Raw genomic sequence first — 51748 nt, forward strand, 5'->3', positions numbered from 1 at the left:
CAATAGCGTCCTAAATAAATTTAAGGCATAAAATATCCTCCCATTTTAGTAGGTTATAGATGATATTTCGATAAAATTTAAAACAGAACCCCCTGTATCAATTTTGGAGGGGGTTTTTCTACCTCATTTATCGGATTATCTAACCATTTTTGCAGTTCAATTTTAACAAAAAGGTTTAGACGTATAAAAGCGACTAAATTAGATAAATGCCAACCAAATTGAGACTGAGCACGTAGAGCTTTCAGTATTAAAATAGTGATAAGTGCAGTCCAAATTTGTATCATTACAGCATTTTCTGAAGTTCCTATAAAAGACTTAATGTGTAGAAGTTGTTTAAGGTCTCTAAAGAATATTTCCACCATCCATCTACTTTTATAAAGCTCACTAATTGTATTAGCAGTCCAAGTAAATTGATTTGTGATAAGCTCTATAACTTGCTCATTTTCTTGATCCCATACCGCTACTCGTCTTAGTTTATTAGGATATAGTTGTTTTGAGTTACTATTAGTTAAAGTAATTATCTCATCTTTTAAAATATTTTGATGTCTATTCTCAGGTAGTTCCAACTCTTTAATTGTTTCAAATTTTAAGTTGTCTTTATGTCTAATGACAAAGAATACTTGTTTGCTGTCCCAAACGTTTAAAAGGCTAAAATCATTATAAAAACGATCGGCAACTATAACACTACCTTTAAGTAAAGGAATATCATAAGCTCCTTTATTATCAGCTGTTTTACCATTAGTAATATTGATATAAGCTGGTAGATTTCCATCAAAATCAAGTAATGTGTGCATTTTAACTGCTCCTTTATTGGTTTTGTATTTAGCCCAATCAAAGATGCTCAAGCATAGTGATATTGTGGTGGAGTCCAATAGTAAGATTTTTGACTTGATTCTAAACTTCACTTGTTTAAATTTGGGGTGCTGTCCTAAACTTTGAAGTAAAACAAAATAATACTCTTTAAAAAGTTTATGAGTTCTGTTTATGTTCTGATAACTTACTGAGGATTTAGATGGTGCTCTATCTATACCAAGGTGATTTAGGTTGCCTGTGGCTGAACGAAGTCCATTACTAATATCACGAACAGATTTGCTACGGGCAAAATGACAAAATAACATAGAGACAAGGTGACTCCAACTATTAAATCCTTTGTTGTGTTTGTCTGTCTGTTTTTCTTTTACGATTTTTTTGAATTTTGAACGATCAAGTTTTGCTATTATTTGTGAAAACAGTGTTATATTTACCATCGAGAGAGTCTTTTTTAGGTGTGCAACTCAAAGATAATTTGAGATCCGAAATTAACTCTCTTTTTTTGTGCCTTTTTTTAAATGTTTAGGACGCTATTGACTGAATACATAAAAGAGTATCGTTTTATCAAAGTAATAGGATAGGATAAAAATCAAAACTAAATCACAATTCTTTTGATTAACCTAGAGATAATTTTAAAGTTTAAAACCTTCTTTTCTCTTCTTCTATACCTGTATTTCTTATATCATCATCTACTTCTTTTCCCTTTGAGAAATTATAAGAAACGGATACAGAGAATGACCTTGAATTAAATTTATTATAATTGTAATTATATATACCGTTAAAATCATATTCAGTACTAGATCTAAGAGAATTAAATACATCATTAACTCCTGCATGTAAATTGAATGAACGAGATATAGGATAAGATATATTTAGATTTAAAGAATTAATATTCTTATTTTTAGTGTATAGTATTCTGTAAGCCGATGTATAAGAGTAATAAGCGTTTAATTCTATATCTAAAGGTAAATAAAAAGTATTGTTTATACTAAAATCAGCATATAGTGAACTAAACTTTTGAGTTGGTAGCTTGAGCTCTAAGTAAGCACCTGTCAATTTTGTATTGGTTTCCCACCAATCACTGATTTTATAAGGGAAAGAAACAAAGGTATATAGGTCATTTCTATACCCTATATTAGTAGGGCTAGTAATTAAGATTCCATTGGTATTTCGAGGAATTGTCAAAATATTGTTTTCTAAATAACGATATCTTAAATCTAATCGTAAATTATTCTTTAAACTATATCCTATTTGTAAACTGTATATATCTATGGGTTTTAAGTTCTCATTCCCCATATAGGCACTTAATGGGCTACTTTTAATATAAGTGGGATTAAATAGTGAGTAACTCGGTCTTGATACTCGTTGTGAAGCTGAAATATAAAGTTTATTATCCCATACTTTAGTAGAGTAGGAGATATTAGGCAATAGCCTTAAGTTATGATTATTTCCTTCTACAGAGCCATTTGTATAATAATTATAGTTATATTCAGCTCTTAGACCTAAAGATAGTTTAGATTTCTCTTTTATAGGCATAGAGAAAATAGAATAGACAGATAGAATGTACTCCTTTAGAAAAAAATCATTTGAAAAATCTGTATTGGTTATCCATTGTTCATTTTTTAAATCTAAAAAGTGAAAGCCATCCTTATTATCTACTAAAGAAGCTCTGGCTCCTAATGAAAATTCTTTTTTATCTTGATACTTCTTCTTCCTTGAAATATTAAAAGCATATATGTCATTATTGGATCTAGAGTTTTGTTGATTTTCTTCTTTTATCAGATTATAATCATTTTGAAAAGAATTCAATTGATAAAAAGGGTTAGTATAATATTTTTTAGCAATATCAATACTTGTATTGAATTTAGAACCTAAACTATCTAAAACATTAGTAAATGATAATGAGAAAGAATGCATCTTATTTATTTGATTAAAATAGGCTTTGGACAGGACTAGAGAGTCAGACTCTATAAGATGTCCAGTAATTTGAGAAGATACTTCACGTTGGTGGTCATGGTCTTGGTCATCTTCAAAGAGATAGAGAAAGCTTATACTGCTATTATCGTTGAAGTCATAGTCAGCCCCCAATGTAACATAGTCACTTTTTCTATTTAATTTACTATTTTCTGTATTTGTATAATAAAGTTGACTATTACTTCTTATCTGAGATTCATGTCCTTTTGAACTTGTTTTGTGTCTTGAGTGATAGTAATTTCCAAATACCCTAAGTTGTTCTCTTTTATAGAATAAACTTGCATCAGTAGAATAGCCACCTTTGTCATTATATAGAAGACCTTGTCTTATATTGCCGCTCCAGCCCTCTTTTTGGATAGTCGTAATCTTGATGAGGCTTGTTTTATTGCTTTGAACGCTTCCATCTACTCGATCTATAACTTCGATATTCTCTATTGTTTTAGGATTTATTGTTTCTAAAAAAGTGGAGATTCTACTTTTATCTATTTGAATATCTTTTCCATCTAATTGTATCAGAATATTATCATCTCCCAATACTTTAAGACCATTATTCGTTGATATAGTAGGAGCGTAATTTAAAATTGATATCAAATCAGGCTGATTTTGTAATCGTGTGCCTGACACATTAAGAATAACTCCTGTATCAGTTTGTTTAACAGGTTTTCTTTGACTTGTAATAATAAGTTCATCTAACTCTAGTATTTTTTCAGAAAGGGAAATAATACCTAACGAAATATCACTAGCTACATGGATAGATACTTTATAGTCATTGTAATGAATAGGGACTAGCTCTAGGCTATATAGTCCCTCTTGAATATTTTCAATTGCAAAGTTGCCACTTTCATCAGAAAGTACACTTCTGATTATTGTATCTTGTTTCTTTAGCTTAATAGCACAATTGAAGATAACTTCATTATTGTTATCTTTTAATTGCCCTGTAATGCGATACTGTGCTTTACAGGTAAATGTAAAAAGCAGAAAAAGGATAAATAAACTATACTTCATACAAAAATAATTAATTATCAATAGTGATAGGATGCACAATATCTAAGATAACCTAAGCGCTTATAGACTTTAGATTAGAGATGAATGTTTATATCAAACAAAATATTTTATTAATTTAACAAAAATAAATTATATAATTGTTAATATCAATAACTTGGGTTTCTAGAAATTCTTTTTATAAATAGGAAAGCCCGTCCTGATAAGAGTAAGAAGTACCTCAAGAATTTCAAGTTATAGTTCAAGGTCAAATCAATTTATTTTAAAAAAATTTCATTTGAAATAGAATAACTTTATATTTGACCCAATTACTAAAAGAACAAACAATGACAAATTTATCACAAGAACAATGGTGGGAAAAAGCGCAAGCTGATTCTAATGCTATTATACTAGACGTACGTACAGAAGAAGAAGTAGAAGAGAAGGCTATCCCAGGTTCTATCAATATAGATATCTATAAAGGACAAGGTTTTTTAGATGAAATAGCTAATCTAGACAAAACTAAAGCTTACTATATCTATTGTAAATCAGGTGGAAGAAGTAGCCAAGCATGTCATGTAATGGAGTCTTTAGGTTTCGAAGAGACACATAACCTTTTAGGAGGTATTACAGAATGGGAAGGTCCTATTAAATAAAGTATATTAAAGCCAATTCATTAGAGTTGGCTTTTTTGCATCTATACGGTTATTTTACCTTATCTCTAATCTATTTATAGATGAATATACTTGCACTATGCTAGGGGTATTCTTGCACATTCCTTCGAGAAAGAGGTGCTCTGGGCAAGGAAACTGCAAGAAAACCGCAAGCAATCCCCTAGAATCAGCAAGCGAGACGCTATATCTATGATGTACAGTATGCCTATAAAAAGATACGCTAACCTAAATTTTAAGGATATCATAAGTATTATGCGATATCATTATTAGAATAGCTTTGTATATTTGTATTCACATAGCGTACATACTGTACGAGCTATGATATATTTCAAATCTTATTATGAAAAAAATCTTTTTTATCGTTAATCCAATTTCTGGAAAAGGAAAGCACAATATTACTGCAGATTATATTAAAACATTCTTTGATGAAAAAGCATTTGATATACACGTACTATATTCTACTTATAAGAGACATGCTATCGAATTAACACAGCAGGCACTATCAGCAGGTGCAGATGTTATCGTAGCTTGTGGAGGGGATGGGACCATTCATGAAGTAGCTACACAAGTAGTGGGTAAGGATGTTGTATTTGGTGTAGTACCTGTAGGTTCAGGTAATGGATTAGCTTCTAATCTATCTATTCCTAAAGATATAGAGCAGGCGATAATACGTGTACGCGATGGAAAAGTAATGAATATGGATGTCGGTAGTATTAATGGAGAATATTTCTTTAGTAATATGGGATTCGGTATAGATGCTACTATTATAGATAACTATGAAAAATCAGGTAAGCGCAAATTAGGTGCTTATATCAAAGCAGCATTAAACTCTGCTCAACAGTATAAAGCGAAGAGAATGCTCGTTACGTATAAAGGGCAAACCAAAGAAGTAAATCCGCTACTATTATTTATCTCTAACTCTAATGAGATGGGATATAATATGTCTCTAACTCCGAAAGCAAGTCTGACAGATGGACTATTAGATTATCTAATGGTGCCAAAAATCAATTTATTAAAACAATTGACTTTTGGACTCTATGTGATCTTAAAGAAAACAGAGAAATTCAGAAAGACAGATTATGTTCAGTCTGATTATATTACAGTAGAGATCATAGGGCAAGAAAGAAATGGTTTTCAGATGGATGGAGAATATTATGAGTACGATACTAATCAGTTTGAGATCCGAGTTATTAAAGGAGGACTAAGAGTATTGTGCTAGTAGTGATTATTATTGATAAAATTAAGAAACTTTAAAGTTCTCTTTTTAGACTAAATTATATAAAAAGTGTAACTTTGTAAGATATATAAAAACAACAAATAAGATAATATATTATGAATTCATTTGACGTAGTTGTAATTGGTTCAGGACCTGGAGGATATGTAGCAGCAATTCGTTGTGCTCAATTAGGATTTAAAACTGCTATAGTAGAGAAATACTCTAACTTAGGAGGAACTTGTCTTAATGTAGGGTGTATTCCTTCTAAGGCATTGTTAGCATCATCTCATCACATGGAAGAGATTGCTCATTTTGCTGATCACGGAATAGAAATCACTGGAGAAGTAAAGTTCGATTTATCAAAAATGATCGAAAGAAAACAAGCAGTAGTTGATCAAACATCTTCAGGTGTTAAATATCTAATGGACAAGAACAAGATTACTGTTTTTGAAGGAGTTGGATCATTTGAGAACGCAACTACTATCAATGTAACTAAAGCAGACGGAAGTGTAGAAACATTCGAAGCTAAACATAGTATTATTGCTACAGGATCTAAACCATCTACTTTACCATTCATTACTTTAGATAAAGAAAGAGTAATTACTTCAACAGAAGCTTTAAAACTTCCTGAAGTACCTAAACACTTAATCGTAATCGGTGGTGGTGTAATCGGTCTTGAATTAGGTCAAGTATACATGAGATTAGGATCTAAAGTATCTGTAGTAGAGTATGCTGATAGAGTATTACCTACAATGGATAGCGCTGTATCTAAAGAATTAACTAAAGTGCTTAAAAAAGCAGGTATGAAGTTCTATACTTCTCACAAAGTACAAGGAGTAGTGCGTGAAGGAGATGTAGTAACAGTAACTGCAGAAGATAAAAAAGGAGAATTAGTGACTCTAGAAGGAGATTACACTTTAGTAGCTGTAGGTCGTCGTCCATATACTGATGGATTAAACGCTGACAAAGCTGGAGTTAAATTAACAGAAAGAGGACAAGTAGAGGTAAATGATCATTTACAAACTTCTGCTTCTAATATCTACGCTATCGGTGACGTAGTACGTGGTGCTATGTTAGCTCATAAAGCTGAAGAAGAAGGAGTAATGGTAGCTGAGTTCTTAGCAGGACAAAGACCTCATATTGACTATAACTTAATCCCTGGTGTAGTTTACACTTGGCCAGAAGTTGCAGCTGTTGGAAAAACAGAAGAGCAATTAAAAGCTGAAGGAATTGAGTACAAAGCTGGTAGCTTCCCATTCAAAGCTTTAGGACGTGCAAGAGCAAGTGCTGAAACAGATGGATTAGTTAAAATATTAGCTGATAAAAATACTGACGAAGTATTAGGAATACACATGGTAGGAGCTCGTGCTGCAGACTTAATCGCTGAAGCAGTAGTAGCTATGGAGTACAGAGCATCTGCAGAGGATATCTCTAGAATGTCTCACGCTCACCCTACTTTCGCAGAAGCTATTAAAGAAGCTGCGTTAGCTGCAACTGATAACAGAGCATTACACGTATAATCTGATTATACTGAAATACATAGAAAAGCCTAGATATATTCTAGGCTTTTTCTGTTTTAATAATCAACTAACGAGATCCTATGTAAAGGTAATTTAGAAGCTGATTTTCAAGCAGGATATTTAAGAATAGAAGATAAGCTATCTAATGTTTCTGAAGGGAGTCTAAATAAAGGAAAAAGCTATTTGTATTTCCATATTAAATAATAGTATAAGCGGTATTACGTTCGTTTAATACCCCTTTATTATTATCTGTAATACTAACATTATATTGGCTTTTAGATTTATTTTTTATTAGTAGATTTGTTTCAAATATATTAACCTCAGCTTCTACTTCTTTAGTACTTTTTCTACCTAATTGCATATCTCTAAGCTTAGTATAGTCAGAACTAAAAGGAGCTATATTGTTCTCTACATGTAGAGATTTACTTACTTGAGATACTCTAACCTTAGTATTAAACTTATCATATTCTTCTAAAGTATATACTAACATTTCCCTACCGTTAGTGTTTTCATCACTTTGGAAATGATCTGTAAGATATCCTAAATAACTCTTCTTATTTCCTTTATTATAGAAATTTATAACTAGTGCAGGTTTACCATTAAATGTAGTAATCTTGTTTTTAAACTCAGGATCTGTAATATCAAATCTAACATTATTACCTGTTTTAAACTTATCCTTATCTTTATATAATTCAAATGTAGCTAGTCCTCTAGTTGTGTAAGTAGGTTCATGTACAAATGCAGTACGTTTGTTGTCAGTAAACATATTAGCATATAAAGGTTTAACAAATCTATAGTTCTTAGGATTACGCATAGCTATATACTTTACTACATTACTTATACTAATAGACTCAGTTACACCATTTATAGTAAAAGGAGTATTATAGTCACCATTAGACAAAGCTTGTCTTACAGCTTCTAGTTTATTACCTAACCCCATTATAACTGAAGTAGAGTTAGGTATAGCTTTATATATACTATCTTTAGTAGGTCGTAATCCATTATCTAACAAAGAATACATTAAAATATCCTGCGTTATATATGGATTAATTTCCTCTAACAAACCTAACTCTGCTTTATAGGTATTAATAGATGTATCGTTTATGTTCATAGTTCCTAAAGTAATCTTACTATTTGCATCATCTAGTAATATATTTCTAAAGAAAGAACCATTAGCCCTATTCTTATAATGTGTTTTGTATTTCTTTATGTTTTTATATAAAGACTCTTTAAGAACAGCTAGATTGTCGTTATTTCTAACCATACCTATACCCATCCCTCTATATTTAAAAGGATCTAATACTTTAGATACGATATAAGAATATACAGCGTTATTTAGTTCTGCTATTCTATCTTCTTTTGTAGTAAGTGTTTCACCTAATACAGCAGATAAATCATTTATAAGGTTAATGTACCCTTTAGCTCCTTCTAATGTAAAATCTCCTAATATCTTTCTACCTAAGTTTTGAGCGTTAAATGTACTACCTAATACAGTAAATCTATCTAAGTTTTTATCTTGAAAATCATCCAGCATTTGGTATTTTTCAGATTGAGACACATCAGAGAACCCTACTAATTTATCTACTGTACCATGGAAAGCATCTTCAGCTTGAACCACTTTAAGTATGTTTCTTTTAGCCACCATTTTACCATAACTAGATCCTGTTCCTTCAGAATCAGGTTTACCTAATTTAATAGCATTACTCATTGCTTTACCTATAGGGGTAACAATACCCCACAGACCTCTTAAAGCGTCTCCCATGGTATAGTTTTCAGCTAGAACTCTATCTTCTTTTAACACACTTTCAGATGTAAATAAATCATGGAATGTTTTATTTTTTTCATTTAAGTATGCTAGTAGTCTATTCGCTTCATCTAATAGTAAGTCGGCTTTACTATCATTAACTTTTAGATTAGCTATTATAGACTTGTTATTTGTATTGTCATATGTTATCTTTTGTACGGCATCAGACGTTAATATAGAGAATACCTGTAATGGGCTTAATCCAACTCTAGTCATAAACATTGCCGCAGGAGCAGTATAAGTATTAAAGTTACCTTCAATAATATAGTTATCTTTAGCAGCATCTACAGCAGCATTCATTAACCAAGAAACAAGCATAGTTTGGTTAATATCACTAAGTTTCATATCCTTAGTTCCAATCTTAACAGTCTTATCAAATAAACCTTCTAATACTCTAGATTTATCATACTCATTTGTAAAATTTAAGAAAGAGTATTTCATCTTCTGCTTAAACAATTGAGTATAAGGAACATCGCTCATATGATTAGCCATTACAGCAACTAGATTCTTAGCCTTATCCATATCATCCTTTACTTTATGTCTAGTAATAGGAGAGAACTGTTGTAATACTCTAAGTCTAATGGACTTATCATAGCTTTCTCTTACTTTAGTTAACTCTTCTTCATTAAGTTTATTAGGTAATTTACCTGTTTCTTTATATGCGAATCTATCAAATAATGTTTTCTTAATAACACTATTTTTATAGTAATCTTCACCTAGTACAGAGTTAGAGTCTAAAGGTGTAATAAGATCAGGATATGTAGTAGCACTCTCTAATATAGAAAGATACAATTGTATAAAATCATTTTGATTACCTTTTGTATTATCACCACTAGCCATATCTATACTAGTAGTAACTTCTTCTCTAGCTAATGAGTCTAAAACTTCACTTACTCTAGTATTTCTACTTTCTATTTGTTCTATATTAAATCTAACTTTAGCTAAATAGGCATTCTCTATGTCTTCTGTTACTTCAAAAGCATCGTAATTATTACCATTACTATCTTCTAATGACTTAGAAGTATTCTCAATAGCTTCCTGTATTTCATCTAAGTTTAACATTATATCATAGAAAGGTCTATCTGATATAACTTTGCTTTTACTATTAACTATACCTTTACTTAAGAATAGATTATATAATTCAGGTATATCTGCTAATTGTGATAATATAGAAGAACCTGTAAAATTAGTATACTGCATAAATTCAGCAATACTCTTATTTTCTATACCTTCTTTCTTTAATAAATCTATTTGTTCTTTAGACTCTCCTGTTAATACATTCTTTCTATTTATCTTATAAGAAGGAAACATCAGATAAAGCTTATCAATCTCAAAGTTAGAACCTGTTTTATTAGTAATATCATGGTAAACTATAGCAGAGTCACTATGATAAGGTGGTAATATACCAACTATCTCAATACTATCGTTAGAAGATATAGCTTGGTTAGGAATACGATATGCTAATATATTACGGAATATCTCTTTATCGACTTTACCATTAGCCATTAGTAACTTAAATTGTTCCCAACTGATACCTATATTTAAATCTTTAAAAGGCATAAGTACTTTAGCCTTAGATATCCTCATTTTACCACTTTCAGGGTCAAGTGAAGGTATACCTTCCTCATTGAAATAAACAGTAGAATTTGGCTCTATTTCAGTCTCAAACGTTGATTGTAATACGTTTCTATCCGATTCAGAAAGCATACTAAATTTAACAGGAATAGGTGGAGCTAATTCTAAACTATCACCAACTTGTAATATCTCAGTCTTATCAATATCAGTAACACTACTAAGACCTATATCAGCTACCTGAACTACAGAACCTTTATTAGTATTTACTTGAGCAACTTGCTTATCGATTTTCTTAGTTATTATAGGTAATATCCATTGTGTACTACTAATCATTGTAGCGATAGGTACATTAGGATCTCTTAATAACTTAATATTATCCATGTCTTTAACAGGATCTAATTGTGTTATAACTAAGTTACGTATTTTAGCATCGTTAAGTCTATCAGAATATACACCGTATTTATCAGTATACATATCTCTTTTAAACTTATCAATTTGTTTATTGATAATAGTATTACCCATACTAGTTACCTTATCGAACATTTCCTTTGCAGTATAGTTCTTTCCTTTATAGGTATAGTTCTTCTCCTCAGAGGAAATATCTAAGTTAGCTAATATGTTTTTCATAGCTTGTTTAGGAGCATCACCCTCATACGCACCTTTATTTGGTGTGTCTTGTTGTCTACCTATGAAATCATTAGGTATGATGAAAGGATTTAATCTAAACTTGCCAGGAGAATAAGAGAAAGGATCCTCGTTGTAATCCATGATATCCTCATATTCATTAAACTGATTTACAGAAACTAAGTTAGTAGGCGTAACTGAATTAGTCTTAACAGCTGATTCAAACGATACTAGCTCAACTCCTTGTCCTTCCATAGCTTTTAATATCTCATTACCTCTAGTACCTGACATAAGAGCAGGGAATAAGAAGTAGAAAGATGTTTTAAGCATCAAAGGTGTATTATTAAAGAAAGCATCATCTCCCTCTTTATAGTTATACTTACTATCTAATAAACCATAACCAAATGGTTTTTCAGTACCTGCAAGGAAGTTACCTGTTACCTTTAACCATTCCTTTACTTCCTTATCTATTTTATAGTTAGGATCCATAAGCTTATTATACATAGCTTCATCGTGAGATGTCCAACCATTTTTTATAGAAGTAATCCATTTTTTATAGAAAGCAGGTGAAGCAAATGTTTGGGCATCCGCTATATTAGAAATATAACTAGATAACTTAGTTGCTTTCTTAATATCATTTATGTACTTAGATTGTACTTCAACATCCTTAACTATAGCTAAAGTTGTGAAAGCATTTCTATTAACACTAGTAACAGTTCCATTATAAGATACAACATCTCGTATATCAGGTTCACTGCTGAAGTTATTAACCATACGGTCTAACTCTTTCATTGGTGAAGGAGAACGTTTACCGTAATCCACAGTATCTAATATAATAGAACTGTAATCTACAGTACCGTCTTCTTTTATTTTAACTTTCGGTTGTTTGTATTTATCAAAACCACCATTAAACATATCAGTAAACTCTGTGTTATATATAATAGTATTGAATATATAATTCTTCCAACCTTTCTCTACCATGGTAAGTCTATCTAACCCTTCAGTCTTATCTATACCACGCATTGTATCTAACGCTATCTCTCCTAGACGGAACTCATTCCCTTTAGTATCATTAGCTACAACTATATCCTTTATTTTACCATACTCAGAGTCAACTACATTAAGTATTTCACTTTTAATAAGTTCATGTAAATCTAAGAATAACTCATTCTCATTTATAACGTCAGTATTAGATACAGCACTAGTATCCGTTTCCAATACAGGTAACAGAGAATGTAAAGATTGACTCATTTGTGGATATTTAATACTTGCAGTAGCTTTTAGTCTAATATCTTTATAAAGCATATAAGGTTCGCTGTCTACTAGTTCTTTATTATCTAGTGAACTAAAGAACTCTTGAGTACTTTCTCTTAATATATCGTTTAAATGCCCCCCTCTGTGGTATGTACCGCCTAAGAAGTCTTTATAGTCTAACTTTACTTTAGGATCATCTAAGTTCTTATTAGTTGCATAGTGATATCCTCTATCTAGATTACGCAAATGATAGTCTTGACGTAAGACATTTCTCTTATCTTCTATTGGCATTTCAATAGGAAGAATAAGGTTAGCTTCTACAAGTTTACTGTCAATTTCTTCTGCAGATAGATTATCTATATTAACATAGTCTTCTATAAGAACTTCAGCTCTACGTATTCTCTCTAATACTTGAGATAATTTCTTTTTAGAATAAGCCTTCATAAGTACTTCATTAGTCTGAATAGTACCATCTGCATCTATTCTAAAGTAATTATTGGTTTTTAATAAAGTACCATTATTACCTCTATCTATACCTGTAAATACAATAGACATATTACCATCTGCAGCGATAGGTAAATGATATATATCTGTATTTTTAGGGTTAGCATCATCATCTTTACTACTATAGTAACTATTTTCACTATTTGTAAACCTAAGATAATTTACTACTAATTTATCTAGAACAGAACTATCGGTAGTAGACACTACTTGTTCATCTTCTTCCTTCATAGCAGTATCATCAAGCATAGTTATCTCTCTAGCCCTAATAGCTTTTGCTTTATTAATTCTACCTTCAGAGAATAAACTACCTGAGTCTCCTTCGTCTAATGCGTTAAAGTACTCATAAAGAGCATTATGCGTACCTTTGAATCCCTTAAGAATACCTTCTGACGTACCTTCTTTTATATCACCTAATACTAAATTTAAGAAGCTAGTACCGCTATAACCATATAAGTTTTTATTACCTAATACAAATGTATTATGCTGTTCTTTCCTTCTTGAGTCATTAAGGACATTAACTATAGTACCGAATAAGTTATTATTAGTATTCTTCTTAGTAAGATACTCAGCTAATAACTTTTTAGTCTCAGGATCTGAACTTGTCATATAATCATCTAATAACTTAGATATCTTAACATTAGCTTGATAAGAAGAACCATCATAACCTATAGCTTTACTAGGAAGTACTGTTAGTGATTCATTAACTATAAGTTCTAATTCATAATCAGTTAATCCTAGGCCTAATACGTTGTCTAATGACTTCTTAATAGTAGCTATATCTATTCTTTCTGCACTTTTACTAGAATGGTATTTTATAATATGAGAAGCAGCAACATCTAGCTTACTCATATCAAATAACTTCCTACCTCTTTTATCCTCTATAAGAGAACTAGCAGGTAAAGAAGATACTATACTACTTAACATTTCAGATCTTAAGTCACTAAGAGTATCGAAATTACTCATAGTAAGTCTTATCTTAGATTTACTGTAATCTTTAAATGAGTCACTTGTATTTGTTTCAGGATGTACTACATCTACTATAGATACACTGTAGTTTTTAGTGTTAAGTGAGAAAGAGCTTACAAATTCTTTTTTAAAGTCTTCAAATAATTCCATACTAGAGTCATCTTCCTCAGCTTTATTTCTCATATCATCTATTTTAGATAATACTTCACCTATTGTATAGTCATTATTTTCCTGATTATAGTTATATAACTTGTCTACCATAACTTCAAAGAAATCTGTAACTTCTACAGATGACATTGCCGATAGAGGAATATTGACAGTTGTCGTCACCCTATGTGAGTTAGCTAATATATTAAGTACTTTAGACTCTATATTTCTAGGATTTTCATATAAGTATATCTCAGGTATAGCTTCATTATAAACATAAGCATCACCTTCTATTACAGGTATACCTATGAATAGTCTTTGTACTAAAGGGTTTATACCATAAAGAGGATTAACATAATCCATTCTCTTATCGTATTGTTCACCTATTGTAATTTCATTTGTAATTTTATCGTCTTCCTCTGACTCTATTAAGTTATTATCTTCATCTGTAGTTTGCTCTACTTCAGGGTTCATTTCGAATTTATAGTCTTTTAAAATAGTACCTAATCTAGACTCTAGTAGTTCCCAAGCATCTTCATTAGTTTCTAACAAGTCAGCTATACTAACAAGTTGGTCTAACTCTATGTACTCCTCATTCTCTTCTAATGCTTCCTCTACTAATTCAGCTAGCTCAGAACCATTAGTTTTTAAACTAGGATTTTCAGCTAATAAGTCTTCTTTAACTTGTTTCTCTATAGCACTTACTTTGTCTCTAGTACCTTCTACAAGTACGCGTTTAACTTCATCCCTGAAATAATCTTTAACAGGCATGTTTACATTAGATAAGAAGTAATTAGATAACACAAAGTTAATTACACTATCGCTAAATTGAGGTTTCATAAGAGAAGTAACACTAGGATCTAAGAAAGATTTTTTACCATTAAGATTTAAATAGAAAGAACCTAAGTTAGAATCATATAATTTAGGTAAGTTATAATGATCTAATATTACTATATCTTTAGTTCTTTCTACCTCTCTTACTGCTTCTACACCTTCTCTAGTTCTAAAGTCAATTCCAAATGTAAGAGTAAGTATATCATTATCACCTAGCTCTGCTTTAAATTTATTAGCTGTAGTTTCTCCTACAGAATTAGCTAAATCCTTAAGAGCTTCTTCTAAATAAGTAGAAGGTTTATCTACTAAATACTTAGCGAAGTTATTTATATCAGCATCTGTCATTATAGCAGTATCGTCCTCTTGGGTTTTTCTAAACTCAATATACATTCTAGTAAGTTCTACTAATCTGTTACTATAGTTCTCCCCAGTGGCCTTACTGATTCTATCTAAATAAGGTTTATGCTGAAAAGGAGAGAGTAGATCCTGTAGCTCTACTCCCTTTTCTTTATGATAAATGGCTTTCTCTAAAGGTGGAAAGCTGTCTGTTCTATACTTAAGCATATAAAGGTCTGCAATAGCTTCTACTGTTTTCTCTGATAAAGAAGAGAACTCTGCAGCAGCCTTTATAAACTCTGTATGGTTTTTATTAATACAACCCATAATTTATTAACATTCGTAATTGTTAGACATAAGTTTTAATAACATAACCTTACTACTATTAAACATTTCTTTATCTTTTTTAATTTTATCAAAATTTTCAGCTCTATAACAATAAAAATCATCAACTTCCAAGCCTTTCAACTAGATACAGTTGTGTCAAATCTATTGAATAAAAAACGAAAGCTTTCTAACCAAACATTCGTTCTTTCAATAGCATAACTTTCTTTCTATAGTTGTTCATCCAAGTAGCTTTCTTCATTAGCTTGACCATTTCGCTTATTAGAACTGACGTTAGCTATTATTTCTTTATCACTTAAGATTTTCTAAGTTTCTGTCAATCAAATCCTGCATCAACATTAATAAATAACCTAACTAATGGTATTTCTGCTTTAGTTACTTGTTTGGTTATATCTTCAAAAGACATTTCAATATTAAATAAATCATTGTGATTACCTGCTACTAGATCCGACATAGCTAATGGTAGACCTTGACGAGCTGTTGAGTATTATATACTAGTTGTTTTAAATTTTTTATCCATTAATATTCAGTGCCTTAAAAATTAAGTGTGGCTAATATCTAAGTCACCATTACATCAATCTATGTAAGTTTTATTGTTCTTTAACAAATTCCTCCAATATAATTAGCAGATACCAGCTTTACACTATTTACGAAAATAACCAAAATCTGTCTTATAATGCAGTACTTCTGTACTAAATAAAGTTTTAACAGATAAATAACTCCATTGAATACATGTTTTGAATTTATATAATATAGTATTAACTATTTTATAAAGAGGAGATTTAGATCCTCTTTTAGTGTTGGTAAATACGGAACTATCTTTAATTTTATACTATCTTTATCAAGTACTACGTATAAATTTTGTTTGTTTAGCAACGCAAAGGTTTACAGTACTTCTTTATTCTACAAAAGTCAAGACGACCTCATAATACTAACATTATATTGGCTTTTAGATTTATTTTTTATTAGTAGATTTGTTACTATAAATACTTGAAATAAATGATCAAATTCAATAAAGAAACTAAAAAGCTTGAAATAACAGATAATCAAAAAGGACGCTTAACATCTTCTAGGATTATGTCTTCTGCTATCCTAATCTTAGGAGCGGCCAGACTATATACTGCTAACTGGCAACAACCTAAAGAGATGGATTATGTATTCTGCATTATTGTAGCTACCTTCTTATATATTACAGTAAAGAACTTCTTAATACAAACTGCTGTTGACTCTATAGACAAATATGATATTAAGTATGTGAAGATGCCAAAAGCATTAGGTACTAAAGCGGTGATAAAACTGAATAATAGAAAGACTAGAGATGTGTTTGGACTTAAAACTCCTGATGCTAAGAATGCATTCAGAAAGGTCTTAAACGATGCTAAAATAAAAGTGATTAATTAATGGCTGTTGTTAAAAAGCATTATTGTGATTTCTGTAATGAGCTACCTTTAGATTCTGACAATCCTAATAAGTACTATCACGATTATGAATATGGCTTCGAATTAACGGATGACAATGCGCTGTTTGAACGATTTGTTTTAGAAATAAACCAAGCAGGGCTGAGCTGGAATACTATTCTTCAAAAAAGGAAAAGCTTCCAAAAAGCTTATGTAGGGTTTGATATAGACAAGGTGGCTAATTTTACGCAGGTTGATATTGATCGATTATTACAAGATAGCGGGATTATTCGCAATAAACTAAAGGTTAATGCTGCCATCTATAATGCTAATCAAATCATCGTGTTACAAAAAGAATTCGGAAGCTTTAAGAATTGGTTAGACCTACATAAAGAGCATACACTAGAGGAATGGGTAAAGTTGTTTAAAAAACACTTTAAGTTTGTAGGAGGAGAGATTGTAAATGAGTTTTTAATGAGTACAGCTTATTTGCCAGGGTCACATCGAGTAGACTGTCCTATCCATAAAAATACAAGATTTTACTTAGACAAGTAAAATAGAGATACAATCACTGGAATGCAGTAGTTTAAAATTTAACTCTCAAAGTAAGTTACTTTGGGGGTTTTTTGGTTAATATTGCATGATCATTTCATTATAAAATAGCCAAATGGAGAATCAATTGGGGTTAAGAACAGTTACTGTTACTAGGTATATTATGCCACTGCGAGAAGGAGGTTCACTTCCTGCACTTGCAGATGCTGATGACGACTTTAAATATGTATTAAAATTTAGAGGAGCTGGTCATGGTATCAAAGCATTAATTGCTGAATTATTAGGTGGTTTAATCGCTAAGAAATTAGGGTTGAATGTACCTGAATTAGTCTTTGCTGAGCTAGATGAGGCTTTTGGTAGAACAGAAGCAGATGAAGAAATACAAGATCTACTACAGTTTAGTAAAGGTTTAAATCTAGGTCTTCACTTCTTATCTGGAGCTTTGACTTACGACCCTTCTGCTTTAGAGATAGAAAGTAAATTAGCTTCTCAAATTGTGTGGCTAGATGCTTTTATCACCAATGTAGACCGTACATTTAGAAATACGAATATGCTAATCTGGCATAAAGAGTTGTGGCTAATAGATCATGGCGCTTCTTTTTACTTCCATCATTCCTTTACGAATTGGGAAAAAAGTGCGTTGACTCCTTTCTCATTTATAAAGGATCACGTATTATTACCTGTGGCAAAAGAGCTAGATATAGTGGATAAAGAGTTTAAAGTATTACTTCAAGAAGAAGACCTTAAATGTATTACAGATCAGATACCTACTGATTGGTTAGAATGGGAAGAAAGCGATTTGACCCCTGAAGAGATAAGAAGTGTTTATTTCTCTTTTTTAAAGAACAGATTAGCGAATTCTGATCTATTTGTTAACGAAGCAAAAAAACATCAAGATGCAGGTATATGAGTATGCAATAATAAGGTACACTCCTAAAGTAGAACGAGAAGAGTTTATCAATATTGGGGTATTAGTATTCTGTAAGGCTAAGCGAATGTTGATCTCTTCATTTCATTTAGACAAGAAGAAGATTGAATGCTTCGAAAGCGAGTTAGACTTTGACACTTTAAAAGACCACGTAGATGCTTTTGAGCGCATCGCAAAGGGACAGTGTAAAATATCACCTATAGGAACTTTAGATGCGGCAGAACGCTTTAGATGGCTAACCGCTGTAAAGAGCTCTTGTATACAATCTTCTCGTCCACATCCTGGTATGTCTGAAGATATGGAGGAAGTGTTAACTAGACTTTTTAAAGAATTAGTATTATAAGATGCCACTGTACTACCTTAAAGATAAAATAATAAAGCAAACTACGTTCATCCTTAAAAGATTGCCTTTTTGGGTTAGTTTCATAGCGTTGTTTTTAATGATATACGATTTAGGTTTTAATACACTTAACGATTATCATTACCACTTAAATGTTTTTTACAATATTTGTTTGAGCATCGGGATGCTTGCTATCGTTAGACGTTATTTTAATAAAGATAACCACGAGACTTTAGGAGTGAAGATATTTGACTGTTTTAGTATTGTATTGTTTTTAATCTTGATTATAGCCAGATGGCAGCCTGAGCATACTATAAGGTTCTTTGACAGCAATGCTGTTATTTCGTTTGGTTTATTCCTAATGTTAGTAAGGGAGTTTTCTGTCTTACAGTTAAACTTAAAACAGACTAGAATGAACCCTGCTCAGCTATTTGTTGTCAGTTTTCTATTAATCATTTTTATAGGAGCATTCATGCTTTCTTTCCCTAAAGCGACGAATACACCAGGTAGTATGCGTTATATAGATGCTCTATTTACGGCTACGAGCGCTGTGTGTGTAACGGGGTTATCTACAGTAGATATCGGTGCGCAGTTCACTATATTTGGAAAGACGGTGATGATCTTTTTAATGGAATGTGGGGGACTTGGAATCATGACCTTAGCGAGTTACTTTAGTTTTTTCTTTAGAGGAAAAGCCTCTTATGGAAATCAATTAGTACTTAAGGATATGTCTTATATCGATAAACTAGGAGACGTATTCGCTACGCTGAAACGAATCATTATTATATCAGGTATTATACAGTTTATAGGGATGATCGCGATATTTATCAGTATACGCCATCAGCATTTTGAATCTTTGTTTGACAGAGTGTTTTTCTCTATTTTTCATGCTGTATCAGCCTTCTGTAATGCGGGATTCTCTACTTTACCAGAGAACTTGTACACTTTTGAATACCGTTTTAATTACCCATTGCATTTAATTATAGCAGGATTATTCATTATGGGAGGATTAGGATTCCCGATTGTATTTAATGTATACAAGTATGTAAAACACCTGATTATCAATAAGATTCTCCCTTTTAGCATGAAGGAAGCGAAGATTCATATTCCTCGTGTTATTAATTTAAGTACTCGTATTATCTTAATCACTACAGCTGTATTAATCGTAGGAGGTACTGCAGTAGTCTATATCTCAGAATATAATAATACGCTAGCAGAGCACAGTGGCTTCGGAAAGTTAGTCACAGCATTCTTTACAGCTACTTCACCACGTACTGCGGGTTTTGCGACAGTAGATAATAATCTATTTACTACTTCTACATTCTTGGTCGTGATTCTATTAATGTGGATTGGGGCATCACCAGTATCAACAGGAGGGGGGATTAAAACAAGTACTTTTGCTATCGCTGTCTTAAATATCTGGGCCTTAATGAAAGGTAGATCTAGAATAGAAGTATACAGAAGAGAAGTGGATCAGCTGTCTGTACAACGTGCTTTTGCGATTATATTCTTATCTTTATTTGTGATAGGAATAGCTATTTTTGCGCTCTCGTTTTTTGAGCCCAAGACAGATTTATTAAGATTAGCATATGAGGCATTCTCTGCTTATAGTACATCAGGATTAAGTACAGGGATTACAGCTCAGCTGACAGACCCTAGTAAAGTAACTCTGATTATGCTTATGTTTATTGGACGAGTGAGTATGCTTACCATTCTAATAGCAATAAGCAAAAAAGAAAAATTAACGAATTATAGATATCCAACAGAAGAGATTCTGATTAACTAATATAGGACATGAAATATATTATTATTGGTTTAGGAAATTTTGGTGCATCATTAGCACAAAAACTTACAGAACAAGGAAATGAAGTAATAGGTGTAGACAAAAGTATGGCTAGGGTAGATGCTTATAAGGATATGATATCTCATACTATCTGTCTAGACTCTACTGATCAATATATGATGTCTGGACTACCTCTAGCGAATACAGATATCGTGATCGTAGCAATAGGTGAAGATCAAGGAGCTAATATTATGACTACGGCTGTTCTAAAAAATCTAAATGTGAAAAGGCTTATCAGTAGAGCTATTAGTCCTGTACATGAGAATGTCTTACAAGCCATAGGAGTAGATGAAATCGTACACCCTGAAGAAGAAACAGCAGAGAGATGGGCGAAGAAATTATGTATAAAAGGGGTAGTAGATTCTTATGAGATTAACGGACGATACAGTATCGTAGAAATCACGGTGTCTGATCGTTTTGCTGGAAGAACATTAGGAGAGATAGGTTTTAGAACTAATTATAACTTAGTCGTTCTTACAACACTTAAAGTCAAAGAAGAAAAGAGCTTTATCGGGATGCATAAGAAAATACATGAAGTACAAGGTATTGCTTCTTATGAAACAGTATTGAATAAAGGAGATATCATGGTTATTTATGGTGATAACAGAGATATTAAAAAAATATTAGCAGAATAATCTAAAATCATAAAGAAATGGGAGAGCAAGTTTTAAACGATCTGTTTTGGTTAAAAGATAGAGCAGAGGAGATGCCAGTACTATTTGTGGGGCATGGCTCTCCTATGAATGCTATAGAGGACAATGAGTTCTCTCAATATTGGAAGAACTTAGGGAGACAATTGCCTAAGCCAGAAGCGATCTTAGTAGTCTCTGCCCATTGGTTAACAAAGGGAACACTAGTTACTGCTAATTCTACTTTAGAAACAATTCACGATTTTAGAGGTTTTCCAAAAGTGTTATTTGATGTTGAATACAATGTAAAAGGAAATCCTATTCTGGCAAATGAGATAACTCTTCTAAGCGAACATCAAGATATACACGAAGATTTAACTTGGGGATTAGATCATGGGGCATGGTCTATACTGTGTCATTTATTTCCTGAGGCAAATATTCCTGTATTGCAATTAAGCATAGATTATTACAAAGGTCCTGAATATCATCTAGAAATAGGAAAACAATTAAAAGCCCTTAGAAAAAAAGGAGTATTAATAATAGGTAGTGGAAATATCGTACACAATCTATCTGCTCTAGACTGGCATAATATGAATAAAGACAATTATGCATTTGATTGGGCAATAGAGAGTAATGAATTAGTAAAACAGGCAATCCTCGATAGATCTTTTACAGACCTATTAGATTATAAAAATAAAGGTGTAAGTATGCAATATGCAGTACCTACACCTGATCATTATTATCCGTTATTATATATTCTAGGTCTGACAAATAGTAGTGATAACATCCACATCTTTAATGATAAATATGTAGGTGGATCCTTAAGTATGACTTCTTACTTGTTTGGGTAAGTTTAGTATAAGTACATTTCCATTTCTACTTGTTCTAGATAAGGTTCTCCACCTATAGATTTAAAGAAAGAATGAATACCAAAGTTTTGTCCATCTATATTTGTGATATAGAAGTTTCTATCATTACCTATTAATTCTTTAATAAGATAAGAAGCTATTCCTTTACGTCTATATCCTTCTTTTACCCAAATTTGAAGGATTTTATTACTGCGTTGGTCATATATTAAATATCCTAATGTGGTAGTGCCATTAAGTGTTGCTTTGCGCATCGTTAGGCTAGTCTCAAAGTTATTCACACAGAACTCATTATTCTCCCATGTAGGGATAATATCTTTTTCTGCAAAATAGATAAGGTACTCATAATATGGCAAATTATTAATTTGCAAACCTTCTATTTCTTCAAACTTAGCACTTTTTACATTCGTTACCCCTTTAACTGAATTAACCACTCTCCACTTCTTAAAGCCTATTTTACGATAGGACTTACAAGCAGTTTCGTTAGAACTAATTACTTCCAGGTTAATCTTACGCATGTTAAAGCTCTTAAACAGTGGTATGGCATAATCATACATTTTAGTAGTCAAGTTATTTCCTCTAAACGAAGGTAATACTCCTGTACCCGCATTGTATAAGTAATCATTATTCTTACCATGAAGAATAAATCCAACTAATTCTTTATTACAAAAAGCCCCTACAGAAATTGTTAAATCGATTCCCTCAGCTTTAATTTTGTCTTTTAATTGTTCCAATGTTAATCGCATAGGAACAGTATAATCTGAAAAAGACTTGTTAAAAACCAATAAAAGCTCTTCTAAGTTTATATTCTTTAAAAAACGATATTGAAAACTATAAGTCATACACTTCCTTAATCAATTTATTTATAATATTTGACGATGAGTCTCTTCTGGCATAATGGGAATTAGTTCCGCACCAAAGAGAATTAAAATTATGAAATTTTTTTTGTTTTGCAAAACTTCTTAATTTTTGTGTTAAAATATTTTGAATAGGATACAAAGGTATGTTTTTATTATCATAATCTATCATTTTCACAAATTTATTAAGAATACCTCTAGCAAATTTACCAGAAAAAGACTTGGTCAAAACAGTTTCAACTGCCCCTCCTTTGTGTAAAAGATCTTTTTGATAGTCCATAGCAGTGCTTTCGTCCGCTGTAATAAATAGAGAACCATAACATACCATAGCAGCTCCCTTATCTAAATAATTTCGACCAATTAGTCCATCGTATAAACCACCTGCTACAAATAAGGGTTTCTGTACGATAGGTAATACGCTATTAAACAATTCTTCTAATGGGAGGTTATCTTCTAAAGAATCTTTCAGAAAAGTACCTCTATGACCTCCTGCTTCGATACCTTGAAGAATAATAGCATCGATACCCTTGTTATCTAAATAAATAGCTTCTTCTACTGTAGTGGCTGTACCTATTAAATATATATCTAGGTCGTGTAGTTCTTTTATCTCTTGATCTGTAAAACAGCCAAAAGTAAAAGCAAGATAGGGAAGGCCTAGTTCTTTTACTACTTCTAGATTACCTTGATACGTCTCTTGATCAAAGTCGGTAATTGTAGTATGAGAATATCCTATTTCCTTGCCTATCTCACTTAATGTATGTTGCATATCATCAATCTCTCTTTGATCAATATCAACTATAGGATTAAGAAACATATTAACGATAAAAGGCTTGTCTGTTAAAGACTGCGTTTTTCTGATTAACTCTCTGCTTAAGCCAGGAGGGAAGCCACCTAATGGAAGTGTACCTATACAACCTGAGTTACTTACTGCTGCTACCATCTCTGGTGTAGCTACTCCTAACATAGGAGCTTGGCAAATAGCATAATCTGTACCGAAAATAATGTTTGCTTTTTTCATAATCTATATTTTTAGAGTTCCATATCTCCTACGGGGTAATCTCCGAAATGATGAGAAAGATGAATAGTCTTATAGGTCAGTGTAGAATATTTATTAGAGAACAAGATGATACATACATTATCTTTAGCTAGTCTTATATATGAAGAAGTATTTCCTCTCCACCAGCCATTGTGATACGTATATATATCGCCATTGTCCATCTCTAATAATCTTATTCCTAACCCATAATTTCTATTTCCTTTTTTCTCAAAACTATATCCTTTAAACATTTCTTGTTTAAGGTCAGCACTTAGGAAATTATCAGAATATAAAGCAGTATCTAACTTCAGAAAATCTCTAGGAGTGGTATAGATGTTTTTGTCTCCATAAGTTCCATCCATATAGTCCCATCTCATTAGTTTCTTCCCTCCAGAGAAAGATTGTGTTACTTCATTCTTTTTGCTTAGATCATCGAAAACAAAACTGTGGCTCATCTCTAACGGATCAAAGATTAACTCTCTTACAGTCTCTCTAAATGTCTTCTGAGTGATTCTCTCTACAATAGACGCTAATAATACATAGTTAGTATTACTATACGTAAATCGAGTATTAGGCGTGAAGTCTAGTGATACTCTCTTTTTATTAATTACTTTTATTACATCTTCATTTGTAACAGTGGTTTTATTATCCCAGATATTCTTATAATATCCATAATACCCCAAACCACTTCTGTGACTTAACAAGGTTCTTACCGTTATCTCAGGATAAGGAAATCCTTCTATAATCTCAGATACGCTCTGGTTAAGGTCTAATCTACCACTGTCTACTAATCTTAGAATAGTAACGGCTGTGATAACCTTACCAACAGAAGCAACATGCATAGAGGTCTCGCTTCCTATAGAGTCGTTTCCACTTCTATCTGATACTCCAGAATAGTTCTCATAAATAACCTGACCATTCTTAGCCACTAGGAAACTACCTGTATATCCGTTTTTATTAATATTATCGTTATAAAAATTCTCTATAATATGAGCCTTCTCTAAAATATAATCTGTAGTAACTTCTGGAAACTCCACTTTATAAGGGTTATCCACACGTACATTATGTTCTTTTATGATAGGAATATTTGTAGCTAATTCTTTATTCTCTTGGCATGCATATAGAGATAATGCCGCCATTATTGTTATTGCAAAATATCTTTTATTAATCATTCGTTCTTCTAAGTAAAAGACCAGTTAGAGTGATTTTATAACTGGTCTTATTTTAATATCTTATAACTACTGTATTCTCAATTGTTCTTTCGTTTTTTTAAGTAATCCATCTTTGTGTAAAAGCACTGAAATAGACTTTAATTTCATGTATGGAATACTCATGTAAATATAACCATCATTTCCTACACGATCACTATTTGGTCCCCATGAATTTTTAACTTTATAGTAAATATTTCCTTTTTGATCTTTTACTTTTCCTACGATGTGCATGAGGTGATCATCTTGGGTATTAAAGTTATAAAACTCTTGTAATCTGTAATCAGCAGTAATCTCTTTCTCTTTAATAATCTCTGTTAAGCCTTTTTCTATATCAGCATTGTCATTAGGAATAAAAGCGATTCCGTATTTACCAGAGAAAGTCTTTTCTGAAACATCACAATCTAAAGAAAGTGTATAACCATTATCTAAAGCGTAATCAATATTAGCAATATACTCATCTAAAGGAAGATTATACATACTACCATTAGAGAAATTATCTGGAATATTAAGAATAAACGAAGAATAATTCTTTTTATTTTGGAAAGAAGAAATTGTTATATACTCATCAGGATTAAGGGTAGTCATTTTCAAGAAACTTTCAGGAGTATACTTTATACCTTGATAAGTAAACTCTTTAATATTACTTCCCATATACATATCTAATACGTGCTCAGTTAGTTCTTTCCAATTACTAGAAATAGGAGCGTCACTCTTAGCATAAGCATCTATTAGACTCTTTAATACCTTAAAAAGCTCTTTATGATCATAGGTTTCTTGTCCTACTAGCCCAGAATACGCTTCTACAGGAACTAATCCATAATCTCTCATACTGTTAATCACATCGTGAGCTAAACCACCTTCACCGAATTGAGTTTTACCTTGTCTTAGAATGTAGTTTTCTATTTTTTTAGGATATGTATTTCTAACGTTATACATCTCAGAAAGGTCAATGTGCTTGTTGGTTTTTCTAATTATTTCAGATTCTAAGAATGAAGAAGTACTAAAGCTCCAGCAAGTTCCTGTTTTTCCTTGACTGATAACAGGTGTACCTTGAATATCTACAATGTTTTGAAAATCATACTTTTGAGCATGTACTCCTAATCCTAAAAATAGGATAGATAGTGAGAATAGTGTTTTTTTCATGGATTATAATGTTTTGGAATGGCAATATAATGCAAAAAATAGGTTATTTTTACCCTAAATTAAAAAACATTATGAGTAAGATTCAATGGGAAACAGCTATCGAGTTTGAGGATATTACATACAAAAAGTGTGATGGAGTAGCTCGTATTGCTTTTAATAGACCGGAGGTTCGCAATGCTTTTAGACCAAAAACAACTAGTGAACTATATCGTGCATTCTATGATGCACAAGAAGATACATCTATCGGAGTAGTATTATTATCTGCAGAAGGGCCATCACCTAAAGATGGAGTTTATTCGTTCTGTAGTGGAGGAGATCAAAAGGCTAGAGGGCATCAAGGATATGTAGGAGATGATGGTATGCATCGTCTAAATATCTTAGAAGTACAACGTCTTATCAGATTTATGCCTAAGGTAGTAATCGCTGTAGTTCCAGGATGGGCTGTAGGAGGAGGGCATAGCTTACATGTAGTATGTGATATGACTCTAGCGAGTAAAGAACACGCTATCTTTAAACAAACTGATGCTGATGTAACAAGTTTTGATGGTGGATATGGTTCTGCATATTTAGCTAAAATGGTGGGTCAGAAAAAAGCAAGAGAGATCTTCTTCTTAGGTAGAAACTATTCTGCTCAAGAAGCTTTCGAAATGGGAATGGTAAATGCTGTCATTCCTCATGCAGAATTAGAAGATACTGCTTATGAATGGGCACAAGAGGTATTGGCTAAATCACCTACTTCTATCAAGATGCTTAAGTTCGCGATGAACTTAACAGACGATGGAATGGTAGGTCAACAGGTATTCGCAGGTGAGGCAACTCGTCTAGCTTATATGACTGATGAAGCTATAGAAGGAAGAAATGCATTCTTAGAAAAGAGAAAGCCTAACTTCCCTAAAAAATGGATTCCATAGTAGTTTATATCTAATAAACTCTAGAGATATAGAAGCCATCCAAATATTTGGATGGCTTTTTTATATAAGCTAAGGAGGGAAGTATACTAAAATTTAAACAAGGATGAAGTCTATAGGGTATATTTTGGTATTCTTTTCCTAAAAAGTCCAAAAACTTCCACTTTTTTCCTAAAAAGGGCATTTTAAAAAATATAACTAATTGATTTTTAGTAATATAATGTATTTCAATATCCTCTTTGTTCGGAAGGTATTCGGTAAAGTTCAGTGTTTGTTCGGAACAGAGGCCTTTTTTCCGAAGAACCCCCAAAGAGTGCCCAATGACTCTCCGAAGAAACTTTATTTAGATAGTTATTAGATCAGTATCTATAAGTACCTAACTTACTTATCAAAAACCTATTTCTTTTTTCTAAAGAACCTCATTCTTATTAAAAAAAAGAAGTGTTTATCAGCTAATTCTACTCTCTTATCTTATTCAAATCCTCTATATTAGCAATCCTATAAACTAGATTCAAGGCTTCATATTTACTTAAATTATTACTTTACATAATATGTAATATGTGCTGAAAATAAATAAGTTACAAATAATAATAAATGGTTATAACTTATTGTTATGGGGTAGAATAAAGGAATTTAAAAGAAAATAAATAGGGCAGAATACTGTTCTAAAAAGTTTTTAAATAACTTCTGACTTTATACCCTTAATTCTTGAATAACTTTTTAACTTTACTACAAACCAGGAGACAGTAGAAAATGGCAAAATTAATATTAAGAAGAAAAAAAGCATTTGTAGAGCGATTTAGAAATTATACTATTTTCTTAGATGGAGAGAAAATAGGGTCTATAGCTAATGGAACAGAAATGACTTTTGATATCTCAGAAGGAAAACATATTCTTAGTACCAAAATAGACTGGAATACATCTAATGCTATTATTTTTGAAATAGCAGAAGATCAAACTTTGACTTTCTCTGTAAAAGGAGCTAATCCACTTTATGCTTTATATTATACCTTCGCCAAACCACATAAATATCTCAAGCTAAAACTTATTGGTTAAGCTATCGTATAAATATTAGTAGATAGACTCATAGAAACGTTATCGTATCTCATAAATTCTATTTAATTTTGGCTTCTAATACCTTTCTAAATGCAATAAGCTTTTAGTATTACTTAAATATATAGATGATAAAAATTAAAGCATGGGTAGGTGCTGCAAGATTGCGTACTTTACCTCTTTCTGTTTCTGGAATAATCGTTGGTAGTGCGTGTGCATATCCTTATTTTTCTACAAATACTTCTTTTCTAAGTATCTTTTCCTTTGCAATATTGACAACTTTATTACTTCAGATTCTTTCAAATTTTGCAAATGATTATGGAGATGGAGTAAAAGGGACAGATAATGAAACTCGTATAGGCCCACAGAGAGCTTTACAGAGCGGTTTAATCACTCCTAAGGAAATGAAAAAAGGAGTAATCATTACTTCGTTATTATCGCTTATTTCTGCTTTGGTTCTAATTTATATTTCTTTTGGTAAGGATAATTTTTTCACTTCTATCTTTTTCTTTGTTTTAGGAGTAGCCTGTGTTGCAGCAGCTATTAAATATACAGTAGGATCAGGAGCATACGGATATAAAGGATTAGGAGATTTATTTGTGTTTATCTTCTTTGGTTTAGTGAGTGTGTTGGGATCTTTCTATCTATATGGTCAAGTATTTGATTATTGGGTAATCTTACCTGCTATAGCTGTAGGAAATCTAAGTATAGCTGTATTAAATATTAATAATATGCGAGATTTAGAATCTGACAAATTAGTTGGTAAAAACACATTAGCTGTAAAGTTAGGTAGACAGGGCGCTAAACAGTATCATTATTTTATTGTTCTGTTTGCTTTAATAGCTTTCATCGTTTATGGAATACATGCTAATTTCTCAATAGTAAAATATTTCTTTGTAATCGCTTATATTCCTTTATTAAAACACTTAATTTTTGTAAAGAAAAACAGAGAACCTAGAGAATTAGATTCACAAATGAAAATAGTAGCATTAAGTACTTTTTTACTTTCGGTATTATTTTCAATAGCTTTAATACTTTAAAAATTAGAATTATGGAAATTACGTATTATGGACATGCCTGTTTAGGTATTAAAATAGAAGATATTAATATCATAGTGGATCCTTTTATATCAGGGAACCCACTACCTGCCGCTAAAGGAATAGATGTAGATGCTATAAAAGTAGACTATATTCTTATCACTCATGCTCATGGAGATCATATAGCTGATGTAGAGCGTATAGCTAAGAATAATCCAGAGGCAGTTATAGTATCTAATGCAGAAATAGCAGGACATTATGAAGCAAAAGGTTTTCAGGCTCACCCTATGAACCATGGTGGGTCATGGATGTTTGACTTTGGAAAATTAAAATATACTCCAGCTATCCACTCAAGTTCTTTTCCTGATGGAAGTTATGGAGGACAACCTGGTGGGTTCGTAATAGAAAGTAAAAATAAGAATATCTATATAGCTGGTGATACATCTCTTACTATGGATATGAAGTTAATACCTATGTTTACGAATCTAGACTTGGCTATTTTGCCAATAGGAAGTAACTTCACTATGGATATAGATGAGGCTGTTATCGCTTCAGACTTTGTTAAATGTGATAAAGTCTTAGGATATCACTTTGATACATTTGGTTATATAGAGATAGATCATGAAGAAGCTAAACGTAAGTTCTTTGAGAAAGGAAAAGACCTAATGCTTTTAAATATTGGAGAAAGCTTGACTTTATAGTTATGATTGCTAGATATAAAAGACATAATTTAATATTCAAGAGACCTTCTGGTACCTCTAGAGGAATTCTTACAGAGAAAGAAACTTGGTATATTATATTAGAAGATAATAATAAGATAGGAATAGGAGAGTGCGGTATACTGCGCTCTCTTAGTTTTGATGATAGACCTGATTATGAAGAAAAGCTACAGTGGACAGTAAAAAACATTCACTTAGGTAAGGAGAAACTTTGGGAAGAACTAAGAGACTGGCCGTCTATACAGTTTGGTGTAGAACAAGCTTTTCTTTCTTTAGAAAGTAAGAATCCTTTTATCTTATTTCCTTCTGATTTTACAGAGCATAAAGATGCTATAGCCATTAATGGTTTAGTATGGATGGGAGAGGAGGCCTTCATGAAAGAACAGATAGATGAAAAACTAAAAGAAGGCTTTAATTGTGTTAAGTTAAAGATTGGCGCTATTGATTTTGATAAAGAGCTTGGTTTACTTCAGTATATAAGAAAACATTTCTCTGCAGAACAAATAGAGTTAAGAGTAGATGCTAATGGAGGCTTTCATCCTGAAGAGGCTCTATTTAAACTAGAACAGTTAAGTACATTAAATCTTCACAGTATAGAGCAACCTATAAAACAACATCAAGAATATCAAATGGAAGAGTTATGTAAAATAACTCCGCTTCCTATAGCTTTAGATGAAGAATTAATAGGCGTTACTAGTTATACTGATAAGGCAGCTCTTTTAGATAAAATTATGCCTCAATACATTATCTTAAAGCCAAGTCTAGTAGGAGGGTTTAAAGGTAGTCTTGAATGGATAAAATTAGCTAAAGAAAGAAATATTGGTTGGTGGATAACTTCTGCATTAGAAAGTAATATCGGTCTTAATGCTATAGCTCAATGGACTTATACACTTGAGTCTAATATGCCTCAAGGACTAGGAACAGGATCACTTTATATAAATAATATAAACGCTCCATTAGTAGTTAAAAATGGGGCATTGTGGTATGATGATCAAATTCAATGGGATCATTCAATCTTAGATAATTAAAAAACAAAAAAACAGCAACAAATATATTTGTCGCTGTTTTTTTGTTCATTTTTAAGCTATTATGATTTTCTGTATTCATCAGGTGATACTCCTACATATTTTTTGAAAAATCTTGAGAAATAGGAATTGTCCTTAAAACTTAGTTTATATGCTATTTCTCCAGCAGATAGGTTAGTATTAACTAATAGTCTTTTACTTTCTAATAAAATACGACTTCTTATAATTTCGCCTGCAGACTGCCCTTTAATCTTTTGACATATCGCATTTAGATAGTTAGGAGTAACGTATAATAGCTTAGCATATTCTTTAGGGAACCTGAGTTCATAGAAGTTTTTCTCAACTAAGTGTTCAAATTGTTTTATAAGGTTAGTAGGCTGTAACTGTGTATATGAAAAATTGTATTCTTCGTTTACTTGCTTCTTTATTAGAAGCAATAATTCAAGGATGTATATGCGAATTAGATTAAGATCTATACTTTCTTTTATTTGAAATTCAAAAGTTATTTTGTCAAATATGTTAACTATAGTTGAGTATTGCTTTAAGATGTTAAGTTTAGTATGTTCAGAGTTATACTCAAAAAAAGGTAATAACTGAATAAAATCTTTATTTAATAGAAAGGATGAAAAGAAGTCTGCTGTAAAATTAATAATAAACCCTTGAGTTGTTTCATTAAAATCCCATCTGTGAACTTGCCCTGGAGCCAAAAAGAAAATATCACCTTTAGTTACAGAATAAGTTCGATTATCTATATGATGAATTCCTGTACCATTGGTTATAAGTAGTATTTGATAAAAAGCATGTTGGTGTGCAATTGAAACAACATTATTCCTCATTTGAATAATTCGATGCAAGTCAAAAATCACACAATCTTTTAAAACATTATTTTGGTCTAATAGATCACAACTATTATATCTAGGTATCTTTTTCATATTACTTATAAAAGTTATCAAAACTTAAAATATTAAATATACTATAATATTTTGTACAAAATTAATAAATTTTAAACAATATAAGAACAATTAGATATACTTAGCTATTAGTTATATCTATATTAGATACTGTATTTGTATAATACATATTATGTAAAATAGATTATTTTAATGTTAATACTACTTCCTATTCTAAGTTATTATAAAGTATATTTGTATCAATTATAAATTACATCTAATGCTCTATCTTATACTTAGTATTTTAAGTAGTATTTCTGTTGGAGTTCTGTTTAAGCTTTTAAAAAAAGAAAAAACTAATATATTTCAGATAATTATCTTAAACTATATTACTACAGTACTTCTATCATTCTTCATTTTTAAACCCTCAACTGTATCTATTATTGAATTTCCAATATTTCTTATTGTGGGCTTGGGAATTTTGTTGCCAACTATATTTCTAGTACAATATTTTAGTATTAAAAATACAGGTATTATTAAAACGGATATTGCTCAAAGAATGTCCCTATTTATTCCAATATTAGCATCTGTATTTATTTTTAAAGAAAATATTTCTAATTTAAAATATCTTGCCTTATTAATAGGCTTTATTTCTATAGGTTTCATCTTAAATAAAAACGATAATAATGAAGTAAAGAGCAAAAACAATTATTTTTATTTACTTTTTGTTTTTATTGGTTTTGGAGTAATAGATGTATGTTTTAAGCAAGTCGCCTTATATAGTTCAATACCCTACACTTCTACTCTATTTTACATATTTTCTTGTTCTCTAATTCTTTCTTTAATTTCTTATAGTGCTTACTTACTTATTAAAAGAATTAATTTTAAAGTAAGTACAAGGACTTTACTATTTGGAAGCTTAGTAGGTTTATTAAACTTTATGAATATCTACTTCTACTTAAATGCACATAAAGCTTTTTCTGATAATCCGACTGTAGTCTTTGCAGGAATGAATTATGGAGTTATTCTTTTAGGTACGCTTATAGGATATTTTGCTTTTAAAGAAAAGTTATCTAAGCTTAATATTATTGGGCTATCATTAGCTGTTGTTTCAATAGCATTACTGATTTATAGTCAGCTCAACTAAAAAAGGAGGAAAACAGTTAAATGTTTTCCTCCTTTTTTATAACCATTCAATAAGGGAAATCCCTAATCCTATATTGGTTTGTTTCCAATTATAATCTATCATTGTTTCTCCATATCCTCTATTAACAACTAAAAATGCTTTTAGATTATTCTTTATTGGATATGCCCACGTAAATTCAGCAAAGCTCTTATAATGATTATTAAACTTTAAATTATTTCTAAGCATTAAAGTAAATAGCTGCCCATTCTTTTCTCTATAACCTATAGTGAATTCAGCCCTTCCTATATAATCTGATATTTTTGGATTATCATCTGACTTTCTTTTTTCAGGTAATCTAATCCACGGTTTAGCAAGAAAGGTCCAATTCTTATATTCAGCAGCTACATGCATCGTGATTCTATTCCAACTTCTAGAATAAGGTAAACTCTTACCATTAGATTGATGATTAAACCCTACACCTACCATTTTAAACTTAAACTCGTTAATAGCGTAATTTAAAGGATAGTTAAATATAATCTCAGGTTCGTAATTTAACTCTCTAAAAGGTCTCGATTCTTTATCATTATAAGCTTGCCAATTAGCTGTTTGGGTAAAACCTAACCAAATATCTCCCTTTCCTAAAATTAAACCAGTAGCGATTTTGGTTTTAAAGCTGATCTGAAATCTTATCTCTGTTTTGTTATAATCTATTGGCTCTGTAGCTGAATTATTACTATTAAAACTAGTAGGCATTTCATTAGGACGACTAGACCATCTAGCAGGTAATAAATACATCTGCTTATAAGGAGTGATGGTAAATGTTTTATTTTTAGTCTCAGGGTCTAACTCCCATCTTTCACTAATCCCTTTGACTCTTCTATCTTTTTCAAATAAAAGATCATCTCCTTCTTGAGCAAACCCTATCTGTAAGAAGCATAAACTAGCAATAATAACTTTATAATTCATAAGAAAATTATTTAAAAAAGTAATGTTTGTTGTCCATCATCATCTACTTCAGTATTTGGACCTTCTCCTAAAATAATTTCCTCTTCCTCCTCCTCTTCTTCTTCCTCTTCAATATAAGGTAAAGACTCTAGAATATTAACTTGTTTTATCTTATCTATAGAAACTTGATTACCTAAAGCCTTAATTCCTTTAATAGTTATAAATTGTTCTACATCAATTGTTTGGTTTTCTTTTTGTATCCCTTTTACTTTAGAGAATACAACTTCAAACACAGGTCTAAAGTCAGTTGATATTATTTCTAATCTTGAGTTAGGGTGCTCTGTAATAAATAACTCTTCTCTATTTTCGTTTTCAATAATAAAGCGTTTTAAGTAGTAACGAGCTTTTTCTCCATCAAAATATAAAGCAGAAATAGGTTTGTTTTCTTTCCATTTTTCAAGAACTATCATATCTTCCTCAAAGTGAGTTGTTAGTTCAGGAATAATAGTTTTCACTTTACCACTCTGATTTATAATCAATAAACGGTCTTCAGGCTTAAATTCACCTAGTAACTCTCCTCTACCATCTACATTTAATCTTTTAACAGTTTCATCAAACCATATTTTGCGAGGACGTAACGTAGATATACCTTTCTCTTTTAATTCTATCTTTTTAATTGCATATTTAGTAACCACGTTACCTTTTGCAGCTCTTCCTTTAATTAATAATTCTGCAAAGTCTAAATCAAACTTAAGCTTCTTAACATTAGTCAACTGTCTTAATAAGATAGTAACTACTTCTGCTTCTCCATTGGGATTTGCAGAGAAATAAAGTACTTGTGAACCAGGTTTATCTTGTGTCAGAGGATACATCTTGTCACGAGTTACTCCTGTTACATTAAAACGTTTGATATAAGAAGATCCTGATTTACCATCTCTATAAATCAAATTATAGATAGTACGCTTATCATTTTTATCCCAAACAGCTATGTGTATAATATCCTTTCCAACGAATTTCTTCTCGTCTACTCGAGACACCATCATAGATCCATCTCTTAAGAATACAATAACATCATCTATATCAGAACAGTCACATACATACTCATCTTTTCGAAGACCAGTACCAAAGAAACCTTCCTCTCTATTTACATAAAGCTTAGTATTTCTAAGAACTACTTTAGTTGCCTCAATGGTATCAAAGCTTCTTAATTCTGTAAGACGCTCTTTACCTTTACCATATTTCTCTTTAAGAGTAGTAAAGTATTTTATAGCGAAATCTATTAAGTGTTCTAAGTTGTATTTTACAGCTTCTATTTCACCTTCAAGAGCTTCGATATTTTGATTTGCTTTATCAATATCAAAACGAGAAATACGCTTAATACGTATCTCTGTTAATCTAATGATATCTTCTTGAGTGATAGCACGTTTTAGGTTAACAACAAAAGGCTTTAATCCTTCATCAATAGCTGTTATTACCCCTTCCCAAGTTTCTTCTTCCTCAATCGCACGGTAAATACGATTCTCAATAAAGATTCTTTCAAGAGAAAGGAAGTGCCACTTCTCTTCTAACTCATTAAGCTCTATCTCTAATTCTCTTCTCAATAGCTCTACTGTCTGATGAGTAGAATTCTTAAGCATCTCTGATACTCCTGTAAATAAAGGTTTATTATTCTGGATAACACAACCTAATGGTGCTATAGATGTCTCACATGCTGTAAAAGCATATAATGCATCTATTGTTTTATCTGGAGAAGTTCCTGCAGGTAAGTGAATTAATATTTCAACTTGAGCCGCAGTATTGTCTTCTATTTTCTTAATCTTAATTTTACCCTTCTCATTCGCTTTTAAAATACTATCTATTAAACTCGTAGTAGTAGTAGAAAAAGGAATCTCCGTAATAATTAAAGTATTTTTATCTAAGGGTGCAATTTTAGCACGTACACGAACACGCCCCCCACGAGCACCATCATTATAATTAGACACATCAGCAATTCCTTCTGTTGGGAAATCTGGGTAAATAGTAAAAGGTTTTCCTTTTAAGATTTTAATAGATGCATCTATCAACTCATTAAAGTTGTGTGGTAGTATTTTTGTAGATAGACCTACTGCAATACCTTCACCTCCTTGAGCCAATAATAAAGGGAATTTTACAGGTAGATTAATAGGTTCATTCTTTCTACCATCGTATGATGCCTGCCAGTTTGTTATTTTAGGAGAATATAATACCTCTAAAGCGAACTTGCTCAAACGTGCCTCAATATAACGAGAAGCTGCCGCACCATCCCCTGTTAGGATATTACCCCAGTTACCTTGCATATCAATAAGAAGATCCTTCTGTCCTATCTGAACCAAGGCATCACCAATACTCGCGTCACCGTGAGGGTGGTACTGCATAGTATGTCCTACGATATTAGCTACCTTGTTATAACGACCATCATCCAACTCTTTCATAGAGTGCATAATACGTCTCTGAACAGGTTTAAAACCGTCTTCTATAGCAGGTACAGCACGTTCCAAGATAACATAAGAAGCATAGTCAAGGAACCAATCCTTGTACATACCAGTTACCTTAGTGATAGTCTCCGTTACTTCTTCTTGAACATCAGAAAAATCTTCTATAGGATGCTCATTATTTATATTGTTTAACTCTTGATCTAAATTCTCTTCTTGGCTCATAATATTATTCTACAACATCAAGTTCTACTTTAAGATTATCTATGATAAATTCTTGTCTATCTGGAGTATTTTTACCCATATAGAACTCTAACATTTTATCTATAGACATTGACTTATCTAACATTACAGGATCTAATCGTATATCTTCCCCTATAAAATACTGAAATTCATCAGGAGAAATCTCTCCTAACCCTTTGAATCGAGTGATCTCCGGTTTAGGTTTTAATTTCTCAATAGCATTTATACGTTCTTCTTCACTATAACAGTAAATAGTTTCTTTCTTATTTCTCACCCTAAATAAAGGTGTCTGTAAGATGTATAAATGCCCTTCTTTAATTAATTCTGGGAAGAACTGTAAAAAGAATGTAATTAATAACAATCGAATATGCATACCATCCACATCGGCATCAGTAGCTATCACGATATTGTTATATCTTAAGTTCTCAAAGTCATCTTCTATATCTAATGCTGCCTGTAGTAAGTTAAACTCTTCATTTTCATACACGATTTTCTTCGTCATTCCATAAGAGTTTAGAGGCTTACCTCTTAAACTAAATACAGCCTGTGTATTAACATTTCTTGATTTGGTAATAGAACCAGAAGCAGAGTCTCCCTCTGTAATAAACAAAGTACTGTCTAAATACAATGGATTCTTTATATCTGTTAAGTGTACTCTACAGTCTCTTAGTTTTCTATTGTGTAAACTAGCTTTTTTAGCGCGTTCTTTAGCTATCTTTCTTATACCAGATAACTCTTTGCGCTCTTTTTCTGCTTGTAGTATTTTCTTTAATAGCGCATCTGCTATCTCCGGATTTTTGTGTAAATAGTTATCTAACTGTGTCTTCACAAAATCATTGACAAAAGTACGTACTGTAGGTAGATCTGGTCCCATATCAGTAGATCCTAGCTTTGTCTTAGTTTGAGATTCAAATACTGGCTCTTCTACTTTTACAGCTACTGCGGCTACGATAGACTTTCTAATATCTGAAGCATCGAAGTTTTTATTATAAAACTCTTTAAGTGTTCTTACTAACGCCTCTCTAAATGCAGCTAAGTGAGTTCCTCCTTGAGTAGTGTTCTGCCCGTTTACGAAAGAGTAATATTCCTCAGAATATTGACTTCTACTATGTGTTAATGCTACCTCGATATCATCACCTGATAAGTGAATAATCGGATATACTTGATCTTCTTCAGTAATATTTTCTAAAAGAAGGTCTTTAAGCCCATTTTCAGAAAAGAATTTTTCGCCATTAAACATTACTGTCAATCCTTTATTAAGATAACAGTAGTTCTTTAGCATACGCTCTATGTACTCTTTACGGTATTTATAGTTCTTAAAGATGGCTTCATCAGCTATGAAAGAAACTTTAGTTCCTTTACGTCTCGTAGTTTCTACTAATTTCTCTTCTGTTACTAAATCTCCAGCAGAGAATTCAGCTCCTTTTAGTTGTCCATCACGTACAGACTCTACGCGGAAGTAGTTTGATAAAGCGTTTACTGCTTTGGTACCGACCCCGTTTAGACCTACTGATTTCTTAAATGCCTTAGAATCATATTTACCCCCAGTGTTCATTTTAGATACTACATCTACTACTTTACCTAAGGGAATACCACGTCCGTAATCACGTACAGTGACAAGCTTATCTTTGAGTGTAACCTCAATAGTCTTACCTGTCCCCATCACGAATTCATCTATACTGTTGTCTATAACCTCTTTAATTAGAATGTAGATACCATCATCAGGAGAAGAACCATCTCCTAATTTTCCGATATACATACCAGGACGCATACGAATATGTTCCTTCCAGTCTAACGAACGAATATTATCTTCGGTATATTGATTTTGATCTTGCATAAAAACGTAGGAATTTGCGCTAATTTACTACTAATTAGCTTAAAATAAAAATTGTGAAATAACAGTTTTTTAGGATTTAATCCTCTGATGACTTTTTGATAACATTCTTCTCTATCTCAATGGAATAAGGCCCTGGTACTATTTTTCTGCCATATAAGATAGCATAATTTTTTGTAAACTCAGCACCGAAATAGAGGATCATCGCCGAATAGTATACCCATATCAACATAACTGTCACAGAACCAGCTGCTCCATAAAGTGATGATGAGGCTGTATTACCTAAATACCAACCTATTCCGAACTTTCCTATCATAAATAATACAGCTGTAAAACCTGCTCCTATAAAGGCATCTTTCCATCTCAACTTACCATTAGGTAAAGTCATGAAGATAAGCACAAATAGAATAGTTATTATTAAAAAGACCACCGCATTATTAAGTAATTTTACTAAACTAAGTGTCTCTTCGCCAAAGAAATTACCTAAATAACTATACAGAAGACTTACAATTGAATTGATCATTAGACTCACTAATAAGACAAATCCTACTGATCCTATCATAGCAAAAGATAGCAATCTGTTTTTAACCAATCTAGTGACACTTTTATTTGGTTTGGCTGCTAAGCCCCAGATATAGTTTATAGAGCTCTGTATCTCTGCAAAAACCCCTGAAGCACTAAATAATAAAATACCTACACCAATAATAGTAGTGATATAACCACTTTTTCTATTTAGCTGAACATTACTCATTGCATTCTGTATCTCAGTTGTTGTATTGGGACCTACTAGATCTCTTAATTGATCATAAAAGAAGTTAGCTACCTCTTGTTCCTCAAAAATAAATCCACTAGCAGATATAATCAATAACATTAAGGGAGGTAAAGCAAAAATGGTATAATAAGACAATGCTGCACTAAACTTCATAGCATTATCATCTAAGAAGTCAAATACGGATTGTTTAAACAATAAGATTACTTTTTTAAAACCACTCTTCTGCATAGTTAGACTATTATTAATAGATTAAGATACTAATATTTTTTAAACTTAAAGACTATTTAACTTCTAAACCACTGATTTTAAAGTCAAATGTAACAATAAGACTAATTACCTTATTGCTACTACAAAATTCTATAAAATTTTAACAATTCCTAATTTACTTTTACTAAAAATATTAGCAAAAAAAAGAGAAGCTAATTAGCTTCTCTTTTTTCTTTCCTATTTGATAGATTACACGTTAAAACGGAAGTGCATTACATCTCCATCCTTTACGATATATTCTTTTCCTTCTACTCTTAGTTTTCCAGCTTCTTTTACTTTAGCTTCAGAACCATAAGTTACATAATCATCATATCCTATTACTTCTGCACGGATAAATCCTTTTTCGAAGTCACTGTGGATTACTCCAGCTGCTTTAGGAGCAGTATCTCCAACTTTAATAGTCCAAGCTCTTACTTCTTTTACTCCAGCTGTGAAGTATGTTTGTAAGTTTAATAATTTATAAGCTGAACGAATTAATTTAGATACACCTGGCTCGTCTAATCCTAAGTCTTCTAAGAACATTTGTCTTTCTTCGAAAGTCTCTAGTTCCATAATGTCAGCCTCAGTTCCTACAGCTAATACGATTACTTCTGCGTTTTCGTCTTTTACTAGCTCTTTTACTTTTACTACATAATCATTTCCTGATACAGCAGCTCCCTCATCTACATTACATACGTATAATACAGGTTTTGTAGTGATTAATTGGAAGTCTTCTAATAACTCTTCCTCATCTACATTTTTAGGCTCTACTACACGAGCAGATTTACCTTCTAATAGCGTTACTCTAATTCTTTCTAATAAATCAGCTTCTACTTGAGCTTCTTTATTTCCAGTCTTAGCCGCTTTTTTAACTTTCTCTAATCTCTTTTCTACAGTTTCAAGATCTTTTAACTGTAATTCGATATCGATAGTTTCTTTATCTCTGATAGGATTTACATTCCCATCTACGTGAATGATATTATCATTGTCAAAACAACGTAAAACGTGAATAATAGCATTACACTCTCTAATATTTCCTAAGAATTGGTTTCCTAAACCTTCTCCTTTACTTGCTCCTTTTACTAACCCAGCAATATCTACAATCTCAACAGTAGCAGGTAATACACGTTCTGGTACTACTAACTCTTCTAATTTAGACAACCTTGGATCTGGTACATTCACAACCCCAATATTCGGTTCTATTGTACAAAATGGGAAGTTAGCACTCTGCGCCTTTGCATTAGATAAACAATTGAATAATGTTGATTTACCTACATTTGGCAATCCTACTATACCTGCTTTCATATTTTAAAATATATTGTGAATTTTTAATCGTTTGCAAATATATTGAAAATTATAGAAGTTCATAGTCTTTAGGGAAGTTTACATAAAATTAAAACCCAAATACAACATATTTAGAGTAATAAAAGTTATAAGAATAGAAAGCTTTAGATAATCATAAACAAAAACATCTTTTAGATCATAGATTATTGATGTTTTTAAACTAAATTGAAAAGTGGATATAGTACAATAAAAAAGCCACTCGCTAGGAGTGGCTTTTCTATATTTAGATTATTTTGTTAATCTTCATCGTCAGCAATTTCTAAGTCTTTTAGTGCATCTAATGAATCTTCTGGAGCTTCTACGAAATCCTCTTCATCCTCATCGAAGTTTTCAATTCTATCTGCTAACTTAGTACTTACTTTTACCAGGTATATAGTATCCTCAGTTCTAACTTCCACTGCTTCTACAGTTTCGTTTTTTACGTTTTTAAAACGTATAATGTCTGCATCATCATACCCGTCAGGAAATTTTTCAACCAATAATGTCAAAATTTCGTTCGTTAACTTTGCGTAATCAACAATTACTCTTTTCATTCTTTGTTCTTGCTTTATTTCAGTTTCAAATGTAATAGCTAAATTGTAAACTACAAATAAAATATCACATTTATTTACTGCGAAAAATTAAAAATTAATTACCAAGAATATATGCAAAAATTAATGGCGCAACAATCGTAGCATCTGACTCAACAATGAATTTAGGTGTGTCGATATCTAATTTACCCCATGTAATTTTTTCGTTAGGAACTGCTCCTGAATATGATCCGTAAGATGTAGTAGAATCAGAGATTTGGCAGAAGTATGACCAGAAAGGTACATCTTCCCACTCTAAGTCTTGGTACATCATTGGAACTACACAGATAGGGAAATCTCCAGAGATACCTCCTCCGATTTGGAAGAATCCTACTCCGTGTCCTCCTGAGTTAGCTCTATACCACTCTGTTAAGTAGATCATGTACTCGATACCTGTTTTTACAGTGTGTACATTTAATTTTCCTTTGATTACGTTTGAAGTAAAGATGTTACCACAAGTTGAATCTTCCCATCCTGGACATACGATTGGAATATTCTTCTCTGCTGCTGCAACAATCCAAGAATCTTTAGGATCAATCTCGTAGTATTGCTCTAATACACCTGAGTTAACGATTTGGTATAAGAATTCGTGTGGGAAATAACGTTTTCCTTCAGCTTCAGCTGCATGCCATACGTCTTCTAAGTGTTTTTGTAAACGACGGAATGCTTCCTCTTCTGGAATACAAGTGTCAGTTACACGGTTATAGTGGTTATCTAATAACTCTCTCTCTTGCTCTGGAGTCAAATCTCTATAATTTGGTACTCTTTTGTAGTGAGAGTGAGCAACCAAGTTCATCACGTCCTCTTCTAAGTTAGCTCCTGTACAAGAAATGATTTGTACTTTATCTTGACGAATCATCTCTGCTAAAGAAATTCCTAACTCAGCAGTACTCATCGCACCACCCATAGAGATTAACATTTTTCCTCCAGCGTCTAAGTGTGCTTCATATCCTTTTGCAGCATCCACTAACGCAGCAGCGTTAAAGTGTCTATAGTTATGCTCAATAAACTGACTAATTGGTCCTTTACTCATTTTATTTTTACTTTTTATATTAATAATTTCTTTTAATTCTTATTTGTTATATCCTAAGATATCTAATACTTGCTCTGCAGTCTGTTGTTCAGAGAATAACTCTGTAGCAATAATTCCATTCTCATCCTTATCTATTAAGATATGTTTTGGTTGTGGAATTAAGCAGTGGTGAATACCTCCAAATCCTCCGATCTGATCTTGATAAGCACCTGTATTAAAGAACCCAATATACAAAGGTTTTTCTTTATTAAACTTAGGCAAATAGATTGCGTTTAAGTTTTGCTCTGAGTTATAGTAATCATCACTATCACAAGTCAATCCTCCTAACAATATACGCTCATAAGTATCATTCCATCTATTGATAGGTAACATGATAAAACGTTTATTGATAGCCCAAGAATCTGGTAGAGTAGTAATGAATGATGAGTCGATCATATTCCATTTCTCTCTATCATTTTGTTGCTTTTGGTATAAGATTTCATAGATAGCTCCTCCACTCTCACCTACAGTATATGAACCGAATTCTGTAAAGATATTAGGTACATCCACTTCAGCTTCCTCACATACTATCTTGATTTGATTGATGATTTCATCTACCATATATTGGTAATCAAATTCAAAAGCTAATGAATCTTTAATAGGGAATCCTCCTCCGATATTTAAACTATCTAATGTAGGACATTCTTTCTTTAAAGTGATATAAACTTTCAAACATTTTACTAATTCATTCCAGTAATACGCAGTATCTCTAATACCTGTATTAATGAAGAAGTGAAGCATCTTAAGCTCTACCTTAGGATTCTCAGCAATTTGTTTTCTGTAGAATGGTAAGATACTCTTGTACCCTATTCCTAAACGTGAAGTATAAAATTCAAACTTTGGAGATTCCTCAGAAGCAATACGAATACCGATTTTAAACTTCTTGTTGATTTGTTCTTGTAATAGATCAAGCTCCTCATAGTTATCAATAATAGGAATAGTATTCTCGTGTTTATTATTGATTAGATTTGCGATATTATCAATGTATTGCGCACGTTTAAATCCGTTACATAATACGAATGTATCTTTGTTGATCTTACCAGTCTCTAATAAATTCTCTACAATGTTTACGTCAAAAGCAGAAGATGTCTCTACGTGGATATCATTCTTGAATGCTTCATTAAGTACATAAGAGAAGTGAGAACTTTTAGTACAGTAGCAGTAGTAATAGTTTGCTTTGTACTTATTCTTTTCCATCGCTTTTCTAAAGATAGTCTTTACATTGCTAATGTTCTCAGAGATTTTAGGTAAGTAAGTGAATTTTAATGGTGTTCCGTATTTTTCAACTAACCCCATTAAATCAATATTGTGAAATTGAAGATTATCTTTGTTTAATTTGAATTCTTCTTGAGGAAAATAAAAAGTTTGGTTGATTAAGTCAACATATTTTGTGTTCATGTCTTTTTCTTTTAATAATGGTTAAAAAAATTCTTTCTCAATTAACTTGATTGTCTTGCATCTAAATTAGTCAATTATTATCGGACTAGATAGTTATGCCTTCATAAAAACAATCAAAATTAAACTACATTGATTTTCAAACTCGAATATTGGCAAATACTATTGGCAACTTATCTCTGAATCTAAACGAATTAAGAGCCTCCTTAGAATACTTGATAATGCCATATACATAATTGGCCTTTTGTCTGATGACAAAACGCCTTACTTTGTGTCTTGCAGACACACAGAATCTAATATATAAAACATCTATTTTCACGACCGCAAATGTAACAAAATATTGGAATGAAAAAGGAAAAAGTAATTGTTTTTGAACCTTAATTCAAATAAGCCTCTAACCCCTTTACTACTAACTCTTTGCTCACTTCTATATCATAGATAGCAGAGCCTATTTTATCTAATAATACACAACGTATATTACCACCGTAGTTCTTTTTATCAAACTTCAACCACTCTAACGAGTTTTCGATGTCTTCACTTGACAGTTCTACAACGCCATATATAGTGTGTGTAGTTTCTTTTATATCTAAATATTCTACCTCTGTTAAATAGCCCAATTCTTTAGAAATATAAGCCTCCGCTACCATACCTAGTGCAACAGCTTCTCCATGAAGTAACGTCTCTTTATCTTCATTCATTAAGTAATAACTCTCTACGGCATGACCTACCGTATGTCCAAAGTTTAAAATCTTGCGAAGACCATGTTCCTTTGGATCCTGTGTCACCACAGTATTCTTAATGGTTACTGAATGATGAATAAGCGTTTCTAAATCATTAAAATCAACATTCGCAATATCCTTAAGATACGCATAATATTTGGCATCAAATATCAAGCCGTGCTTTAACATTTCAGCATATCCAGCCTTAATTTGTCTAGCCTCTAAAGTTTCTAAGTAATTTACATCGATGATCAGCATCTTAGGCATAGCGAATGCACCTATACAGTTCTTGATACCATTTAAGTCCACTCCAGTCTTTCCTCCCACAGAAGCATCTACCATGGCTAATAATGAAGTAGGAATGTTGATAAAGTCTATTCCACGCATAAATATAGAAGCGATAAAACCTCCCATATCTGTAATCACCCCACCTCCTACAGTGATAATGATACTCTTGCGATCTCCTCCTAGTTCTAACATAGTCTGGATCACACCAGCACAAGTATCTAATACTTTATTCTCCTCACCTGCTTCTACCTCTATTATTTCGAAGGGCACATCTGTAGGCAAGTTACTTAAAAAATAAGGCAAACAGTGTTCATAACAATTAGAATCCGTCAAGATAAAAAGCTTACTATAGCCATTGTTATTTAAATATGAACCTAAATGTTCGTATCCTTCTTGTCCGAATAAAATATCGTAATGCTCTGTTGTTATGTTTTCCATTTTATATTATTTATGCTATACAAAATAAAGTATAAATATTTGAAATATGAGTGCTAATATGTTTTTTTAACGATTTAATAGTAGAGCAAGAAAATGCTTGTGTTTTAAAGCTATTATAAATACTATTTTTTTTAAAATCACTTAAAATGTATAGTATTTATTTCTAGATATTAATAAGGATAGAGGCAAATGATAAATTAGTTTTTTTACAGCCAAATTTGTAATTTTGTCTGTATATTTAATATTATAAATTTGATTTTTTACTATAAAAATAGTTGAGTCAAAATTAAAGATCCGTTAGTGACTTTTCTTCTTAAAAGAATTCACATAAATAACTAATAGTATAATTTTTAAAACATTAAGCCATGATAACTAATGATGTATATATCGTAGAGCCTTCTACACCTGAAGAAGCTAAAGCTCTTAAGGCTTTTGCTAAGGCTTTAAAAATAAAAATTACAAAACAAAATACTGAGGACACAGATTCAAAAGAAGATATTAAAACAAATTTAAAACAAGCTGTAACAGAACTTAATTTAATAAAAGAGGGAAAACTTAAAGGGATCTCTACCAAAGATTTATTGGATGAGTTATAATATTATAGCAACTCCTAAGTTTCTAAAAGAAGCTAAAAAGCTTGGAAAGAAATACCATTCATTGAAAGAAGATCTTTCTCTTTTAATTGAAGAATTACAACAAAATCCCATGCTCGGAACTGCAATAGCTAATAATTGTTATAAAGTACGCATAGCTATAAAGTCTAAAGGTAAAGGTAAAAGTGGCGGAGCTAGAGTTATTACACATCTTGTAATCGAAAATGATAATATCTATTTGCTTTCTATTTATGACAAAAGTGAATACGACTCAATAAGTGATAGTGAGATTAAAGAGTTACTTAAACTAATAAAATAACAGCCCCCCTTTCTTAAAGAAACGTTTCTATAATATCTCTTACATTCTCAATAAACTCATTAGTATAAACACCTAAAGGATCTAAGTCTGGATCAAGTATCGCGATCTCCAATCCCACACATCTTTTATCCTGAACCAAAGGTTTAAGTATTTCTTTTAACTCCCTATAGATCAACCCGTCTTCTTGTATACAGTCTACCACAGGCATTATCTTATCGTTTAGGACATCCACATCTAAATGAATAAAGTACCCGTCTAAATCATACTCTTCAGCGCGCATCAAAAAATCTGACACAACTCTCTTTATACCATAATTTCTTAATTTAGACAAAGGATAATAAACAACCTTAGACTCTTTTATAGGCTTTTCATATTCTTCGTCATACTCTCTATTCCCAACACAAAACACGTATTTTTCTTCAATATAAGGCTTGTTGTTTTGAATATTAGTAAGACGTTCATGACCAGTATAATACCAATTCTACCTCCTACACCCTCTTTTGTCCTATCTGTTTTTTTACTACCTTTGCCTACAGTAAAGGCTTTGACTCAATGGCTATTATTGAGAATATTCTTCTATTCAAAGTCTGGTACATCTCACCAAAAAGAAAGCACAAATCACAGCTTTCAAAATCTCAACTTTAAAATTTTAACAAGTTTTTTAACATCGTAAATTCACTGCGAATCGAGTATTCATGCGGTCTCCGTTGTGGTTTGTTCGGAAGGTGTTCGGAAAACACACCCTTTTTCCGAACACTTTGCAAAGAACTTCCGAACAACGTCCAAACAACCTTTCCGAAAGCCTTGCTGTCACTAGCTTTACCACGTGCTTAGATACGCTAAAAAAAGCCTAAATGTTAATATTTTTAACAACTGTGATTTGTCCTGTTTTTAGAATTTATAGTGGTTGCAATATTCTCACAATGAGATAATTATGGCCTATTAATTTTACTAGGCATACCTAATTAAAACTAATATGTAGGCTTCCTTGGATCTTTATTGATAAATATGTTTGATTTTTTAGAGATTCTCTTCACAGATATACTAACAAAAACATGTTCTATTTCATGTCCTAAAGTTTATTTCCTAATTCTTTAGATGTATATTATTTTTCCTTAATCATTATAACCATAATATACACTTGATGTATTTTAATTTTTTGATAATAGTTTATTAAATAAAAAAGCTCCCTTCACAGGGAGCTTCTTAGGCTAATACTGTTGTTTTAGATCCAACAGTGGGGATCGGTCGAAAAAAAAAATTGATTTGTTGTTTTATTAAACTACGTATTCAAAAATTGATATTTTAAAAAGTCTAGAGTTCGATAATTATAAACTCGCTACGTCTATTTAACTGATGTTCCTCTACAGAACATGGCACTCCATTGCTACACTTATTCTGTAGCTGTGTCTCTCCATATCCTTCTCCTGTAATTCTACTTCTCTCAATGCCTTGATTCACCATCCACTCTACTGTAGACTTAGCTCTGCGATCTGATAACTTAAGGTTGTAGTCATCATTTCCTCTACTGTCAGTATGTGAGCGAACATCTATCTTCATCGTTGGGTATTCTTTTAATACCTCTACTACTTTGATTAGCTCTGCCGCTGCATCTGGGCGAATATTAGATTTGTCAAAGTCGAAGTAAATAGGATTTAGCTTAAGCTTCTTAAATAAGTCATCGTTTACTGTCACTGGTTCTAAAGTCTTCTCTAGTCCGATATCTACTCGTTTTACTCCTTGTTGACGTTCTACGATAAATACAACTTCAACTGTATTATACTCCTCTTTCTCAGCTTTAATACGGTATTTCCCTCCACAATCTAATAAATTAGACAGATAATATCCTTTTGCATCTGTGATTATCGTATCTGTCTGCTGATAAAGAGCATCTGATAAAATCACTCTAGCATTAACTAATGGCTCTTTAGTCACCTTGTCATACACTATTCCTTCAAGGGCTTGCTTACAAGGTTTTTCTTTAAAGAAATAGATATCATCTCCTCCACTAGCCCCTGGTCTATTAGAACTTATAAATCCCTTGTGAGATTTGCTGTCTATATACAAACCGAAATCGTCAGATGGACTGTTAATTGGCGTTCCCATATTAGCAACTTGACCAATGCTTCCATCTACATTAATCTTAGCTACAAACATATCTAATCCTCCTAATCCAGGATGACCATCTGATGCAAAAAACAAGAAGTAGTCCTCTGATATAAATGGAAAGGTTTCTCTACCTGCTGTATTTACTTTAGCACCGATATTCTCTACATTGCCATACTCCCCTGTAGGATAAATAGCTACTCTAAAGATATCTGATTGCCCCAATGTTCCTTTTCTGTCTGAAGAAAAATAAAGCCACTTACCATCCGGTGTCAAACTAGGATGGGCTGTATTGAAATAATCCGAGTTAAACGGAAGTTCCAATACTTGTCCCCACAAGCCATCCGCGCCTTTAGTGGCTTTATATATTTTTAATAAAGATGATTTGTCCTTATTGTTTCTTCTCTTTCCCTTTTCACTAGAGTTATTTCTAGTAAAGTACATCGTATTACCATCCTTTGTAAAGACAGCTGTTGCATCATTTACTCTAGAACTTATCTCTTTAGCGAACTGCTTAGGCTCTGAGAAAGTCCCATCAACGTTAATCGTACTACTGTACAAGGCTGTAAAACTCTCATTAGTCCACTCATGAATAGCCTTATCTACTTCTTGATTACGAGCTGATGTAAAAATTAATTCATTGCCTAATATAGCAGCTCCATAATCCGAAAACTCTGTATTAATACTCAAAGCCTTTATATTATACAAATCTTGTTTGTCTTCTATCTTTTGCAAGTAATCCTTATTCTCTTGAAAAAGTTGTGCTCTAGAATCGTTTGCCTCTAATTTAGAGAATTCCTCCATTTTTTGCTTAGACTTGTCATAACTCTCAACAGATTTAAGCGTCTGTGCATAACGATAGTAATATTCTGATGGAATTGGCTCTTTTCCTTTATCGCCATACTCTCCATCAAATAGTGTTTCATACCACTTATTAGCCTCAGGTAACTTTCCATTAAAATAATAAGCATCGGCTAACTTCTTTAGCATATCTGCATTAGTATATCCCTTGTTTGCGATGCGCTCATAAATCTTAATTGCATCTACATAAGCCTGAGTTTGATATTCCTTATTCGCTTTCTTCTCTGCTACTTTCTGTCCATAAGTACTAATACCTACGAAAAGCAACATTGTCAATAAGCTTATTTTCAATAGCTGTTTTTTCATACTTGTTTTCTTAAGTCCTCTTTTATTAGAAGAAACGAGGAGCATTAATTGTACTACGACGGTTAAATAATTCGAATCTTAAGAAGATCTCGTGTGAACCTGAGTTATAACGTTGAAGCGCAGTAGTCTCAAAGTCATAAGAATATCCTACAAATAAATTATCATTTACCTGGAATCCTGCCAAGGCGCTCACTGAAGCATCCCAACGATAAGCCGCTCCTAAAGTAAACTTGTCATACATCAAAAAGTTAGCTGTCAAATCTACTTGTAATGGTGCACCACTTACTGCCTTAACTAAAGCGGCTGGCTTAAATAATAAGTTCTCACTCACATCGAATACATATCCTCCCATTAAATAGAAGTGCATCTTCTGACGCATCGTCGTGATATCATTATCATCGTAGCGATCTGTAGTCAAGAAGTTCGGAACTGATAACCCTACATAAGCTTTGTCAGAGTATAGATAAACCCCTGCTCCAATATTTGGATTAAACTTGTTGTTTAGATTCTCTTGGCTTACAGGATCAGTAGGATTGTGGATATTAAGCTTGGTATAATCAACACTTAATAGGTTAGCAGTCGCTTTTAACCCGAATGCTAATTTATAATCAGCATTTAAGTCAATAGCATAAGCTAAATCTACAGAGATATTATTCTCATCCATCGCTCCTAGTCGATCATTGGTAAAGTTCACTCCTAGTCCTAATCCACTTTCTCCAAGAGGTGTAGACACAGATACATTCGCTGTCTTAGGTGCTCCATCTAGTCCTACCCACTGTGTTCTGTACATCCCAAACACGTTCAGTGTTCCTCTACTACCTGCATAAGCAGGGTTGATCATATTAGCATTATACATATACTGTGTATACTGTGGATCTTGTTGAGCTTGCATTTGAGAAAAGCAGCCTAAGGCGAATAGGCTGATTCCGATTTTCTTTATGTTTTGTTGAATATTCATATATTCTCTTACTTATTGCTTTCTAAATGTAGGTAACCCGATTTCTTAATCATACGCGAACCGCTAGCGTCTTTATACTCATAACTCACGATGTAGAAATAAGTACCTGTAGGTAATTTCTCACCTTTATTTACAGTAACACGTCCATCAGAGTATCCTCTAAACACATTACCTGCACTGTCATAACTCTTCGTATCAAATACCTTAACTCCCCAACGGTTATAAATCTCTACTGTATTATTAGGGAATCTGTTGATATTATCTATGATGAAGTAATCATTCTTACCATCTCCATCAGGAGAAACAAGGTTGTAAATAACGATATCTCCGTCTAAGATTAAGTCTGTATTCACAGTAGCTAATGTAAAGAATCCGTACCCCTTCACACTAGTAGGTGTTGTGATCTCTTTTTTCTCCACATCCACTACTCCTCCTTCGTCTACCCAAAGCTGTTGCTTAGCATCCCAGCGTACGATGTGTAATTCTTTCTCTGGGTTCACTAATAACTCTTTAGGTGTCGTACGCTCATCCCAACTCAGTGTCAGCATGATGTCTCCTTTACTATTATCACTTCCTTTATCTACTGTCCAGTACTCGCGCTCATCTAGTAAGTTAATCACTCCTGACTTAGCACTACGCGCTCTAAAGAAGTTCTTATCATCTAAGTTATACTTTCCTTCATACGCATCCTTTACATGATCTGGAGCAGTGATTCTAGCATAACGGTATAGTCCTTTATCTCCTTTAGGATATTGGAACTCCTCATTACCTATCTTCTCTACATATCCTTCTGCGTGGCTTCTGTCTGTAGGCTTAAGTGCTTTCGCTCCTTGGTGGAAGGTTAGCATCCCTGCTAGTGAGTCTACCTTAATAATACCATCTTTAAAGTCTACACTACCTCTTACGTTAGCCTCGTTCTTTAGGTCAAAGGCCATATCTTTAGTAGAGTTGTCTAGTACTACATCAAAGAAATTAGAAGGTTGGCTTCCAGTGATATGCTGAGCTCCTTTTGCTTCTTCAAAAGGAGTGAACACAGCTTTAGAACCTTTGGCGTTAGTGCTGTGATCATAAATATTGTCATTGTTAAAGTTGCTGTAGTAATAAACCGTTCCATCATTCTTTACATACCCTTCTTTTGTATTGTCAAAATCATAGATAGTAGACAT

39 protein-coding genes and 1 pseudogene are annotated in these 51748 nt (G+C 32.2%); 18 read left to right on the forward strand and 22 right to left on the reverse strand.

Features of this window, described 5'->3' with window-relative positions; all coding sequences use genetic code 11:
* Positions 1 to 77: 77 nt before the first annotated feature.
* Positions 78 to 1247 (reverse strand): IS4 family transposase, encoded by a 1170-nt coding sequence (locus tag MODO_RS15620; RefSeq protein ID WP_006258819.1) that lies wholly within the window; start codon positions 1245 to 1247, stop codon positions 78 to 80.
* Between the two features lie 202 nt (positions 1248 to 1449).
* A complete protein-coding gene (locus MODO_RS15625; protein WP_059051352.1) occupies positions 1450 to 3789 on the reverse strand; it encodes an outer membrane beta-barrel family protein in 2340 nt (779 codons plus the stop codon).
* A gap of 323 nt (positions 3790 to 4112) precedes the next feature.
* Between MODO_RS15625 and MODO_RS15630 the strand changes: the two genes are divergently transcribed.
* The 3 genes from MODO_RS15630 to lpdA all read left to right on the forward strand — a co-directional run bounded on the left by MODO_RS15630 (position 4113) and on the right by lpdA (position 7175).
* A complete protein-coding gene (locus MODO_RS15630; protein WP_006261228.1) occupies positions 4113 to 4421 on the forward strand; it encodes a rhodanese-like domain-containing protein in 309 nt (102 codons plus the stop codon).
* Positions 4422 to 4779: 358 nt separating this feature from the next.
* A complete protein-coding gene (locus tag MODO_RS15635; protein WP_059051354.1) occupies positions 4780 to 5658 on the forward strand; it encodes a diacylglycerol/lipid kinase family protein in 879 nt (292 codons plus the stop codon).
* Positions 5659 to 5771: 113 nt separating this feature from the next.
* Positions 5772 to 7175 (forward strand): dihydrolipoyl dehydrogenase, encoded by a 1404-nt coding sequence (gene lpdA, locus MODO_RS15640; RefSeq protein ID WP_006258839.1) that lies wholly within the window; start codon positions 5772 to 5774, stop codon positions 7173 to 7175.
* A 196-nt stretch (positions 7176 to 7371) separates the two neighbouring features.
* Here the strand turns inward: lpdA and MODO_RS15645 are convergent, their stop codons facing one another.
* Both MODO_RS15645 and MODO_RS19295 read right to left on the reverse strand, forming a co-directional pair.
* Positions 7372 to 15546: a hypothetical protein gene (locus MODO_RS15645; protein ID WP_059051358.1), complete on the reverse strand. Its 8175-nt coding sequence runs from the start codon at positions 15544 to 15546 to the stop codon at positions 7372 to 7374.
* A gap of 334 nt (positions 15547 to 15880) precedes the next feature.
* Positions 15881 to 16018, reverse strand: coding sequence for a hypothetical protein (locus MODO_RS19295; protein WP_155601578.1), 138 nt, complete (start codon positions 16016 to 16018; stop codon positions 15881 to 15883).
* Between the two features lie 545 nt (positions 16019 to 16563).
* On the opposite strand from MODO_RS19295, the gene MODO_RS15655 reads away from it, so the two are divergent.
* The 7 genes from MODO_RS15655 (at position 16564) to ygiD (ending at position 22104) form a co-directional block, all read left to right on the forward strand.
* A complete protein-coding gene (locus MODO_RS15655) occupies positions 16564 to 16965 on the forward strand; it encodes a hypothetical protein (protein WP_006265320.1) in 402 nt (133 codons plus the stop codon).
* The gene (locus MODO_RS15660; protein ID WP_025125758.1) at positions 16965 to 17516 is read left to right on the forward strand and encodes a DNA-3-methyladenine glycosylase I; all 552 of its coding nucleotides are present in this window, start codon (positions 16965 to 16967) and stop codon (positions 17514 to 17516) included. The genes MODO_RS15655 and MODO_RS15660 overlap by 1 nt, the downstream gene beginning before the upstream one ends.
* Positions 17517 to 17628: 112 nt before the next feature.
* The gene (locus tag MODO_RS15665) at positions 17629 to 18423 is read left to right on the forward strand and encodes a HipA family kinase (RefSeq protein WP_006258835.1); all 795 of its coding nucleotides are present in this window, start codon (positions 17629 to 17631) and stop codon (positions 18421 to 18423) included.
* The gene (locus MODO_RS15670) at positions 18410 to 18784 is read left to right on the forward strand and encodes a DUF3037 domain-containing protein (protein ID WP_006258834.1); all 375 of its coding nucleotides are present in this window, start codon (positions 18410 to 18412) and stop codon (positions 18782 to 18784) included. Before MODO_RS15665 ends, MODO_RS15670 begins: the two co-directional genes overlap by 14 nt.
* A gap of 1 nt (position 18785) precedes the next feature.
* Entirely contained in the window at positions 18786 to 20567 is a 1782-nt protein-coding gene (locus tag MODO_RS15675) for a TrkH family potassium uptake protein (RefSeq protein WP_006258833.1), read from the forward strand.
* 8 nt (positions 20568 to 20575) lie between these two features.
* Positions 20576 to 21259 (forward strand): potassium channel family protein, encoded by a 684-nt coding sequence (locus tag MODO_RS15680; RefSeq protein WP_006265324.1) that lies wholly within the window; start codon positions 20576 to 20578, stop codon positions 21257 to 21259.
* A 17-nt stretch (positions 21260 to 21276) separates the two neighbouring features.
* A complete protein-coding gene (gene ygiD, locus MODO_RS15685; RefSeq protein ID WP_006258831.1) occupies positions 21277 to 22104 on the forward strand; it encodes a 4,5-DOPA-extradiol-dioxygenase in 828 nt (275 codons plus the stop codon).
* Positions 22105 to 22106: 2 nt separating this feature from the next.
* Here ygiD and MODO_RS15690 read toward each other — a convergent pair whose 3' ends face one another.
* The 4 genes from MODO_RS15690 to MODO_RS15705 form a co-directional block, all read right to left on the reverse strand.
* Entirely contained in the window at positions 22107 to 22961 is an 855-nt protein-coding gene (locus tag MODO_RS15690; RefSeq protein WP_006261236.1) for a GNAT family N-acetyltransferase, read from the reverse strand.
* A complete protein-coding gene (locus tag MODO_RS15695; RefSeq protein ID WP_059051360.1) occupies positions 22951 to 23994 on the reverse strand; it encodes an NAD(P)H-dependent flavin oxidoreductase in 1044 nt (347 codons plus the stop codon). Before MODO_RS15695 ends, MODO_RS15690 begins: the two co-directional genes overlap by 11 nt.
* Positions 23995 to 24005: 11 nt before the next feature.
* Positions 24006 to 25151 (reverse strand): serine hydrolase domain-containing protein, encoded by a 1146-nt coding sequence (locus tag MODO_RS15700; protein WP_059051362.1) that lies wholly within the window; start codon positions 25149 to 25151, stop codon positions 24006 to 24008.
* A 99-nt stretch (positions 25152 to 25250) separates the two neighbouring features.
* Positions 25251 to 26366 carry a C1 family peptidase gene (locus tag MODO_RS15705; RefSeq protein WP_059051365.1) on the reverse strand — a complete coding sequence of 372 codons (1116 nt, stop codon included), beginning with the start codon at positions 26364 to 26366 and terminating at the stop codon, positions 25251 to 25253.
* Between the two features lie 71 nt (positions 26367 to 26437).
* Between MODO_RS15705 and MODO_RS15710 the strand changes: the two genes are divergently transcribed.
* The 5 genes from MODO_RS15710 to MODO_RS15730 all read left to right on the forward strand — a co-directional run bounded on the left by MODO_RS15710 (position 26438) and on the right by MODO_RS15730 (position 31111).
* Positions 26438 to 27277 (forward strand): 1,4-dihydroxy-2-naphthoyl-CoA synthase, encoded by an 840-nt coding sequence (locus tag MODO_RS15710; RefSeq protein WP_006258825.1) that lies wholly within the window; start codon positions 26438 to 26440, stop codon positions 27275 to 27277.
* A 750-nt stretch (positions 27278 to 28027) separates the two neighbouring features.
* Positions 28028 to 28330, forward strand: coding sequence for a hypothetical protein (locus tag MODO_RS15715; protein WP_006258824.1), 303 nt, complete (start codon positions 28028 to 28030; stop codon positions 28328 to 28330).
* Positions 28331 to 28455: 125 nt separating this feature from the next.
* Positions 28456 to 29367: a 1,4-dihydroxy-2-naphthoate octaprenyltransferase gene (gene menA / locus MODO_RS15720; protein WP_006258823.1), complete on the forward strand. Its 912-nt coding sequence runs from the start codon at positions 28456 to 28458 to the stop codon at positions 29365 to 29367.
* An 11-nt stretch (positions 29368 to 29378) separates the two neighbouring features.
* Entirely contained in the window at positions 29379 to 30065 is a 687-nt protein-coding gene (locus MODO_RS15725) for a metal-dependent hydrolase (RefSeq protein ID WP_006263612.1), read from the forward strand.
* Positions 30066 to 30067: 2 nt separating this feature from the next.
* Positions 30068 to 31111, forward strand: a complete 1044-nt coding sequence (locus MODO_RS15730; protein ID WP_006263613.1) for an o-succinylbenzoate synthase — start codon at positions 30068 to 30070, stop codon at positions 31109 to 31111.
* Positions 31112 to 31170: 59 nt separating this feature from the next.
* Here the strand turns inward: MODO_RS15730 and MODO_RS15735 are convergent, their stop codons facing one another.
* Entirely contained in the window at positions 31171 to 32040 is an 870-nt protein-coding gene (locus MODO_RS15735; RefSeq protein WP_006263614.1) for a helix-turn-helix domain-containing protein, read from the reverse strand.
* Positions 32041 to 32278: 238 nt separating this feature from the next.
* Between MODO_RS15735 and MODO_RS15740 the strand changes: the two genes are divergently transcribed.
* On the forward strand, positions 32279 to 33145 hold the full coding sequence (locus MODO_RS15740) for a DMT family transporter (protein WP_059051367.1): 867 nt from the start codon (positions 32279 to 32281) through the stop codon (positions 33143 to 33145).
* 36 nt (positions 33146 to 33181) lie between these two features.
* Here MODO_RS15740 and MODO_RS15745 read toward each other — a convergent pair whose 3' ends face one another.
* The 9 genes and pseudogenes from MODO_RS15745 to aroB form a co-directional block, all read right to left on the reverse strand.
* The gene (locus tag MODO_RS15745; RefSeq protein ID WP_016649375.1) at positions 33182 to 34090 is read right to left on the reverse strand and encodes a phospholipase A; all 909 of its coding nucleotides are present in this window, start codon (positions 34088 to 34090) and stop codon (positions 33182 to 33184) included.
* Between the two features lie 11 nt (positions 34091 to 34101).
* Complete coding sequence (locus MODO_RS15750; protein ID WP_059051369.1) at positions 34102 to 36744, reverse strand: DNA gyrase/topoisomerase IV subunit A; 2643 nt, start codon at positions 36742 to 36744, stop codon at positions 34102 to 34104.
* A 4-nt stretch (positions 36745 to 36748) separates the two neighbouring features.
* Positions 36749 to 38599 (reverse strand): DNA topoisomerase IV subunit B, encoded by a 1851-nt coding sequence (locus MODO_RS15755; RefSeq protein WP_059051372.1) that lies wholly within the window; start codon positions 38597 to 38599, stop codon positions 36749 to 36751.
* Between the two features lie 76 nt (positions 38600 to 38675).
* The gene (locus tag MODO_RS15760; RefSeq protein ID WP_059051374.1) at positions 38676 to 39596 is read right to left on the reverse strand and encodes a YihY/virulence factor BrkB family protein; all 921 of its coding nucleotides are present in this window, start codon (positions 39594 to 39596) and stop codon (positions 38676 to 38678) included.
* A gap of 228 nt (positions 39597 to 39824) precedes the next feature.
* Positions 39825 to 40919: a redox-regulated ATPase YchF gene (gene ychF / locus MODO_RS15765; protein ID WP_006265334.1), complete on the reverse strand. Its 1095-nt coding sequence runs from the start codon at positions 40917 to 40919 to the stop codon at positions 39825 to 39827.
* A 278-nt stretch (positions 40920 to 41197) separates the two neighbouring features.
* Positions 41198 to 41491 (reverse strand): annotated as a pseudogene (locus MODO_RS15770) (hypothetical protein); the annotation flags it as partial.
* Positions 41492 to 41585: 94 nt separating this feature from the next.
* The gene (locus tag MODO_RS15775; protein ID WP_006258808.1) at positions 41586 to 42560 is read right to left on the reverse strand and encodes a deoxyhypusine synthase family protein; all 975 of its coding nucleotides are present in this window, start codon (positions 42558 to 42560) and stop codon (positions 41586 to 41588) included.
* Positions 42561 to 42599: 39 nt separating this feature from the next.
* On the reverse strand, positions 42600 to 43997 hold the full coding sequence (locus MODO_RS15780) for a type III PLP-dependent enzyme domain-containing protein (RefSeq protein WP_006258807.1): 1398 nt from the start codon (positions 43995 to 43997) through the stop codon (positions 42600 to 42602).
* 374 nt (positions 43998 to 44371) lie between these two features.
* A complete protein-coding gene (gene aroB, locus MODO_RS15785) occupies positions 44372 to 45439 on the reverse strand; it encodes a 3-dehydroquinate synthase (protein WP_006258806.1) in 1068 nt (355 codons plus the stop codon).
* Between the two features lie 365 nt (positions 45440 to 45804).
* Here aroB and MODO_RS15790 point away from each other — a divergent pair, with 365 nt between their 5' ends.
* Entirely contained in the window at positions 45805 to 46035 is a 231-nt protein-coding gene (locus MODO_RS15790; protein WP_059051377.1) for a hypothetical protein, read from the forward strand.
* Positions 46025 to 46351 (forward strand): type II toxin-antitoxin system RelE family toxin, encoded by a 327-nt coding sequence (locus MODO_RS15795; protein ID WP_006258804.1) that lies wholly within the window; start codon positions 46025 to 46027, stop codon positions 46349 to 46351. The genes MODO_RS15790 and MODO_RS15795 overlap by 11 nt, the downstream gene beginning before the upstream one ends.
* 13 nt (positions 46352 to 46364) lie before the next feature.
* On the opposite strand, the gene MODO_RS15800 is transcribed toward MODO_RS15795, so the two are convergent.
* The 4 genes from MODO_RS15800 to MODO_RS15815 all read right to left on the reverse strand — a co-directional run.
* Positions 46365 to 46796, reverse strand: coding sequence for an arginase family protein (locus MODO_RS15800; protein WP_341277517.1), 432 nt, complete (start codon positions 46794 to 46796; stop codon positions 46365 to 46367).
* Positions 46797 to 47665: 869 nt separating this feature from the next.
* On the reverse strand, positions 47666 to 49624 hold the full coding sequence (locus tag MODO_RS15805; RefSeq protein ID WP_006258802.1) for an OmpA family protein: 1959 nt from the start codon (positions 49622 to 49624) through the stop codon (positions 47666 to 47668).
* 25 nt (positions 49625 to 49649) lie between these two features.
* Positions 49650 to 50582: a PorP/SprF family type IX secretion system membrane protein gene (locus MODO_RS15810; RefSeq protein WP_006258685.1), complete on the reverse strand. Its 933-nt coding sequence runs from the start codon at positions 50580 to 50582 to the stop codon at positions 49650 to 49652.
* 8 nt (positions 50583 to 50590) lie between these two features.
* The coding region (locus tag MODO_RS15815; protein WP_059051381.1) for a T9SS type B sorting domain-containing protein at positions 50591 to 51748 on the reverse strand (1158 nt) is incomplete at its 5' end.

It is taken from the genome of Myroides odoratimimus (assembly GCF_001485415.1).
Taxonomy (GTDB): domain Bacteria; phylum Bacteroidota; class Bacteroidia; order Flavobacteriales; family Flavobacteriaceae; genus Flavobacterium; species Flavobacterium odoratimimum.

Excerpts from the sequence above, each read along its gene's own strand:
- MODO_RS15620 (WP_006258819.1), bottom strand. The coding sequence starts at position 1,247 with ATGGTAAATATAACACTGTTTTCACAAATAATAGCAAAACTTGATCGT.
- MODO_RS15625 (WP_059051352.1), bottom strand. The coding sequence starts at position 3,789 with ATGAAGTATAGTTTATTTATCCTTTTTCTGCTTTTTACATTTACCTGT.
- MODO_RS15630 (WP_006261228.1), top strand. The coding sequence starts at position 4,113 with ATGACAAATTTATCACAAGAACAATGGTGGGAAAAAGCGCAAGCTGAT.
- MODO_RS15635 (WP_059051354.1), top strand. The coding sequence starts at position 4,780 with ATGAAAAAAATCTTTTTTATCGTTAATCCAATTTCTGGAAAAGGAAAG.
- lpdA (WP_006258839.1), top strand. The coding sequence starts at position 5,772 with ATGAATTCATTTGACGTAGTTGTAATTGGTTCAGGACCTGGAGGATAT.
- MODO_RS15645 (WP_059051358.1), bottom strand. The coding sequence starts at position 15,546 with ATGGGTTGTATTAATAAAAACCATACAGAGTTTATAAAGGCTGCTGCA.
- MODO_RS19295 (WP_155601578.1), bottom strand. The coding sequence starts at position 16,018 with ATGTCGGATCTAGTAGCAGGTAATCACAATGATTTATTTAATATTGAA.
- MODO_RS15655 (WP_006265320.1), top strand. The coding sequence starts at position 16,564 with ATGATCAAATTCAATAAAGAAACTAAAAAGCTTGAAATAACAGATAAT.
- MODO_RS15660 (WP_025125758.1), top strand. The coding sequence starts at position 16,965 with ATGGCTGTTGTTAAAAAGCATTATTGTGATTTCTGTAATGAGCTACCT.
- MODO_RS15665 (WP_006258835.1), top strand. The coding sequence starts at position 17,629 with ATGGAGAATCAATTGGGGTTAAGAACAGTTACTGTTACTAGGTATATT.
- MODO_RS15670 (WP_006258834.1), top strand. The coding sequence starts at position 18,410 with ATGCAGGTATATGAGTATGCAATAATAAGGTACACTCCTAAAGTAGAA.
- MODO_RS15675 (WP_006258833.1), top strand. The coding sequence starts at position 18,786 with ATGCCACTGTACTACCTTAAAGATAAAATAATAAAGCAAACTACGTTC.
- MODO_RS15680 (WP_006265324.1), top strand. The coding sequence starts at position 20,576 with ATGAAATATATTATTATTGGTTTAGGAAATTTTGGTGCATCATTAGCA.
- ygiD (WP_006258831.1), top strand. The coding sequence starts at position 21,277 with ATGGGAGAGCAAGTTTTAAACGATCTGTTTTGGTTAAAAGATAGAGCA.
- MODO_RS15690 (WP_006261236.1), bottom strand. The coding sequence starts at position 22,961 with ATGACTTATAGTTTTCAATATCGTTTTTTAAAGAATATAAACTTAGAA.
- MODO_RS15695 (WP_059051360.1), bottom strand. The coding sequence starts at position 23,994 with ATGAAAAAAGCAAACATTATTTTCGGTACAGATTATGCTATTTGCCAA.
- MODO_RS15700 (WP_059051362.1), bottom strand. The coding sequence starts at position 25,151 with ATGGCGGCATTATCTCTATATGCATGCCAAGAGAATAAAGAATTAGCT.
- MODO_RS15705 (WP_059051365.1), bottom strand. The coding sequence starts at position 26,366 with ATGAAAAAAACACTATTCTCACTATCTATCCTATTTTTAGGATTAGGA.
- MODO_RS15710 (WP_006258825.1), top strand. The coding sequence starts at position 26,438 with ATGAGTAAGATTCAATGGGAAACAGCTATCGAGTTTGAGGATATTACA.
- MODO_RS15715 (WP_006258824.1), top strand. The coding sequence starts at position 28,028 with ATGGCAAAATTAATATTAAGAAGAAAAAAAGCATTTGTAGAGCGATTT.
- menA (WP_006258823.1), top strand. The coding sequence starts at position 28,456 with ATGATAAAAATTAAAGCATGGGTAGGTGCTGCAAGATTGCGTACTTTA.
- MODO_RS15725 (WP_006263612.1), top strand. The coding sequence starts at position 29,379 with ATGGAAATTACGTATTATGGACATGCCTGTTTAGGTATTAAAATAGAA.
- MODO_RS15730 (WP_006263613.1), top strand. The coding sequence starts at position 30,068 with ATGATTGCTAGATATAAAAGACATAATTTAATATTCAAGAGACCTTCT.
- MODO_RS15735 (WP_006263614.1), bottom strand. The coding sequence starts at position 32,040 with ATGAAAAAGATACCTAGATATAATAGTTGTGATCTATTAGACCAAAAT.
- MODO_RS15740 (WP_059051367.1), top strand. The coding sequence starts at position 32,279 with ATGCTCTATCTTATACTTAGTATTTTAAGTAGTATTTCTGTTGGAGTT.
- MODO_RS15745 (WP_016649375.1), bottom strand. The coding sequence starts at position 34,090 with ATGAATTATAAAGTTATTATTGCTAGTTTATGCTTCTTACAGATAGGG.
- MODO_RS15750 (WP_059051369.1), bottom strand. The coding sequence starts at position 36,744 with ATGAGCCAAGAAGAGAATTTAGATCAAGAGTTAAACAATATAAATAAT.
- MODO_RS15755 (WP_059051372.1), bottom strand. The coding sequence starts at position 38,599 with ATGCAAGATCAAAATCAATATACCGAAGATAATATTCGTTCGTTAGAC.
- MODO_RS15760 (WP_059051374.1), bottom strand. The coding sequence starts at position 39,596 with ATGCAGAAGAGTGGTTTTAAAAAAGTAATCTTATTGTTTAAACAATCC.
- ychF (WP_006265334.1), bottom strand. The coding sequence starts at position 40,919 with ATGAAAGCAGGTATAGTAGGATTGCCAAATGTAGGTAAATCAACATTA.
- MODO_RS15775 (WP_006258808.1), bottom strand. The coding sequence starts at position 42,560 with ATGAGTAAAGGACCAATTAGTCAGTTTATTGAGCATAACTATAGACAC.
- MODO_RS15780 (WP_006258807.1), bottom strand. The coding sequence starts at position 43,997 with ATGAACACAAAATATGTTGACTTAATCAACCAAACTTTTTATTTTCCT.
- aroB (WP_006258806.1), bottom strand. The coding sequence starts at position 45,439 with ATGGAAAACATAACAACAGAGCATTACGATATTTTATTCGGACAAGAA.
- MODO_RS15790 (WP_059051377.1), top strand. The coding sequence starts at position 45,805 with ATGATAACTAATGATGTATATATCGTAGAGCCTTCTACACCTGAAGAA.
- MODO_RS15795 (WP_006258804.1), top strand. The coding sequence starts at position 46,025 with ATGAGTTATAATATTATAGCAACTCCTAAGTTTCTAAAAGAAGCTAAA.
- MODO_RS15805 (WP_006258802.1), bottom strand. The coding sequence starts at position 49,624 with ATGAAAAAACAGCTATTGAAAATAAGCTTATTGACAATGTTGCTTTTC.
- MODO_RS15810 (WP_006258685.1), bottom strand. The coding sequence starts at position 50,582 with ATGAATATTCAACAAAACATAAAGAAAATCGGAATCAGCCTATTCGCC.